General features: G+C 74.5%; 57 protein-coding genes and 1 tRNA gene (1 of these 58 cut by a window edge). 25 read left to right on the top strand and 33 right to left on the bottom strand.

Translation table 11 applies throughout. The features are described from left to right. Both glp and Q1A09_RS14835 read right to left on the bottom strand, forming a co-directional pair. A protein-coding gene (glp, locus tag Q1A09_RS14840; RefSeq protein WP_299956244.1) for a gephyrin-like molybdotransferase Glp crosses the window boundary here: on the bottom strand, window positions 1–187 show its 5' portion. It extends 1,385 nt beyond the left edge of the window; only the first 187 of its 1,572 coding nucleotides appear in the window; the start codon lies at window positions 185–187; its stop codon lies off the left edge, out of view. A 109-nt stretch (window positions 188–296) separates the two neighbouring features. Next, window positions 297–1,238: a UTP--glucose-1-phosphate uridylyltransferase gene (locus Q1A09_RS14835; RefSeq protein ID WP_299956241.1), complete on the bottom strand. Its 942-nt coding sequence runs from the start codon at window positions 1,236–1,238 to the stop codon at window positions 297–299. 26 nt (window positions 1,239–1,264) lie between these two features. On the opposite strand from Q1A09_RS14835, the gene Q1A09_RS14830 reads away from it, so the two are divergent. Continuing rightward, window positions 1,265–1,858, top strand: a complete 594-nt coding sequence (locus tag Q1A09_RS14830; protein ID WP_299956238.1) for a 5-formyltetrahydrofolate cyclo-ligase — start codon at window positions 1,265–1,267, stop codon at window positions 1,856–1,858. Here Q1A09_RS14830 and Q1A09_RS14825 read toward each other — a convergent pair. Further along, window positions 1,850–2,557: a FadR/GntR family transcriptional regulator gene (locus Q1A09_RS14825; RefSeq protein WP_299956235.1), complete on the bottom strand. Its 708-nt coding sequence runs from the start codon at window positions 2,555–2,557 to the stop codon at window positions 1,850–1,852. The genes Q1A09_RS14830 and Q1A09_RS14825 overlap by 9 nt on opposite strands. Before the next feature lie 125 nt (window positions 2,558–2,682). Here Q1A09_RS14825 and Q1A09_RS14820 point away from each other — a divergent pair, with 125 nt between their 5' ends. From Q1A09_RS14820 to Q1A09_RS14805, 4 genes are all read left to right on the top strand, one after another. Continuing rightward, window positions 2,683–4,017: an SLC13 family permease gene (locus Q1A09_RS14820; protein WP_299956231.1), complete on the top strand. Its 1,335-nt coding sequence runs from the start codon at window positions 2,683–2,685 to the stop codon at window positions 4,015–4,017. A 13-nt stretch (window positions 4,018–4,030) separates the two neighbouring features. After that, on the top strand, window positions 4,031–5,269 hold the full coding sequence (locus Q1A09_RS14815) for a CaiB/BaiF CoA-transferase family protein (RefSeq protein WP_299956228.1): 1,239 nt from the start codon (window positions 4,031–4,033) through the stop codon (window positions 5,267–5,269). Further along, window positions 5,266–6,786 (top strand): carboxyl transferase domain-containing protein, encoded by a 1,521-nt coding sequence (locus Q1A09_RS14810; protein ID WP_299956226.1) that lies wholly within the window; start codon window positions 5,266–5,268, stop codon window positions 6,784–6,786. Before Q1A09_RS14815 ends, Q1A09_RS14810 begins: the two co-directional genes overlap by 4 nt. 177 nt (window positions 6,787–6,963) lie before the next feature. Further along, window positions 6,964–7,686: an AAA family ATPase gene (locus Q1A09_RS14805; RefSeq protein WP_299956224.1), complete on the top strand. Its 723-nt coding sequence runs from the start codon at window positions 6,964–6,966 to the stop codon at window positions 7,684–7,686. A 5-nt stretch (window positions 7,687–7,691) separates the two neighbouring features. On the opposite strand, the gene Q1A09_RS14800 is transcribed toward Q1A09_RS14805, so the two are convergent. Next, on the bottom strand, window positions 7,692–8,174 hold the full coding sequence (locus tag Q1A09_RS14800; RefSeq protein ID WP_299956221.1) for a MarR family winged helix-turn-helix transcriptional regulator: 483 nt from the start codon (window positions 8,172–8,174) through the stop codon (window positions 7,692–7,694). A 169-nt stretch (window positions 8,175–8,343) separates the two neighbouring features. On the opposite strand from Q1A09_RS14800, the gene Q1A09_RS14795 reads away from it, so the two are divergent. From Q1A09_RS14795 to mscL, 3 genes are all read left to right on the top strand, one after another. Next, window positions 8,344–8,673, top strand: a complete 330-nt coding sequence (locus Q1A09_RS14795; protein WP_299956219.1) for an FmdB family zinc ribbon protein — start codon at window positions 8,344–8,346, stop codon at window positions 8,671–8,673. A gap of 108 nt (window positions 8,674–8,781) precedes the next feature. Next, window positions 8,782–9,426 carry a Flp pilus assembly protein CpaB gene (gene cpaB / locus Q1A09_RS14790; protein ID WP_299956216.1) on the top strand — a complete coding sequence of 215 codons (645 nt, stop codon included), beginning with the start codon at window positions 8,782–8,784 and terminating at the stop codon, window positions 9,424–9,426. A gap of 46 nt (window positions 9,427–9,472) precedes the next feature. Further along, on the top strand, window positions 9,473–9,895 hold the full coding sequence (gene mscL, locus Q1A09_RS14785; RefSeq protein ID WP_299956213.1) for a large conductance mechanosensitive channel protein MscL: 423 nt from the start codon (window positions 9,473–9,475) through the stop codon (window positions 9,893–9,895). Between the two features lie 71 nt (window positions 9,896–9,966). Here mscL and Q1A09_RS14780 read toward each other — a convergent pair whose 3' ends face one another. Both Q1A09_RS14780 and Q1A09_RS14775 read right to left on the bottom strand, forming a co-directional pair. After that, a complete protein-coding gene (locus tag Q1A09_RS14780) occupies window positions 9,967–10,125 on the bottom strand; it encodes a hypothetical protein (RefSeq protein WP_299956208.1) in 159 nt (52 codons plus the stop codon). Between the two features lie 19 nt (window positions 10,126–10,144). Continuing rightward, complete coding sequence (locus Q1A09_RS14775) at window positions 10,145–10,702, bottom strand: YbaK/EbsC family protein (RefSeq protein WP_299956205.1); 558 nt, start codon at window positions 10,700–10,702, stop codon at window positions 10,145–10,147. A 106-nt stretch (window positions 10,703–10,808) separates the two neighbouring features. Between Q1A09_RS14775 and Q1A09_RS14770 the strand changes: the two genes are divergently transcribed. From Q1A09_RS14770 to Q1A09_RS14760, 3 genes are read left to right on the top strand one after another with little or no spacing between them, the layout of a single operon-like run. Next, window positions 10,809–11,168, top strand: a complete 360-nt coding sequence (locus Q1A09_RS14770; protein ID WP_299956202.1) for a VOC family protein — start codon at window positions 10,809–10,811, stop codon at window positions 11,166–11,168. Continuing rightward, window positions 11,165–11,560 carry a PaaI family thioesterase gene (locus Q1A09_RS14765; RefSeq protein WP_299956199.1) on the top strand — a complete coding sequence of 132 codons (396 nt, stop codon included), beginning with the start codon at window positions 11,165–11,167 and terminating at the stop codon, window positions 11,558–11,560. Before Q1A09_RS14770 ends, Q1A09_RS14765 begins: the two co-directional genes overlap by 4 nt. Next, window positions 11,557–12,438, top strand: coding sequence for a phosphotransferase family protein (locus Q1A09_RS14760; protein ID WP_299956196.1), 882 nt, complete (start codon window positions 11,557–11,559; stop codon window positions 12,436–12,438). Before Q1A09_RS14765 ends, Q1A09_RS14760 begins: the two co-directional genes overlap by 4 nt. Before the next feature lie 49 nt (window positions 12,439–12,487). Here the strand turns inward: Q1A09_RS14760 and Q1A09_RS14755 are convergent, their stop codons facing one another. From Q1A09_RS14755 to Q1A09_RS14675, 17 genes are all read right to left on the bottom strand, one after another. Beyond that, window positions 12,488–13,444 carry an MSMEG_6728 family protein gene (locus tag Q1A09_RS14755; protein ID WP_299956193.1) on the bottom strand — a complete coding sequence of 319 codons (957 nt, stop codon included), beginning with the start codon at window positions 13,442–13,444 and terminating at the stop codon, window positions 12,488–12,490. Window positions 13,445–13,505: 61 nt separating this feature from the next. Next, window positions 13,506–13,805 carry a biopolymer transporter Tol gene (locus tag Q1A09_RS14750; protein WP_299956188.1) on the bottom strand — a complete coding sequence of 100 codons (300 nt, stop codon included), beginning with the start codon at window positions 13,803–13,805 and terminating at the stop codon, window positions 13,506–13,508. After that, window positions 13,802–14,647, bottom strand: coding sequence for an NAD-dependent protein deacetylase (locus Q1A09_RS14745; RefSeq protein ID WP_299956186.1), 846 nt, complete (start codon window positions 14,645–14,647; stop codon window positions 13,802–13,804). Before Q1A09_RS14745 ends, Q1A09_RS14750 begins: the two co-directional genes overlap by 4 nt. 40 nt (window positions 14,648–14,687) lie before the next feature. Next, the gene (locus Q1A09_RS14740) at window positions 14,688–15,134 is read right to left on the bottom strand and encodes an SRPBCC family protein (RefSeq protein WP_299956183.1); all 447 of its coding nucleotides are present in this window, start codon (window positions 15,132–15,134) and stop codon (window positions 14,688–14,690) included. Between the two features lie 23 nt (window positions 15,135–15,157). Then, window positions 15,158–15,517 (bottom strand): hypothetical protein, encoded by a 360-nt coding sequence (locus tag Q1A09_RS14735; RefSeq protein WP_299956180.1) that lies wholly within the window; start codon window positions 15,515–15,517, stop codon window positions 15,158–15,160. 25 nt (window positions 15,518–15,542) lie between these two features. Continuing rightward, on the bottom strand, window positions 15,543–16,388 hold the full coding sequence (locus Q1A09_RS14730) for a sulfotransferase (RefSeq protein WP_299956177.1): 846 nt from the start codon (window positions 16,386–16,388) through the stop codon (window positions 15,543–15,545). Window positions 16,389–16,451: 63 nt separating this feature from the next. Then, window positions 16,452–17,150 carry a response regulator transcription factor gene (locus Q1A09_RS14725; RefSeq protein WP_299956175.1) on the bottom strand — a complete coding sequence of 233 codons (699 nt, stop codon included), beginning with the start codon at window positions 17,148–17,150 and terminating at the stop codon, window positions 16,452–16,454. A gap of 188 nt (window positions 17,151–17,338) precedes the next feature. Next, window positions 17,339–17,821, bottom strand: coding sequence for an SRPBCC family protein (locus tag Q1A09_RS14720; protein WP_299956173.1), 483 nt, complete (start codon window positions 17,819–17,821; stop codon window positions 17,339–17,341). After that, window positions 17,818–18,141, bottom strand: a complete 324-nt coding sequence (locus Q1A09_RS14715) for a helix-turn-helix transcriptional regulator (protein ID WP_299956170.1) — start codon at window positions 18,139–18,141, stop codon at window positions 17,818–17,820. The genes Q1A09_RS14720 and Q1A09_RS14715 overlap by 4 nt, the downstream gene beginning before the upstream one ends. A gap of 16 nt (window positions 18,142–18,157) precedes the next feature. Further along, complete coding sequence (locus Q1A09_RS14710; RefSeq protein WP_299956168.1) at window positions 18,158–18,817, bottom strand: bifunctional 2-polyprenyl-6-hydroxyphenol methylase/3-demethylubiquinol 3-O-methyltransferase UbiG; 660 nt, start codon at window positions 18,815–18,817, stop codon at window positions 18,158–18,160. A 40-nt stretch (window positions 18,818–18,857) separates the two neighbouring features. Then, on the bottom strand, window positions 18,858–19,154 hold the full coding sequence (locus Q1A09_RS14705) for a hypothetical protein (RefSeq protein ID WP_299956166.1): 297 nt from the start codon (window positions 19,152–19,154) through the stop codon (window positions 18,858–18,860). 41 nt (window positions 19,155–19,195) lie between these two features. Then, on the bottom strand, window positions 19,196–19,630 hold the full coding sequence (locus Q1A09_RS14700) for a hypothetical protein (RefSeq protein ID WP_299956164.1): 435 nt from the start codon (window positions 19,628–19,630) through the stop codon (window positions 19,196–19,198). A 52-nt stretch (window positions 19,631–19,682) separates the two neighbouring features. Then, the gene (locus Q1A09_RS14695) at window positions 19,683–21,050 is read right to left on the bottom strand and encodes a GntP family permease (protein ID WP_299956162.1); all 1,368 of its coding nucleotides are present in this window, start codon (window positions 21,048–21,050) and stop codon (window positions 19,683–19,685) included. Between the two features lie 286 nt (window positions 21,051–21,336). Continuing rightward, a tRNA-Arg gene (locus tag Q1A09_RS14690) sits at window positions 21,337–21,412 on the bottom strand. 132 nt (window positions 21,413–21,544) lie between these two features. After that, entirely contained in the window at window positions 21,545–22,474 is a 930-nt protein-coding gene (locus Q1A09_RS14685) for a glycine betaine ABC transporter substrate-binding protein (protein WP_299956161.1), read from the bottom strand. A 100-nt stretch (window positions 22,475–22,574) separates the two neighbouring features. Next, window positions 22,575–23,552, bottom strand: a complete 978-nt coding sequence (locus tag Q1A09_RS14680) for a proline/glycine betaine ABC transporter permease (protein WP_299956160.1) — start codon at window positions 23,550–23,552, stop codon at window positions 22,575–22,577. Then, window positions 23,545–24,819: a glycine betaine/L-proline ABC transporter ATP-binding protein gene (locus Q1A09_RS14675; RefSeq protein WP_299956158.1), complete on the bottom strand. Its 1,275-nt coding sequence runs from the start codon at window positions 24,817–24,819 to the stop codon at window positions 23,545–23,547. The genes Q1A09_RS14680 and Q1A09_RS14675 overlap by 8 nt, the downstream gene beginning before the upstream one ends. Window positions 24,820–25,462: 643 nt before the next feature. Here Q1A09_RS14675 and Q1A09_RS14670 point away from each other — a divergent pair. The 3 genes from Q1A09_RS14670 (at window position 25,463) to Q1A09_RS14660 (ending at window position 28,148) form a co-directional block, all read left to right on the top strand. Beyond that, window positions 25,463–25,783 (top strand): GNAT family N-acetyltransferase, encoded by a 321-nt coding sequence (locus Q1A09_RS14670; protein ID WP_299956155.1) that lies wholly within the window; start codon window positions 25,463–25,465, stop codon window positions 25,781–25,783. A gap of 42 nt (window positions 25,784–25,825) precedes the next feature. Then, window positions 25,826–27,193 carry a deoxyribodipyrimidine photo-lyase gene (locus Q1A09_RS14665; RefSeq protein WP_299956153.1) on the top strand — a complete coding sequence of 456 codons (1,368 nt, stop codon included), beginning with the start codon at window positions 25,826–25,828 and terminating at the stop codon, window positions 27,191–27,193. Between the two features lie 145 nt (window positions 27,194–27,338). Beyond that, entirely contained in the window at window positions 27,339–28,148 is an 810-nt protein-coding gene (locus Q1A09_RS14660) for an Fpg/Nei family DNA glycosylase (protein WP_299956151.1), read from the top strand. Between the two features lie 112 nt (window positions 28,149–28,260). On the opposite strand, the gene Q1A09_RS14655 is transcribed toward Q1A09_RS14660, so the two are convergent. After that, window positions 28,261–28,569: a putative quinol monooxygenase gene (locus tag Q1A09_RS14655; RefSeq protein WP_299956149.1), complete on the bottom strand. Its 309-nt coding sequence runs from the start codon at window positions 28,567–28,569 to the stop codon at window positions 28,261–28,263. A gap of 81 nt (window positions 28,570–28,650) precedes the next feature. Here Q1A09_RS14655 and Q1A09_RS14650 point away from each other — a divergent pair, with 81 nt between their 5' ends. From Q1A09_RS14650 to Q1A09_RS14640, 3 genes are read left to right on the top strand one after another with little or no spacing between them, the layout of a single operon-like run. Next, window positions 28,651–30,033 (top strand): FAD-dependent oxidoreductase, encoded by a 1,383-nt coding sequence (locus Q1A09_RS14650; RefSeq protein WP_299956147.1) that lies wholly within the window; start codon window positions 28,651–28,653, stop codon window positions 30,031–30,033. Window position 30,034: 1 nt separating this feature from the next. Further along, a complete protein-coding gene (locus tag Q1A09_RS14645) occupies window positions 30,035–30,598 on the top strand; it encodes a hypothetical protein (protein WP_299956146.1) in 564 nt (187 codons plus the stop codon). Beyond that, window positions 30,595–31,725: a PLP-dependent aminotransferase family protein gene (locus Q1A09_RS14640; protein WP_299956144.1), complete on the top strand. Its 1,131-nt coding sequence runs from the start codon at window positions 30,595–30,597 to the stop codon at window positions 31,723–31,725. The genes Q1A09_RS14645 and Q1A09_RS14640 overlap by 4 nt, the downstream gene beginning before the upstream one ends. A gap of 175 nt (window positions 31,726–31,900) precedes the next feature. Here Q1A09_RS14640 and ppc read toward each other — a convergent pair whose 3' ends face one another. Next, the gene (gene ppc, locus Q1A09_RS14635; RefSeq protein WP_299956142.1) at window positions 31,901–34,690 is read right to left on the bottom strand and encodes a phosphoenolpyruvate carboxylase; all 2,790 of its coding nucleotides are present in this window, start codon (window positions 34,688–34,690) and stop codon (window positions 31,901–31,903) included. A 55-nt stretch (window positions 34,691–34,745) separates the two neighbouring features. On the opposite strand from ppc, the gene Q1A09_RS14630 reads away from it, so the two are divergent. After that, window positions 34,746–35,657 carry an SMP-30/gluconolactonase/LRE family protein gene (locus Q1A09_RS14630; protein WP_299956141.1) on the top strand — a complete coding sequence of 304 codons (912 nt, stop codon included), beginning with the start codon at window positions 34,746–34,748 and terminating at the stop codon, window positions 35,655–35,657. Window positions 35,658–35,738: 81 nt separating this feature from the next. Here Q1A09_RS14630 and Q1A09_RS14625 read toward each other — a convergent pair whose 3' ends face one another. Then, window positions 35,739–36,968 carry an ABC transporter permease gene (locus Q1A09_RS14625; RefSeq protein ID WP_299956139.1) on the bottom strand — a complete coding sequence of 410 codons (1,230 nt, stop codon included), beginning with the start codon at window positions 36,966–36,968 and terminating at the stop codon, window positions 35,739–35,741. Then, on the bottom strand, window positions 36,965–37,873 hold the full coding sequence (locus Q1A09_RS14620) for an ABC transporter ATP-binding protein (RefSeq protein ID WP_299956137.1): 909 nt from the start codon (window positions 37,871–37,873) through the stop codon (window positions 36,965–36,967). The genes Q1A09_RS14625 and Q1A09_RS14620 overlap by 4 nt, the downstream gene beginning before the upstream one ends. A 151-nt stretch (window positions 37,874–38,024) precedes the next feature. Between Q1A09_RS14620 and Q1A09_RS14615 the strand changes: the two genes are divergently transcribed. Further along, a complete protein-coding gene (locus Q1A09_RS14615; protein WP_299956135.1) occupies window positions 38,025–38,708 on the top strand; it encodes a UdgX family uracil-DNA binding protein in 684 nt (227 codons plus the stop codon). Window positions 38,709–38,736: 28 nt separating this feature from the next. Here Q1A09_RS14615 and Q1A09_RS14610 read toward each other — a convergent pair whose 3' ends face one another. The 3 genes from Q1A09_RS14610 to pdxH form a co-directional block, all read right to left on the bottom strand. Beyond that, the gene (locus tag Q1A09_RS14610) at window positions 38,737–39,918 is read right to left on the bottom strand and encodes a glucose-1-phosphate adenylyltransferase family protein (RefSeq protein WP_299956134.1); all 1,182 of its coding nucleotides are present in this window, start codon (window positions 39,916–39,918) and stop codon (window positions 38,737–38,739) included. Between the two features lie 98 nt (window positions 39,919–40,016). Further along, window positions 40,017–41,306 (bottom strand): MFS transporter, encoded by a 1,290-nt coding sequence (locus Q1A09_RS14605; protein ID WP_299956132.1) that lies wholly within the window; start codon window positions 41,304–41,306, stop codon window positions 40,017–40,019. 179 nt (window positions 41,307–41,485) lie between these two features. Beyond that, a complete protein-coding gene (gene pdxH / locus Q1A09_RS14600) occupies window positions 41,486–42,133 on the bottom strand; it encodes a pyridoxamine 5'-phosphate oxidase (protein ID WP_299956130.1) in 648 nt (215 codons plus the stop codon). Window positions 42,134–42,276: 143 nt separating this feature from the next. Here pdxH and Q1A09_RS14595 point away from each other — a divergent pair, with 143 nt between their 5' ends. Further along, a complete protein-coding gene (locus tag Q1A09_RS14595) occupies window positions 42,277–43,377 on the top strand; it encodes a citrate synthase 2 (RefSeq protein ID WP_299956128.1) in 1,101 nt (366 codons plus the stop codon). 87 nt (window positions 43,378–43,464) lie between these two features. Next, complete coding sequence (serC, locus tag Q1A09_RS14590; protein ID WP_299956126.1) at window positions 43,465–44,580, top strand: phosphoserine transaminase; 1,116 nt, start codon at window positions 43,465–43,467, stop codon at window positions 44,578–44,580. A gap of 21 nt (window positions 44,581–44,601) precedes the next feature. Here the strand turns inward: serC and Q1A09_RS14585 are convergent, their stop codons facing one another. From Q1A09_RS14585 to Q1A09_RS14575, 3 genes are all read right to left on the bottom strand, one after another. Next, window positions 44,602–46,077, bottom strand: a complete 1,476-nt coding sequence (locus Q1A09_RS14585; protein WP_299956124.1) for a circularly permuted type 2 ATP-grasp protein — start codon at window positions 46,075–46,077, stop codon at window positions 44,602–44,604. Window positions 46,078–46,084: 7 nt separating this feature from the next. Further along, window positions 46,085–47,941: a prolyl oligopeptidase family serine peptidase gene (locus Q1A09_RS14580; RefSeq protein WP_299956123.1), complete on the bottom strand. Its 1,857-nt coding sequence runs from the start codon at window positions 47,939–47,941 to the stop codon at window positions 46,085–46,087. A 103-nt stretch (window positions 47,942–48,044) separates the two neighbouring features. Then, complete coding sequence (locus Q1A09_RS14575; RefSeq protein WP_299956121.1) at window positions 48,045–49,829, bottom strand: N-acetylglutaminylglutamine amidotransferase; 1,785 nt, start codon at window positions 49,827–49,829, stop codon at window positions 48,045–48,047. 300 nt (window positions 49,830–50,129) lie between these two features. Between Q1A09_RS14575 and sepH the strand changes: the two genes are divergently transcribed. The 4 genes from sepH (at window position 50,130) to Q1A09_RS14555 (ending at window position 55,574) form a co-directional block, all read left to right on the top strand. Next, window positions 50,130–51,095, top strand: a complete 966-nt coding sequence (gene sepH, locus Q1A09_RS14570; protein WP_299956119.1) for a septation protein SepH — start codon at window positions 50,130–50,132, stop codon at window positions 51,093–51,095. 117 nt (window positions 51,096–51,212) lie between these two features. Then, on the top strand, window positions 51,213–53,021 hold the full coding sequence (locus tag Q1A09_RS14565; RefSeq protein WP_299956117.1) for an ABC transporter ATP-binding protein: 1,809 nt from the start codon (window positions 51,213–51,215) through the stop codon (window positions 53,019–53,021). Then, the gene (locus Q1A09_RS14560; RefSeq protein ID WP_299956115.1) at window positions 53,018–54,889 is read left to right on the top strand and encodes an ABC transporter ATP-binding protein; all 1,872 of its coding nucleotides are present in this window, start codon (window positions 53,018–53,020) and stop codon (window positions 54,887–54,889) included. The genes Q1A09_RS14565 and Q1A09_RS14560 overlap by 4 nt, the downstream gene beginning before the upstream one ends. Window positions 54,890–55,100: 211 nt before the next feature. After that, the gene (locus Q1A09_RS14555) at window positions 55,101–55,574 is read left to right on the top strand and encodes a general stress protein (RefSeq protein WP_299956113.1); all 474 of its coding nucleotides are present in this window, start codon (window positions 55,101–55,103) and stop codon (window positions 55,572–55,574) included. Window positions 55,575–55,618 lie beyond the last annotated feature (44 nt).

Genomic DNA, 55,618 nt, shown 5'->3' with positions numbered 1-55,618 from the left:
CCCCGTCGCGGACGACGTGCGCCCTGTCGTGGGAGACGTGCGCCGGGTCGTGGGAGACCTGCGGCGTCGGCCCGGACATCAGCTGGTTGTCCCGCGGTGGGGGCACCAGCGAGCCCTGCCCGAGGTCGAGCTGGGTCGTGTCCCGGCCACCGCTCGCGAACCACCCGCGTGTGCTGTCGTCGCTCATCCCCACCACCGTCGTCACCACCGTCACCGGGCCCACCGCTCCCGGCAGGTGCCGGGTGCGGCCGCCGGTGGACGGACCTGACCCCGATGGTGCCCCCTGGGGGCGCCGGTCAGGCGGGCGACGCGCCCTCGGCGGGCAGGTCGGCGACGAAGTCCTTGAGCCACGGGCCGAAGTCCGGGCCGAGGTCCGCGCGCTCGACGGCCAGCCGGACGACCGCCTTGAGGTAGTCCAGCTTGTCCCCGGTGTCGTACCGGCGGCCGGAGAACACGACCCCGTGCACCGGGACGCCGTCCTCGACCAGCTTGAGCAGCGCGTCGGTCAGCTGGATCTCCCCGCCGCGGCCGGGCGGGGTCACACGGATGGCCTCGAAGACCTCCGGCGGCAGGACGTAGCGGCCGATGATCGCCAGCGTGCTCGGCGCCTCGTCGGCCGGGGGCTTCTCCACCAGACCGGTGACCCGGAACACCTGGTCACCGGCGGCGTCGCCGGAGACGTGGGCGTCCTCGACGGCTACCGCGCCGTACTTGGAGATGTTGTCCGCGCCGACGTCCAGCAGCGCGATGACCGCGCCGCCGTGCTCGGCCTGGACGGCGAGCATCTGCTCCAGCAGCAGGTCGCGGGCGTCGATGATGTCGTCGCCGAGGAGCACCGCGAACGGCTCGTCGCCGACGAACGCGGCGGCCTGCAGCACCGCGTGGCCCAGACCCTTGGCCTCGCCCTGCCGGACGAAGAAGACCTGGGCGACCTCGGTGGACTCGTGCACGGCGTCCAGCCGGGACTGGTCGCCCTTCGCCTCCAGCGCCGTCTCCAGCTCGGGGGTGCGGTCGAAGTAGTCCTCGATGCTGCCCTTGTTGCGCCCGGTCACCATGAGCACCTCGCCGAGGCCGGCGCGGGCGGCCTCCTCGACGATGTACTGCAGCGCCGGCCGGTCGACGACCGGCAGCAGCTCCTTCGGGACGGCCTTGGTGGCCGGCAGGAAACGGGTCCCCATCCCGGCGACCGGGATGACGGCCTTGGTGATGGGCTGGCGATCGGCGGACGGGCTCGACATGCCGGGAGCCTAACTAGCCTGGCCAGGTGCCCGACTCCCCCCAGCTGGTGAGAGCCAAGGCGACGCTGCGCACACCGCTGCTCGCGGCACGGGCCGCGCGGACGGCGCAGTCCCGGGCGGCCGCCGCCGACGCCCTCGCCGACGCCCTCGCCACGGCCCTGGCCGAGCACCTGCCGGCGGACGGCGTCGTCGCGGCCACCGCGCCGCTGGCCGAGGAGCCCGGGCACGGCCGGCTGCCCGCCGCGCTGCCCGGCCGGGTGCTGCTGCCGGTGGTGCCCGCCCGGGGCCGGCAGCTGGGCTGGGCGTGGTGGTCGGGGGTGCTGACCACCGGCCGCTTCGGTCTGCTGGAGCCGCCGGGTGAGCCGCTGCCGCCCGCGACGCTGGCCGCCGCGGACGTCGTCCTTGTGCCGGCGCTGGCCGTGGCGGCCGACGGCACCCGGCTGGGCCGGGGCGGTGGCTGGTACGACCGGGCACTGCCGCACGCCCGGCCGGACGCAGTGCTGGTGGCGGTGGTGTTCGACGAGGAGGTCGTCGGGCACCTGCCGGCCGGCGAGCACGACCGGCGGGTGAGCGCGGTCGTGACCCCGTCCGGCGGGTGGCGCCGGCTGGGCTCAGCCTGAGGCCCCGCCGCCGAGCAGCGGGACGTCGGACACCAGCTCGATGTGCGCGGTCATCGCCGCCGCGGCCGCCCGCGGGTCACCGGCCCGGACGGCGTCGGCGATCTGCTGGTGGCCCGCCAGCGACCGCTGCGGCCGGCCCGCCTGGGCGAGCGACTCGATCCGGCTCTCCCGCACCAGGTCGCCGATCTCGGCCATCAACCGGGAGAGCAGCGGGGAGTGCCCGGCGGCGGTGACCGCGGCGTGGAAGCGCTCGTCGCCGTCGAGCCCGCGGCCACCGGTGGCGACGTCGTCGGCCATCGCCTGCAACGCGGCGTCGATCTCGGCGAGGTCGGCGTCGGTGCGCCGCCGCGCGGCCAGCGCCGCCAGCCGCACCTCCAGCGCGGCGCGCGCCTCGATCACGTCGCCCAGGTCGTCGCGGCGGGTGCGCAGCGCGGCCAGCACCGCATCGGTGCGGGGTGCCTGCAGCAGCACCGTCCCGTCGCCGTGCCGGACCGACACAACTCCGGTGACCTCGAGGGCGACCAGCGCCTGGGCGACGGTCGCCCGGCTGACCCCCAGCCGGGCGGCCAGGTCACGCTCGGGTGGCAACCGGTCACCGGGGCCCAGCCCTGCCTCGGCGGCCCACGTCACCAGTTGCTGCACGACCTGCTCGTAGAGCCGGTTGCGGCGCAGCGGTGCCGGCCCAGCAGTCCTGCTCACCGCACCTCCTCGCCCGCGTGACCGGGCACACAGTACCGACTGGCGCAGAGGCTCAGCCACTGAGACAGTGCTCCGGGTCACTGGCAGCTGGCCGCGACCTCAACCCGAGAAGCAGGAGCACAGACGTGTCACCCGAGGTCATCTCGATCATCGCGCTGGTGGCGATCTTCGCCGTCGCCACCGCGTTGCCGATCAACATGGGCGCGCTGGCCTTCGTCGCCGCGTTCCTGGTCGGCACCCTGGCGGTGGGGCTGTCCACCGACGACATCATCGCCGGCTTCCCCGGTGGGCTGGTGCTGACGCTGATCGGCGTCACCTACCTGTTCGCCATCGCGCAGAACAACGGCACCGTCGACCTGCTGGTGCGCGGCGCCGTGCGGCTGGTCGCCGGCCGGGTGGCGTTCATCCCGTGGGTGATGTTCGCCGTCACGGCCGCACTGACCGCGATCGGCGCGCTCTCCCCCGCCGCGGTGGCGATCATCGCGCCGATCGCCCTGGGCTTCGCCGCCAAGCACCGGATCAACCCGCTGCTGATGGGCATGATGGTCGTGCACGGCGCCCAGGGCGGCGGGTTCTCCCCGATCAGCGTCTACGGCGTCACCGTGAACGGGATCGTCGACGACAACGGCCTGCCCGGCAGCCCGCTGACGATCTTCCTGGCCAGCCTCCTCTTCAACCTGGCCATCGCCGTCGTGCTCTTCCTGGTCTTCGGCGGGCGCCAGCTGCTCGGCCGCCGGGTGGGCGACGAGATCGAGGCCGAGGAGCGGGAGCTGGTCGGCAGCGGCGACCGCAGCAGCGTGGTGCGCGGGCACGGCGCCGCCGCGTCGACCGACACCGGTGGCAGCAGCGAGCCGGCGACCGGGGTGACCGCCGAGCAGGTCCTCACCCTGGTCGGGCTGGCCACCCTCGCCGTGCTGGCCCTGGCGTTCGACCTGGACATCGGCTTCGTCTCGATCACCATCGCCACCGTGCTGGCGCTGTTCTCCGCGGCCCGGCACAAGGGTGCGGTCATGCAGATCAGCTGGTCCACGGTGCTGCTGATCGCCGGGGTGCTGACGTTCGTCTTCGTGCTCCAGGAGGCCGGCACGATCAGCTACGTCGGCGAGGGCGTCACCGGCCTGGGCAGCCCGCTGCTGGTCGCCCTGCTGCTGGCCTACATCGGCGCCGTGGTGTCGGCGTTCGCCTCCTCGACGGCGATCATCGGCGTGGCGATCTCCCTCGCCGTCCCGTTCCTGATGGCCGGCGAGATCGGCGCGGTCGGTGTGGTCGCCGCCCTCGCCGTGGCCTCGACGATCGTCGACGTCAGCCCGTTCTCCACCAACGGCGCGCTCGTGCTGGCCAACGCCCAGGACATCGACCGCGACCGGTTCTACAAGCAGATGCTCGGTTACTCCGGGATCGTCGTCGCTGTCGGGCCGCTGGTGGCCTGGCTGGTGTTCGTCGTGCCCGGCTGGATGTAGAGGAAGAGGAACCATGACCGGACCCCTGGACGGCGTGCTCGTCGTCGACCTGACCCGCGCACTCGCCGGGCCGCACGCCGGGATGATGCTGGGCGACCTCGGCGCCCGGGTGATCAAGGTGGAGAGCCCCGGCAGCGGCGACGACAGCCGCGGCTGGGGGCCACCGTTCGTCGACACCCCCGAGGGCCGGGAGTCCACCTACTTCTTCTCCGCGAACCGGAACAAGGAGTCGATCACCCTCGACCTCAAGGACGACGGCGACAAGGCGCTGCTGACCGAGCTGGTGCGCCGCGCCGACGTGCTGATGGAGAACTTCCGCCCCGGCACGCTGGCCCGGCTCGGCTTCGGCACCGACGTGCTGGCCGAGCTGAACCCGCGGCTGGTGCAGCTGTCGATCAGCGGGTTCGGCCACGACGGCCCGGAGGGGCAGCGGGCCGGCTACGACCAGATCGCCCAGGGCGAGGCCGGGCTGATGTCGCTGACCGGTTCGGGTCCGGACGACCCGCAGAAGGTCGGCGTCCCGATCGGTGACCTGCTGGCCGGCATGTACGGCGCCTACGGCGTGCTCGCGGCGCTGCTGGAGCGGGAGCAGACCGGCCGCGGCCAGGTGGTGCGCACCTCGCTGCTGGCCGCCGTCGTCGGCGTGCACGCCTTCCAGGGCACGGCCTACACCGTGGGCGGCAAGGTCAACCGCGGGCAGGGCAACCACCACCCCTCGATCGCGCCCTACGGCCTGTTCCGCTGCGCCGGGGGCGGCAGCGTGCAGCTGTCCTGCGGCAGCGAGGGGCTGTGGCGCCGGCTGTGCACCGAGTTCGGCTTCGACCCCGAGGCGCCCGGCCTGGCCACCAACGGCGAGCGGGTGGGCAACCGGCAGCAGGTGATCGAGCTGCTGGAGACCGCGTTCGCCGACATCCCCGCCGAGGAGCTGCTGGCCCGGCTGGCGGCGGCCGGCGTCCCGGCGGGCAAGGTCCGCACCCTCGACGAGGTGTACGCCTGGGAGCAGACCCTGTCCCAGGGGCTGGCGATCTCGGTCGACCACCCGACCGCCGGGCCACTGACGCTGCCCGGTCCCCCGCTGCGCTTCTTCGCCCCCGGCTCGGACGGCGAGGTGGAGACCACCCGCCGCGACCACACCCCGCCGCCGGTGCTCGGGGCCGACGGTGCGGCGATCCGCGCCTGGCTGTCCGGGGCCGACGGCGTACCGCAGCCCGAGGGCGAGGGCGGCGACGTCGAGGACGGGCACGCGACGTGAGCGCCCGCCGGCTGGACGCCCGCTCGCTGCGCGACCTGGTGCTCGACCCGGGGTCCTGGACCTCCTGGGACACCCCGGTGCCGCCCCGCGCGGTGGACGACGACTACGCCGCCGAGCTCGCCCGGGCGACGGAGAAGAGCTCGCAGGACGAGGCGGTCGTCACCGGCGAGGGCCGGCTGCGCGGGCGCCGGGTGGCCGTCGTCGCCGGGGAGTTCAGCTTCCTGGCCGGGTCGATCGGGGTGGCCACCGCCGAACGGCTGATGGCCGCGGTCGAGCGGGCCACCGACGAGGGCCTGCCGCTGCTGGCCGCACCGGTCTCCGGCGGCACCCGGATGCAGGAGGGCACGGTCGCCTTCCTGCAGATGATCGGCATCACCGCGGCGATCGCCCGGCACAAGGAGGCGGGGCTGCCCTACCTGGTCTACCTGCGCGGGCCGACGTTCGGCGGCGTGCTCGCCTCCTGGGGCTCGCTGGGGCACGTGACCATCGCCGAGCCCGGCGCCGCGGTCGGCTTCCTCGGCCCGCGGGTCTACGAAGCGCTGTACGGGGAGCCGTTCCCCGAGGGGGTGCAGACCGCGGAGAACCTGGCCGCGCACGGGCTGATCGACGGCGTCGTCCCGCACGAGGAGATCGCCGACGTCGCCGACCGGGCGCTGCGGGTGCTGGCCGCCCGCTCCACCTGGCACCGGCAGGCCGAGGTCGAGGGTCCGGTCGCCGGTGACGGCACCGACGCCGACGACCCGGAGGACGGCCGCACCGCCTGGGACGTCGTCACCGCCTCGCGCCGTCCGGACCGGCCGGGGGTGCGGCAGCTGCTGCGCACCGCGGCCACCGACGTCGTCACGCTCAACGGCACCGGCGCCGGCGAGTCCGACCCCGGGCTGCTGATCGCGCTGGCCCGGTTCGGCGGCGCGCCCTGCGTGGTGCTGGGGCAGGACCGGCGCGGGCAGTCGCTGTCGGCGCCGCTCGGCCCCGGCGCACTGCGCGAGGCCCGGCGCGGGATGCGGCTGGCCGCGGAGCTGCGGCTGCCGCTGCTCACCCTGATCGACACCCCGGGTGCCGCGCTGTCGGTGGCCGCCGAGGAGGGCGGGCTGGCCGGGGAGATCGCCCGCTGCCTGCAGGACCTGGTGATGCTGCAGGCGCCGACGCTGGCCGTGCTGCTCGGGCAGGGCACCGGAGGCGGCGCGCTGGCCCTGGTGCCCGCCGACCGGGTGCTGGCCGCGGCCAACGGCTGGCTGGGCCCGCTGCCCCCGGAGGGCGCCTCGGCGATCGTGCACCGCACCGTCGACCGGGCCGACGAGCTGGCCGCCAGCCAGGGCGTGCGGGCCACCGACCTGTGGCGGGACGGCATCGTCGACCGGGTGGTGCCCGAACGGCCCGACGCCGCCGACGAGCCGGTGGAGTTCTGCCAGCGGCTGGGCCGGGTGCTCGCCCAGGAGCTCGCCGGGCTGCTCGGCCGGGACGACGTCGAGCGGATGCGCGCCCGCACCCGCCGCTGGCGCCACCTCGGCCGCTGACCCCCTGACACCGGGTCACCTGATCACCAGCTGTCCTCCCGCACCAGCGTTGGTCCGGGAGGACAGCCGTTGGTGCGGGGGGACGGCCCCGGCCCGGGCTCCTGACGTCGCCACAGAGACGACGTCCAGCGCGGGGACGACGGCCGGGGTGTCGTACCGGCGGGTGAGGATGGCCGGGTGGACCAGCGACCGATCCGCCGCATCAGACCCGACCCCGCCGCTCCACCGTCCGCCGAGCAGCGGGCGTGCTGGCCGTTGACCGTGCCCGCCGTCGCGCAGCTGGTCGACGAGGGGCTCGAGCTGCCCGCCGGGGCGCTGGTGCTCGTCGGGGAGAACGGGTCGGGCAAGTCGACGGTGATGGAGCTGCTCGCGGTCACCCTCGGCCTGAACCCGGAGGGCGGCTCGGTCAACGCCCGGCACCGCACGCGGGCCAGCGAGCCCGAGTCGCTGGGGCTCGTCGTCGAGCGCAGCCCTGGGGCGTCCCGCTGGGGCTACTTCCTCCGGGACGAGACGCTGCACGGCCTGTACAGCTACCTGGAGGCGAACCCGTCGGACCGACCGGAGCCCCTCTTCCACGAGCTGTCGCACGGGGAGGCGTTCCTCGAGGTGCTCACCAGCCGAGCGGCCGGGCGGGGCGTCTACCTGCTCGACGAGCCGGACGCCGCGCTCTCCTTCGGCGGCAGCCTGGCGCTGGTCTCCCACCTCCTCGCCCTGCTCGACCGCGGCGCGCAGGTCGTCGTCGCCACCCACTCCCCCGTCGTCGCCGCCCTCCCGGGCGCGACGCTGCTGGAGGTCGGAGGGTGGGGCATGCGGCCGGCGGTCTGGTCGGAGCTGGAGCTCACCACCAGCTGGCGGCAGTTCCTCGACTCACCGGAGGCGTTCCTGCGCCACCTGCGCTGACCCGATCAGCCGACCGCGGGCACCCGCAGCGTGTGGTCGGGGTCGAGCCGGTCGAGGACGGCGGTGAGCGCGTCCCCCAGCGCCGCGGTCTGGTCGGCGGTCAGCGCCGCGAACAACCCCTCCTTGACCGCGGCGGCGTGCCCCGGCGCGACCCGCGTGACGACGTCCCAGCCGGCGTCGGTGAGCACGGCGAGGTTGCCGCGCCGGTCCTCGGCGGCCTTCTCCCGGCGCACCCAGCCACGCTCCTCCAGCCGGGCGACGGTGTGCGAGAGCCGGCTCTGCGACTGGTTCGCGGTGCGGGCCAGGTCGCTCATCCGGCGGCTGCGGTCCGGTGCCTCCGACAGCATCGCCAGCACGACGTAGGCGGCGTGGGTCAGTCCGGCGTCCCGCTGGAGCTGGGCGTCCAGCGTGCGGGGCAGCAGCTCGGAGACCGCGAGCCAGGCGCGCCAGGTGCGCTGCTGCTGCTCGTCGAGCCACGGGGAGGACACGGCGGGCAACGGTACCGGCCGGGCAGCGGGTCGGCGTCGGTGTGACCGGCGGCACCCACCCGCACCGGGTGCCCGGCGTGGACGACCGGTGGGCGGACGGCGCATCATTGGCAGTCGCCGGGGCCGAGTGCCAGCCCGGCTCGGACCGTGACGAGGAGTCTCCAGCACCGTGCCCACGTACCAGTACGTCTGCAGCAACCCCGAGGGCAAGCACGAGTTCGAGGTCGTGCAGTCGTTCACCGACCCCGCGGTGGCCACCTGCCCGGAGTGCGGCGAACCGGTGCGCAAGGTCTACGGGTCGGTCGGCGTGGTGTTCAAGGGGTCGGGCTTCTACCGCACCGACAGCCGCAAGTCCGAGAGCTCGACCACCGCCCCGGCCGCCGCGAAGAAGGAGTCCACCGGCTCCGGCACCAAGGAGTCCTCCTCCAGCGGCTCGTCGACCACCAGCTCCTCGTCCTCGACCACCTCGTCGAGCAGCAGCAGCAAGTCCGCCGACTGACGGCACGGGCGGGCGGCACCGCGCTGCTGCCCGTCCACACCCTTCCCCGCTGTCCACCACCTGGCCGGCGACCGGCCGCTGAGGGCCGGCTGCCGCGACCGTGGGGGCATGTCCCGACTGCGTCGTCCCCGTGCTCCGGTGCGGCTGCTGCGGCAGGTGGCCGCGGCCGGTCTCGCCTGCCTCGCCCTGGTGCTCGCCCTGCACCCTCCGGCACCGGCCACCGGCACCCCGATCGGCAGCCCGGCGGTCCCCGTGGCCGTCGCGGCCGCCGACCTGCCGGCCGGTCGGGTGCTCACCGCCGACGACGTGCTGGCGGCGCAGCTGCCCGCCGACCGGGCGCCCGCCGGGATCAGCCCCGACCCTGCCGAGCTGACCGGGCGGGTGCTGGCCGCGCCGTTGCGGGCCGGGGAGCCGATCACCGACGTCCGGCTGGTCGGGCCCGGGCTGTGGGCCGCGGTGCCCGAGGGGCAGGTCGCGGCACCCGTCCGGCTCGCCGACCTCGCGGTGGCCACGCTGCTGCGCGCCGGTGACCGGGTCGACGTGCTCGCCGCCGCGGGCGAGGCCGCCCAGCCGTCGGTGGAGGTGGTCGCCTCCGGCGCCCTCGTGCTGACCGCCCCGGCACCGGACGGCGAGGCCGGGGCGGCAGCGAGTGACGCGGGGCTGCTGGTGCTGGCCGTGCCGCCGGAAACGGCCGCCGCGCTGGCTGCTGCCGCGGCGAGCGGCAGTCTCACCGTTACCCTCGGCCGGCCGTGATCACCGGGCCGCCGGAGGGCGGCCGCACGAGTCGAGGGGTGCGGACGTGCTCAAGGGCTTCAAGGACTTCCTGCTGCGCGGGAACGTCATCGACCTGGCGGTGGCGGTCGTCATCGGCGCCGCGTTCACCGCCGTGGTCACCTCGTTCACCGAGTCGTTCCTGCGCCCGCTCATCGGGCTGGTCGGCGGCGGCGGGGTCGAGGGCGGCACGTTCGAGGTCGACCAGCAGGTGTTCACCTGGGGCGCCTTCGTCAACCAGGTGATCACGTTCGTGCTCACCGCGGCGGTCATCTACTTCGTGGTGGTCTTGCCGATGAAGGCGCTGTTCGAGCGCCGGGAGCGGGGCGAGGAGGCCGGTCCGGTGCTGCCCACCCAGACCGAGCTGCTCATCGAGATCCGCGACCTGCTCCGCGCCCAGCACGCCCCGGAGCAGCCGACGACCGACACGGAGGCCCGTCACCGCGCCTGACCCGCGAGGTGACGACCTCCTCCAGCGGCTCGCCCCGAGTTCGCGAGGGGCGAGGAGGACGAGGCCGGCCGTCAGTCGCTGCCCCAGTGCGGCGGGCGGTCCTCCAGGTAGCGGCGGTCGTCGTCGTCCGGGTCGCTCAGCCGCTCGCCCCAGCCGACGTCGCTGTCGTCGGGCGCCCGCTCGGGGCGCCGGGGGGCGGGCTCCGCGGGTGGCTGCTCGCGCTCTGACACGCCCCGAGCGTAGGCAGGCTCAGTCGACCGGCTGGCCGAGGCCCTCCAGCACCTGCGCACCGGGCAGCGCCGCCAGCACCGACCCGGGCACCGCGAGCTTGCTGCCCCGGGTGCCCGAGCCGATGACGAGGAGCTCGCTGGCGGCCACCGCGGCGTCGACCAGCACCGGCCAGGACGCCGGCAGCCCGATCGGGGTGATCCCGCCGTAGGCCATGCCGCTCTCGGCGACGGCGACGTCCTGCGGGGCGAAGGAGGCCTTGCGAGCTCCCAGGTGCCGCCGGACCAGGCCGTTGACGTCGGCCCGGGTGGTGGCCAGCACCAGGCAGGCGGCCATCGTCGTCTCCCCCGACCGCCGGGCGGCCACGACCACGCAGTTGGCGGAGGCGGCCAGCGGCACCTGGTAGGCCTCGGTGAACGCGGCGGTGTCGGCGGCGTCGTCGGCGATCTCGGCGACCCAGACGGGTGCGGACAGCGTGGGCACGGCGCCGGCCACCGGCGCACCGAGCAGGTCCAGCCGGTCGGCGGCCGGGAGCCAGGTGAGCGTGCCGAGCTGGGGGGCGGGGTCGGGTGCGGCCATGCCGTTGATCGTCCGACACGGCCGGGGTGCCCGCCGGGCGGGGTGACCCGGGTCGGCCTCCGGCCCCTGCTGGTGAGCGGTACGGCAGCGGGAGAGGATGGCCGTCATGATCGGTCAGCTGCACTCCGTGGTCATCGACGCCCCCGACGCGCACGCGCTGGCGACCTTCTACGCCGGACTGCTCGGCATGGAGGTCCACGGCGAGCCCGGCGACGACTGGGTGGTGGTCACCGGCGCCGGCTACCGGATCGCCTTCCAGCAGGCCCCCGACCTCCAGCCCCCGGACTGGCCGGACCCGAGCCGGCCGCAGCAGTTCCACCTCGACATCCGGGTCGCCGACGTGGACGTCGCCGAGCCGCAGGTGCTGGAGCTCGGCGCCCGCCGGCTGCCCGGTGGCGGCGGGGACTTCCGGGTGTACGCCGACCCGGTCGGGCACCCGTTCTGCCTGGTCTGGGACGCCGCGTGACCCCGGACCTGACTGCGGCCAGCGCGTTCGTCGCGGCCACCGGCCTGGAGCTGACCGAGGTGACCGGCACCCGGGTGACCGGGCACGCCGAGCTGGGCCCGCAGCACCACACCCCGTGGGGCGTGGTGCACGGGGGCGTCTACTGCTCGATCGTCGAGTCCGCGGCCAGCGTGGGCGCCAGCACCGCGGTGGCCGACCGGGGGCAGTTCAGCGTCGGCGTCGCGAACCAGACCGACTTCCTGCGGCCCGTCACCGCCGGCCGGCTGGACGTCGTCGCCGAGCCGGTGCAGCAGGGCAAGACCCTGCAGCTGTGGCTGGTCACCCTCACCCGCGAGGACGGCAAGACCGTCGCCCGCGGGCAGGTGCGGCTGCAGAACGTCTCCCGGGAGTGACGGCCACCGCCGGGCGGGCGGTCGCCGCCGCGGTGGCCCTCGCGCGGCAGCACGGCCTCGGCGTCGACGACCCGGCGCTGCTGTCCTGGGGCGTCAACGCCGTGGTGCACCTGCGCCCGGCACCGGTGGTGGCGCGGGTGGCGGTCTACACCCCACTGCTCCGGCCACAGATCCGCGAGCCGTTCACCCGGGAGGTCGCGCTCGCCGCGGCACTGACCGCGGCCGGGGCGGCGGTCGTACCGCCGTCGGACCTGCTGCCACCCGGTCCGCACGAGCACGACGGGCTCACCGTGTCGTTCTGGCGACATGTCGACGTGTCGCCAGCACGGCCGACGGCGGAGCAGGCCGGCCGGTCGCTGGCCGAGCTGCACGAGGTGCTCGGCACGCTGCCGCCGCTGTGGACCGGCTCGCCGCTGGACCGGCCGCTGGACGACCTGGCGACCTTCCTGGCCACCGGCGCCGAGCTGGGCGCCGACCCCGCACTGCTCCCCGAGGTCGGCGAACTGGTCACCGCACTGCGGCCACGCCTCACCGGCCCCGAGATGACGCTGCACGGCGACACCCACTCCGGCAACCTGCTGGTCACGAGCGAGGGACTGCGCTGGACCGACCTCGAGGACACCTCCCGGGGCCCACGGGGCTGGGACCTGGCCAGCCTGCGCGCCACCGCCCGGCTCGACGGCCGAGCCGCGCTGGACGCGATGCCCGACCCGGTCACCGACGACGAAATCGCACCGTTCGTCTGGTTCCGGCGGCTCTACTCCGGCGCCTGGTGGTTCGTGCACGCGGCGCGGGAACCGGCCGACCTCCCCGAAGCCCGCGCCCGGCTGACCGCCGCCGTCGAGGAGGTCGGTGCCCGTCTGGGTAGAGCCGGCTGACCTGACGTTGAGCCGTGCCGTGGCGCGGCTCAACGTCAGGTCGACCGGGTCAACCCGGCCGGCGGCCGGCCACAACCCGGGACGGGGTCCGGGCCGCCAGGGCCGCCGGGACGGCGTCGGGGTCGAGGACCACCTGGAACAGCGCCCGCGGGTCCTGCAGGGTCGCCGGTGGCCGGGCCGCCGAGCGCGGCACGACCGACTCGAACCGGGTCGGACGGCGGTGCGGCAGCAGCTCGCGGCCGGCGAAGGCATAGTCGCCCACCACCTCACCCAGCAGCAGGCCACCACCGTGCTCGATCGGCAGGCCGACCAGGTCGCCCGGCGCCACGTCGTCCAGGAAGGCGGACAGCTGGCGGAGGTCCTTGGCCGGACGGCGCCCGGAGAGCTCCTTGGACAGCGCGCGCAGCTCGGCCGGTGACTGGCCGGTCGCGTCGACGTCGATGCCGGACTGGGTGCCCAGCCCCACCACCCCGGTGGCCAGTGCGGCGCCCAGCTCGTTGTGCGCCCGCGGCCGCACCACCCAGACCGGCACGCCCTCCGGTGCGGGCGCCGGCGGCACGTCGTCCGGGCCGGGCCAGACGTAGGGCAGGTCGTCGGGGTCGGCGGGAAACCGGGAGCGGTAGAAGCCCGGGTCCTTGGCCAGCAGGTTCGACCGGTGCGACAGGTGCAGCGCTTCGTCGCCGACCCAGCTGGGCAGCAGCCCGGCGTCCGCGGCTTCGGCCTGGGTCAGCGCGGCGGCGTCCGGGGCGAACTCGGCGATCAGCGTCTCGGTGGTGTCGGCGAAGCCGCGCTCACGCCAGACCCGCACCATCGCCAGTGAGTAGACGACCAGGCCGGCGGTGTGCCCGCGCCACATGGTGACCACCGGGTGGTTGGCCCAGCCGTAGTCGGGGAGCTCTAGGGCGCGCAGCACCTGCAGGCACTCGACCCGCTGCTTGCCGAGGCGGGGGTTGTCCAGGAGCCGGGCGGACTCGGTGAAGTCGGCGACCGGCAGGAAGGTCTGCATCGCCGGCCTTCCTGCCCGCGGCGACGAACGACCAATCCCCGACCCCAGGGGCCGCAGCCCCTCAGGGCTCCAGGTCGCGGAGGGCGGACTCCCAGCGGGTGCGGCGCTCGTCATCGTCCTGGTCCCACCAGGCCGGGCCGCGCTCACCGAGGCCGGTCTTGGCCAGCTGCACCCGGGCACGGGCGGCGGCCACCGCGTCGTCGTCCCCGCGCGAGGTGCGCACCGCCGACCGGGCCACCCCGAGGTGGTGCAACAGCCGGGCCCGGACGTCGTCGGGCAGGGCCGGGTCGGCGGTCCGCCAGCGGCGGCCGTCCACGACGATCCAGCGACCGTCGTCGGTGTGCTCGACCTCGCGGGTCATGCCAGCCGGCGGGCCAGCCCGGGCAGCACTGCGCCCAGCGGGGCGTCGACCTTGAGCGTGGCCTTGGCGTCGCCGCGGGTGGGTCCGGAGTTCACGACGGCGACCGGGATGCCGCGCTTGGCGGCGGCGATGACGAACCGGTAGCCGCTCATCACGGTCAACGACGAGCCCAGCACCAGCAGCGACCGGGCCTGCTCGACGAGGGCGAAGCAGCGGTCGACCCGGTCCCGCGGCACGGTCTCGCCGAAGAAGACGACGTCGGGCTTGAGCGGACCACCGCCGCAGGCCAGGCAGTCGACCATCACGAACCCGTCGAGCGCCTCCTCGGGCAGCTCCACGTCGCCGTCCGGGTTGACCTCGTCGGTGACCTCGGGGCGGAAGCCTGGGTTCACCGTGCGCAGCCGCCGGTCCAGCTCCACCCGGGAGGCGACGTCGTCGCAGGCCAGGCAGACGGTCCGGTCCAGGCCGCCGTGCAGCTCCAGCACGTCGCGGGCCCCGCCGGCCTGGTGCAGCCCGTCGACGTTCTGGGTGATCACCTCCCCCACCGCGCCGGCCTGCTGCAGCACGGCGACGGCCCGGTGGCCGGCGTTGGGCCGGGCGTCGGCGATCTGCCGCCAGCCGACGTAGCTGCGCGCCCAGTAGCGGTGCCGGCCCCGCGGGTCGCGGGTGAAGGTCTGGTAGGTCATCGGTGTGTGCCGGCGCAGCGAGCCGGTCGCACCGCGGTAGTCGGGGATGCCGGAGTCGGTGGAGAGCCCGGCGCCGGAGAGCACGAGGGCCCCGCCGTCGGCGAGCAGGCCGGCGAGCTCGGAGAGCCCCTCGACGGTGGGTGTCGCTGCGGTCACTCCCCCATCGTCCCTGCCGGACGGCGACCGCGCCCGCAACTCAGCCGGCGGTGACCGCCTGTTCGAGCCGGGTCAGCATCGCGTCCTGGATGCGGGACAGGCCCTTGGGCGCGAAGGTGCGCTCGAAGAACCCGCCGATGCCGGTCGCACCGGTCCAGGTGGTGCGCGCCCGCACGGTGCTGACCCCGGCGTCGGCGGCCGACACGGTCCAGGTGGTCACCATGGTCGAGTTGGTGTCGGTCTCCACCAGCGCGCCGTCCGGGGTCTCGGTGACGACGACGTCCTGCTCGCGCACCCGCTTGGACGTCGCCTGCAGCCGCCAGTGGACCTTCGTGCCGGCCCCCTGCCCGCCGGCGTCCACCCGGTACTCGCTGTACTGCTCGGGCAGCACCGCGGGGCGGGTGGTGGTGTAGTCGGCGAGTGCCGCGCGGACGACGTCCGCCGGTGCCCGCACGACCCGTTCGGTGGTGGCGACGACCTGACCCATGCCGCCCATCCTGCCCGACCGGCTCAGCCGTGCCCCTCCTCGGTGTTGAGGTACGAGCAGCGGAACCGGGCGCCGGCCATCGCCTCGGTGAAGCGCGCCTCCCACATCGGGTCGTCCGCCGGGAAGCTGTCGAAGACCCGCTCCTCGAGCACCTCCGGGCGCCCGTCGAGGCCGGGGCAGCTGCGCCGCAGCAGCACCCGCGTCTCCCCGTCGACCTCGTCGTGCGCGGCGCCCCAGCGGGCGGCGGCGACGGCCTGCTGCTGCCAGGCCCGTTCGCGCGGCGGCAGTGCCCGGCCGGCCGCGGGCCGAGGCTCCGAGACCGCCCAGGCGACGATCCCGGCCAGCAGCAGGAGCAGCAGCGCAGCCGCCAGGATGCCGACCATGCCCAGCACGGTAACCCCGTGCGGCTCAGCCGGGCACGGTCTCCGGCAGCTGCACGGCGGCGACCCGCTCCTCGATCCGGCGGCGGGTCCCGGGGTCGAAGGCCTGGGCGAACCGCTCGCGCGGGCGGTACGCGAGCGGGCCGACGTTGTCGCCCTTCCAGTGCTCGAAGTCCTTGATCAGGCCGCGGGCGGCGGTGGCCCGGCCCTCGACCATCGCCGGGCGGTACTCCAGCCCGACGGCGTCGCAGGCCGACCGCAGGGTGGGCTCGGGGCGCTGTGCCAGGTCGGCGTAGGAGACGACGTGGTGGCCCGGCCGGTCGCGGTGGGCGGCGGTGATCTCGACGCACTCGGTCCACAGGTCCAGCGCCTGGTCCACCGAGTAGCTGCTCCCCCACCCGCCGGCGACGGCGCAGAGGCTGGTGACCACGTCGGCGCCGTCCCGGAGGATGTGCAGGAACCGGGCGCCGGGCACCAGCTGCTCGATCAGGTCGATCGCGTAGAGGTTGGCCGGGGTCTTCTCCACCCAGCCGGTGGCGCCCTCGGCGAGGGCCACCGCGTCGGCGGTCGCCACGAACGTCTCCGCCGTGGCGGGCACCGTCGGCGGCGACGGCCAGGTCGTGCCGGGTCTGCCCAGGAAGCCGGCGACCTGCGGCAGGTCCGCGGCCAGCTCCGGGCTGATCAGCCCCTGCCCGGCCCGCTCACCGCCGGCCCGCAGCCGGTAGAAGAAGTGCGTCTCCGGGAACGAGTGGACGGCGGGGTGCGCGGCGAGGAAGGACTGCAGGAGCGTGGTGCCCGAGCGCGGGCAGCCGACGACGAACAGCCGCTGCACCTGCGCCGGGTCACTGCTGACAACGGTCGTCGTCGGAGGCACCGGGGCAACCTAACCCCGGCTCCGCCCACCCGCCGCCCGGCCCGGGCGGCGGGTGCCGAGCGGTCAGACGTCGGCCGGGGCCTCGGTGAGCCGGTGGGCGCCGCAGCTGCAGCCCGGGTTGCGGGCCGAGAGCACCAGGGACACCGCGTGCGCCCGGTCGCGGGCACCCAGCTTGCGCAGGATCGCCTTGACGTGGGACTTGACGGTGTCCTCGGAGATGAACAGGTTCTTGCCGATCGCCCGGTTCGACTGGCCCTGGATGAGCTCGTCGAGGACGTCGGACTCGCGGCGGGTCAGCGGCACCTCGGGGGTCAGCTCGCGGGAGACCGGCACCTCGGAGCCCTCACCGCGGCGGATCTGCGGGTCGACCACGGTGCGCCCGGCGCGGGCCGCGAGCACCGCCCAGCCCAGCAGGGTCGGGGAGGTGTTCATCAGCAGGTAGCCGCGGACGCCGGCGGCCAGCGCCTCGTTGACCACGGCCGGGTCCTCGGAGGTGGCCAGGGCGACGATCGCCAGCTGCGGGAAGCGGCGGCGCAGGTCGCGGCAGGCGTTCAGCGTGGCGGCCCGGCCGGTGCCCAGCTCGACCACGACGGCGTCGGGGCGGGCGGACTCGGCCAGGGTCAGCGCGCGGCGCGGCTCCCCGGGGGTGCCCACCGCCTGCATGCCGGCGGTCTCGTTGATCATGCCGATCAGCCCACGGCGCAGGACCGGGGCGTCGGCGAGGATCAGGACGCGGGTGACGCCGCGGGGGGTGCTGGCCATCGGGGTGGACACGTTCGGTCTCCGCTCACTGTGGGTCATCGGCTGACAACCAGTAGATCGACCGGGTGAACGGAGTCCTTGAGGACTTTCTGTGCGCGACCTGCACGTTCGCCGGGGACCTGCCCTCAGGGGCCGGCGCGCTGCGTCGCTCAGCGTGCGCCGGCCCCCGACGGGAGACCGCCGTGCGGTCAGCTGTCCGCAGCCAGCAGGGCGGCGAACCGGGCCAGGTACAGCGGCCAGCCGGCGTCGTCGGCGACGCCGTTGCTGACGGCCGGCCAGCCCTCGCCGTGCCGGTCGAGGTGCCGGTGCTCCACGGTGACCCGGGTGGCGTCCGACCCCTCCGGGACGAACCGCACCTCGACCTCGCTGGTGCGCTCGGGGTCGGTCTCCACCTGCCACTGCGGGCTGATGTCCCAGCTGAAGACCACGCGGTGCGGCGGCTCGTGGACCAGGACGCGGGCCCAGCGGCACTCGCTGCCGTCGGCGGCCCGGTCGATGATCGCGCCGCCGACCCGCGGCTCGAACACGGTCTCGACGATCGGGGCGCCGAGCAGGTTGTGCTCCGGTGGCTTGAAGTCGCCGAACCGGGTGGTGAACACGGTGAACGCCTGCTCGACCGTCGCGTGCACGACGATCTCGCGGCGGACCACCACGGCAGCTGTCTGGGTCATGGGTTCTCCTCGGTCGGTCGTTCGGCGATCTCCTGGTAGCCGTGCAGGGCTCGCTGCCAGAAGGTGTCGAGCTGGTCCCGCAGCGCACCCAGACCCTCCGGGCTGAGCCGGTAGACCCGGCGGGTGCCGACCGCGCGGTCGGTGACGAGGCCGGCGTCCTTGAGCACCCTCAGGTGCTGGGACACCGCCGGCCGGCTGATCGGCAGCTCGTCGGCGAGCTCGCCGACGGCCTGCGGCCGCTCGGCCAGGGACGTCACGATGGCCCGCCGGGTCGGGTCCCCGAGGGCCTCCCAGCCGTCCCCTGATCGGTAAGTCGTCACGAACGTAAGCTATGACTTACTGAGCTGGCCGGTCAAGACGTCGGAGCGCGGCGACCCGCCAGATCGGGCCGCGGTGACTGCCGGTCAGCTCCAGGCCGTGCTCCGCGAGCACCGCGAGCATCTCCGCCGGCGGGTGGGCGAAGGCGCGGTAGTCCCGGCCGGACACCCGAGCGGCGAGGTTCTCCGCCCCCGTGGCCGCGCGGGACAGCAGGGTGCGCGGCGGGTGGCTGAACACCAGCTGCTGACGCGCATGGTCGGCGGCCGCGCCGAGCAGCGCCTCGACGTCCGGGTAGCAGCAGACCACCCGGTGCAGCACCACGACGTCGGCCGGCTCGACCGCGTCGGGGTCGGCGGCGACGTCGACCAGCCGGCGGTGCACCCGCCCGGTCAGGCCGGCCTCGGCGACCAGTGCGGTCGCCTCGGCCTCGTAGGACGGCGAGAGCTCCAGGTTCGTCGCCGACGCCGCGCCGCGGGCCAGCAGCTCGAGCTGGATCTCCCCCACCCCGCCGCCGATCTCCAGCACCGTCGCCCCCTGGAGGCCGCGCTCGGCGAGCAGCTCCACCATCGCCTGAGCGGTGCGGTCCAGCCCACGCCGCCGGTACCGGTCGGCCCGCCGCCGGGCGAACCGTGCGTCGAAGACCTGGTCACAGCCACGGGGGTCACAGCAACCGGCCACCCGCCCACCCTGTCACCGGCACCTCCACCGTGGGGCCTGCTCAGGGACGCGGGTTCGTCCGGGTCCAGCCGCGCTCGTCCCGGCGGGCGCCGGTCCCCGCCCGGCAGCGGCGGCAGACGTCGACCACGCCCTCCGCGTGCCGGCCGGACTCCGGCTGCACGTCGGCCCAGCCGACGTGCGGGAACCGGGCCAGGCGGGAGCGGTACAGCGAGAGCCCGCAGACCGTCTCGTTCCGACCGCGCTCCCAGGCGTGCACCTCACCGGCCGGGTAGCGGATGCCGTCATCCGGGTCGACCCACTGGTCGGCGGCCGCGACCGCCGCGCTGCGCACTGCCATGCCCCGCCGGCTACCCGCCGGGCCGGGCTGCCACGCGGGGCTCAGCCGCGACGGAACCGGGCTGGCCGGCGCACGGTGTCCGCGCCCGCCCACCGGGTGGGGCCCCAGGTGACCCGGTCCGGAGAGGGCAGTGGCAGCGGGTCGCCGTGGGAGGTGATGTCCAGCCGGCTCAGCCGGCCGTCCTCCACGAAGAGCAGGACGCCGCCCACCGGCGAGCCGTCGGCGGCGACGACGGTCCCCTCCACCGGCGCCGGGCCGCTGGCCGGGGCGGCCGGCACGTCGTCGGGGACGTGCAGGTCGAGCGTCCCGCACCCGCAGCGGCAGCCCGGGGTCGAAGTGGCCCGGGGCACCTGGGCGCGCAGCTCGGCGACGCCGAGGAAGTCGTGGGCGAGGAGCGCGTCGAGCAGGGCGCGCGCGTCGTCGGTCAGCGGCCTGGGGTCCCGGTCGGCGCGCGGCCCGGCATCAGCAGCGGTCATGCCCCCAGTGTCGCCCGCGGCGTGCGCGGGCTCCCACCGACCTCGACCCCGCTCAGAGCGCCGCGGCCACCAGACTGGCCACCAGGACCAGCGGCAGGGAGACGACGGACCCGAGCGAGGTCGCCAGCGTCAGGGTCTTCAAGCTGCCCTTGGTCGAGATGTCGAGCAGCGTGCTGAACATCCAGAAGAAGTTGCTGTTGACGTGGAGCGCGAACATCGCGCCCGACGCGATCGCCAGCGCGATGACGACGGGGTCGACCCCGAGCGATCCGACGACGGGCGAGATGATGCCGGCGGCGGTGATCGCCCCGACGGACACCGACCCGATCGCGAAGTGCAGCACCGCGGCGATCGACCAGGCGAGCAGGATGCTGAGGACGACCGGCGCGTTCTCCTCGGCCGAAAAGAGGGCTTCGAGCCTCTCGGTCATGCCGCTCTCGGCGATGACGGCGCCGAGCGACCCGCCGACGCCGGTGACCAGCAGGATCTCGCCGGTCGTGTGGAAGCCGCCGGTGAGGACCGTGCCGACCCCGCCCGCACCGAGCGAGGGGCGGACCATGCCGAAGGCGATCAACAGCCCGACGAACAGCGCGATGTTGGCGTCGCCGAGAAAGGCGAGGACCGGGTTCGAGAGCCCGGCCACGCCGGCGATCGCCCCGCTGGCGATCAACACCAGCGGCACCAGGATCGGCAGCAGGCGCACCCACAGCGGCAACCGCGCGGCGCCCTCGGCCAGCGGCACGTCCTCGTCCTCGTCGTGCGGGCCGCCCTCCACGACGACCGCATCCGGGTCGAGGTCCGTCTCGTCGTTCCACAGTCCGCGCCCCAGCAGCCGCCGGAACAGGAACGTCGTGACCAGTGCGGTGGTCAGCCCGATCGGAAGTCCGTACAGCAGGTAGATGCCCAGCGGCACGTCCATGAGCCCGGCGATGGCGACAGCGGCGAGCCCTGGGACGACGAACACGTAGCCGGCGAAGATGCCGACGGCCATGGCCCCGGCGAGCCACGGCAGGCCGTGGCGACGGTCGACGGCCGGCGCCGACTCCTTGGCCATGGGGGCTGCCAGGACCACCTGCACGTCGACGTAGATGGAGGGGAAGATCGTGGCGAGCGTGCCGGCCATCGCATACGGCAGGCGGCGCCCCACCCGGCGCGCGAGGACGTCCACCAGGTCGCTGAAGGTGCTCATCGCGTGCAGCAGTGCCCCGATCAGCACGCCGAAGCCGATGAGCAGGCCGACCTCGGCCATGATCTCGCCGAACCCCCCGGTGATCTGCGCGACGGTGCCCTCGGCGCCCAGCCCGGCGGCGAGCCCGAGGTAGATGCAGGCCAGCAGCAGGGAGATGACGGGGTCGACCTTGAACCGGATGATCAGCACGATCGCGCCCAGGATCGCGATCGCGGAGTGCACGACCTCCACGAGCGTCTCCGATCTGCGCCTTCCGCGGTGACGCCACGCTGCTGAGCGCGACGCGATGCGCGTGCCGTGCCGACTGAGCAGTGCGGGCAGTCCCGACCGTGCTGGTCCAGCGGTGGGGTGACTATGCCGCGGGCAGGGGCTCAGCCGCCACCGCAGCGGTGGGCCGTCGATGGTGCAGGAGGCGCCTCGCGGCCTCCGGCGAGGCGGCGGCACCCGCTGACCTGCCGTCCGCGGTGGTCGTCGACCGGCTCCACGACGTGCAACGGCCGCTGACCATGCGAGCCGGTGGTGCCCCCGGCAGGATTCGAACCTGCGGCACACGGTTTAGGAAACCGATGCTCTATCCCCTGAGCTACGGGGGCTGCGGCGGTGCTGGTCGCACCGCCACCGGACCGCTGCGCGCCGGCCCGGTTGCCGTCGAGAGGGTATCGGACACCCAGAGGGGCCCGACGGCACGCGCCGCCGAGCCCCTCGGGGTGATGCAGAGCCGGAGATCAGCTCTGCAGGGACTCCATGAAGTCCGGGTTCTCCTCGAGCCAGGCGTCGACGGCCTCGGCGTACTGGCCCTCGCCGTACTCGTTGACGACCATGTTCTCCAGCGAGCCGTACTGCTCGTCGCTCAGCTGGATGTTCTCCATCATCGACGCGACGTCGGCACACCGGTCGGAGAAGCCCTCGGTGGCCAGGGTGTGCAGGCCCTCGGCCTCACCCAGCGCGCCCTCCGGGTCCTCCAGGTCCTTGACCGGGAACTCGCTGTTGGCCCAGAAGGGGCGCCACAGCGTGACGACGATGTCCTCGTTGGCGTCGGTGGCCGCCTGCAGCTCGGCCAGCATCGCCGTGGTGGAGGACTCGACCAGCGTGTAGTCGTCCTCCAGCTCGTAGGCCGGCATGACGCTCTCCCGCGTGGTCCGGGTGAGGCCTGCGCCGGGCTCGATGCCGACGATCCGGCCGTCGAACTGCTCGGCGTTGCCGGTCAGGTCGGAGATCGAGGAGATGTCGGTGTACTCCGGCACCGCGAAGGTCAGCCGCGCACCCTCGTAGTAGGCGCCGTAGTCCTCGATCTGGTCGCCGTACTCGTCCATGTAGTCGGCGTGCGTCACCTCCGACCAGGCGGAGGGGTAGACGTCGACGTCGCCGCCGGCCAGACCGGCGTACAGCGGCGCGGCGTCGGCGATCTCGGTCATCTCCACGTCGATGCCCTGCTCGCCGAGCAGGTTGTCCCACAGGTGGGCCAGGCTGAGTCCGTCGGTCCAGGACGGGATGAAACCCAGGTTGACGCTCTCGCAGGAGCCGCCGGACGACGTCCCGCCGGCGGCGGAGGTCTCCTCGTCGCTGCTCCCCCCGCAGGCGGTGGCGGTGAGGGCGACGGCGGCCAGGCCGGTGGCCAGCTTCGCGCCCCGGGTGGTCAGGCTCTTGTGCATCATCTCTGCTTCCTCTCCGTGCATCTGGCGGCGGTCGACTGCCCCGCGCGCCGTTGTCGCTCCGGCTCCGCGGCCACGGCCCGGGTGGGCCGTCGCCGATCGGTTACCGGGCAGGTTCTGGTCGTGCGTTCTGGTCGGTCGCCCCGGTCACGGGGGCGTCGACGGACCGGCTGGAGGCGGCGGCGGTGGTGGTGACGGTCCCGCCGCGGCTCAGGAAGGACGGGAACCCGCGCCGCTGCTGGCCGAAGGCCGAGGTCAGCCGGTCGAGGTAGATCGCCAGGATGACCACGGCGAGGCCGGCTTCCACGCCCAGGCCGAGATCCAGCCGGGAGAGGCTGGTCACCACCAGGCCACCCAGCCCACCGGCGCCGACGAAGCCCGCGATGACCGCCATGGACAGCGCCAGCATGATCACCTGGTTGACGCCGGCCATGATCGTCGGCAGCGCTAGCGGCAGCTGCACGCCGCGCAGGATCTTGCCGGGCGGGCTGCCGAAGGCGTGCCCGGCCTCGACCAGCTCCCCGTCGACCTGCCGGATGCCCAGCTCGGTCAGCCGCACCCCCGGCGGCAGCGCGAAGATGATCGTCATCACCACGCCGGAGACCACGCCGATGCCGAAGAAGGTCACCGCCGGGATCAGGTAGACCAGCGCCGGCATGGTCTGCATGAAGTCCAGCACCGGCCGGACGACGGCGCTGACCCGACTGCTCTTGGCGGCCGCGATGCCGACCGGTATTCCGATCGCGACGGCGATCACCGTGGCCACCAGGATCAGCGCCAGCGTCTGCATCGCCGGCTCCCACATCTCCATGCTGATCAGCAGCAGCAGACCGACCAGCGATGCGATGCCGAAGCGCACCGAGCGCAGCACACCCCCGAGCAGCGCCAGCAGCGCCGCGAGCAGGATCGCCGGCGGCAGCAGCAGCGCGTCGGTGAGACCGTCCACGCCGGCACCACTGGCGGTGCTGATCGCATCGAGCACCGGCTCGAAGTTCTCGGTCACCCAGTCGAAGGCCGTGTCGACCCACTCGCCGACCGGGATGCGGGGCAGCAGGCCGCTGTCGTCGGACGATTCAGCCACGGATGCCTCCCGAGGTGATCAGGGCGGTCTCGTCCGCCGGCGGTACGGCCTCGGCCTCGGCGAGGGCGACCGGCGGCTGGGCCGCCGGGCGCGGGACGCCACCCAGCGCGGCCAGCACCGCCCCCCGCGGGACCACGCCGGCCAACCGGCCGTCGTCGTCCACCACCGTCACCGGGACCTCGTCCTGGGCGGCCGCGGCGAGCAGGTCGTTGAGCGGGGTCGTGGCCCGGACGTCGACCGCCGGCAGCAGCGGGAGCCCGGCGAGCGAGGACGCCCCGGCGGCCACCGCCGTCCGGACGACGTCCTCGGTGGCGACGCCGACCACCCGACCGTCGCCGTCCCCGACCAGGACCGAGCCGGCGCGGGTGTCGCGCATGGTCTGCAGCACCTGCGCGGGTGCGGCCGTGGGGGCGACGAGCGCCGGCGCCGGGACCATCACGTGCCCGGCGGTGAAGACCCGCCCGCGGTCGACGTCGGCGAGGAACTGCCGCACGTAGTCGTCGGCGGGGGTCTCGAGGATCTGGTCGGGCGTGCCGATCTGCACGATCCGGCCGTCGCGCATGATCGCGATCCGGTCACCCAGCCGCATGGCCTCGTTGAGGTCGTGGGTGATGAAGACGATGGTCTTGCCCAGCGACGCCTGCAGCTCCAGCAGCTGGTCCTGCATCTCCCGGCGGATCAGCGGGTCCAGCGCGCTGAACGCCTCGTCCATCAGCAGCAGGTCGGTGTCGGCGGCCAGCGCGCGGGCCAGGCCCACCCGCTGCTTCATGCCGCCGGAGAGCTGCCCGGGCTTCTGGTCGGCCCACTGGTCCAGGCCGACGAGCGCGAGCGCCTCCCGGGCCTTGGCCCGGCGGGTGGCGCGGTCGACGCCGCGCACCTCGAGGGCGTAGGCGGCGTTGTCCAGCACGCTGCGGTGCGGGAAGAGCGCGAAGTGCTGGAACACCATGCTCATCCGCTCCTGCCGCAGCCGGCGCAGCGCCGGAGCGTCCAGCGCGGTGAGCTCGGCGTCGCCGACCCGCACGGTGCCGGCCGTCGTCTCCAGCAGGCCGTTGAGCATCCGGAGCAGGGTCGACTTGCCGGAGCCCGACAGGCCCATCACCACGAAGATCTCGCCGGGCTCGACGCTGAAGCCGGCGTCGATGACGGCCGGGGTCGCACCGGACTCCCGGACGTCGGCGACGGAGGCGCCGTCCTGGAGCCGGCGCACCGCGTCTGCGGGGCGCCGGCCGAACACCTTGAACAGGCCCTCGGCATGCACAGCGGGCACGGGACCACCTCTCGTTCTCAACAGTCGGACCCGCGGCCGGGCAGCGCGTGCGGCGGGGGCACATGCGTTGCACCGCGGGTGTCAGCACGGGGCCACGGAGCTCGGCCGGGGCGCGGAGGGGGTGGGCACCCCTCCTGCGTGCGCCGGGGCCAGCCGGGCGGGGGCGGGTCTGACCCACTCCCACATCTGACTGAGAACGCTAACAGCGATGTCCCGATGGAAATGCGAAAGTTCTCCGACCGAGCCATTCCGTTATTCGGTCGTGATCTCTGCCGATGGTGTCGAAGAACACGACGGCGATGGTCGACGAGCCTGCTGCGAACCCATCATGACCCGGCTGAGCTGGCCTTTCACCGCCCGGCGTCAACGCCCTGGACCGGCGATCCGGCGGCGCGAAACACATGAAGAATGCGCCACGACATCTTCACGAGATCTCAACAGAAGGAATCAACGAGTCACCACGTGCGCACTGTGGGACAATTTCTCGGGGTTGGTCGAGCCGTTCAGCGGGCCCCTGCGGGAACGTCCTCGCCCTGCCGCTCGTCGGTGTGGATGCGGGCGACGACGTGTCGCAACCGTTACCTTGTCGAAGCACGTACGAGCCCCGGCAACGGCGCCGGAGCGCGGGAGGTGGAGAGCACAGATGGACATCACGGTGGTCGACGTCCCCGAGCGCGGGCGCTTCGAGATCCGGGACGGCGACCGTGTCGTCGGCCTGGCCAGCTACCACGTGGACGGCGACGCGATGACGCTGCCGCACACCGAGGTCGACCCGTCGATGGGCGGCCGCGGCCTGGGCACCCAGCTGGTCGCCGGCGTGCTCACCGCCGCCCGGGAGCGGCAGCTGCACGTGCTTCCCTACTGCTCCTTCATCCGCAAGTACCTCCTCGACCACCCCGAGCAGCTGGACCTCGTCGCCGAGGCCGACCGGCCCACGTTCGGCCTGGCACCAGCGCACAGCTGATCCACCCAGCGGCAGGAGCCGGCGCTTCCTAGGCTCGGCCGGGTGCCCACCGCGCTGCTCTGGTTCCGCCGCGATCTGCGCCTGGACGACCACCCCGCTCTGCTCGCCGCCGTCGACGCCGCGGGGCCCGACGGCAGCGTCGTCCCGGTCTTCGTCTTCGACGAGCGGCTCTACGGCCCGTCGGGTGAGCCGCGGCGCCGGTTCCTGCTCGACTGCCTGGCCGAGCTCGACACCTCGAGCGGCGGCGCCCTGGTCACCCGCACCGGCGACCCCGCCACGGTCGTCCCCGCGCTGGCCGCCGAGCTGGGCGCGGTGAGCGTGCACGTCACCGCGGACGCCGGCCCGTACGGGCGGCGCCGCGACCAGGCGGTGGCGCGGGCACTGGGCGACGTCCCGCTGGTGCGCACCGGCTCGCCGTACGCCGTGGCGCCGGGCCGGGTGGTCAAGCGCGACGGCACGCCGTTCCAGGTGTTCACCCCCTTCGCCCGGGCCTGGCGGGAGCACGGCTGGCACTCCCCCGCCGTCCGCCCGGACGTCGTCCCGTGGCTGGACGGCGTGCGTTCCGACGACCGCCTACCCCGGCCGGACCTGGACGGCGTGCAGCTGCCCCCGGCCGGTGAGGCGGCGGCGCTGGCGGCCTGGCACCGGTTCCGGGACGAGCGGCTGCTCGGCTACGACGAGGGCCGCAACACCCCGGGCACGAACGGGACGAGCCGGCTCTCGGCCTACCTGAAGTACGGCTGCATCCACCCACGCACGCTGCTGGCCGACCTGGCCGCCGAGCAGGGCTCGGAGTCGGTGCGCCGCTACACCGACGAGCTGGCCTGGCGCGACTTCTACGCCGACGTGCTCTGGCACCGGCCGGACTCGGCCCGGGAGTACCTGAAGCCGGAGCTGCAGGGCATGGGCTACGACTCCGGCCCGGACGCCGAGGAGCTGGTGCACGCCTGGCAGACCGGCACCACCGGCTTCCCGATCGTGGACGCCGGGATGCGCCAGCTGCTCGGCGAGGCCTACGTGCACAACCGGGTGCGGATGATCGTCGCCTCCTTCCTGGTCAAGGACCTGCACCAGGAGTGGACGCTGGGCGCGAAGTACTTCATGGAGCACCTCGTCGACGGCGACCTGGCCAGCAACAACCACGGCTGGCAGTGGGTGGCCGGCACCGGCACCGACGCCTCGCCGTACTACCGGGTGTTCAACCCGGTCACCCAGGGCAAGAAGTTCGACCCCGACGGCGCCTACGTGAAGCGCTGGGTGCCCGAGCTGCGCGACCTCGACCCGAAGCACGTGCACGAACCGTGGACCGCGCCCGGCGGCGTCCCGGCCGGCTACCCCGAGCCGGTCGTCGACCACGCCCACGAGCGCCAGGTCTCCCTGGACCGCTACGCCGCCGTCCGCGCCCGCTGAGGCAGGACCCGGACGGGCGGTGTCGGAGGGAGCGGCCATGTTGGCCAACATGGCCGGTCCCGGCCGCGCGGGGTGTCGGCTGGGTCACCGGTCCCGTCGTGGCGGACGGCGCCGGTGCGGGTGAAGCTGGACGGCGTGATCGTCGGTGCCTGAGGGCCACACCCTGTTCCGGCTGGCCCGGGAGCAGCAGGCCGCGTTCGCCGGCCGCGAGGTGCACGTGACCAGCCCGCAGGGCCGTTTCGCACCGCAGGCGGAGCTGCTCGACGGCCGGGTGCTCGACGAGGTCACCTCCTACGGCAAGCACCTGTTCGCCTACTTCGGCCCGGACGTCGTCCACGTGCACCTGGGCCTCTACGGCAAGTTCACCGCCGGGACCGGGCTGCCGCCGGAGCCGCGGGGCGCGCTGCGGATGCGCTGGGAGGGCCCGGGCGAGGACGGCGCGGGGGTGTGGACCGACCTGCGCGGGGCCACCGCCTGCGACCTGATCACCGACGGCGAGGTGCAGCTGATCCTCGACCGGCTGGGCCCCGACCCGCTGCGCCGGCGGTCGGACCCGGCCAAGGCGTTCGCCCGGATCTCCCGCAGCCGGGTGGCGATCGGCGCGCTGCTGATGGACCAGGCGGTGCTCGCCGGCGTCGGCAACGTCTACCGCGCGGAGGTCCTGTTCCGGCAGCGGATGAGCCCGTTCCGGCCGGGGCGGGCCGTCACCGCCGAGGAGTGGGCCGCGATGTGGGCCGACCTGGTCGTGCTGATGCGCGCCGGGGTCAAGGCGGGGCGGATCGTCACCACCGAGCGCACCGACCGGGAGCGCCGGCGCGGCCCGGCGCTCCGGGAGGACGCCCACTACGTCTACCGGCGCGCCGGGCTGCCCTGCCGGATCTGCGGCACCGAGGTGCGCACCGAGGTCATGGTCGGCCGCAACCTCTTCTGGTGCCCCACCTGCCAGGCCGTCTGAGGAAGGACCCCGTCCTCCTCACCCCTCGCGAGCTCGGGGCGAGCCTCGGGACGGGGCCTGACCGGGTGCCGGCCCGAGCTCGCGAGGGTCGGGGGGGCACGGGGGTCCTTCGTCAGAGGGCGCCCTTGGCCTCGTCTCCGGCGGGCACGGCCTGCAGCAGCCGGACGCCGATCGGCTCGGTCAGGTCGTCCTTGACGCTCTCGGACAGCTGGTTGAACGTCTCGCCGGCGCCGTGCGCCTTGACGTCGTCCTGGGTCGCCCAGCGCTCGATCATCACGAAGCCGTAGCCGTCCTCGTGCAGCGCGTAGAGCTCGCAGCCGGGCTCCTCGTGCACCTTCGGGATGGCGGCAGTGAACGCCTCCCGGACGGCGTCCGCGCGGCCGGGCTTGGGCGAGATGGTGGCGACGATCGTGATGGACACGCAGGACTCCTCAGCGGTGGTCGGGCACGGCTGCCCGGGTTCACCCTGGCGCCTACCCCTCATCGGGACGACGATGCGGGCGTGGCCCAACCGACAGTGCCCGGTCGACCGTTGCGCGTGGCCGTCGTCGGCGCCGGCCCGGCGGGCATCTACGCCGCCGACGCGCTCGCCGGGCAGGACGACGTCCCGGTCGCGGTCGACCTGATCGACCGGCTGCCCACCCCGTTCGGCCTGGTGCGGCACGGCATCGCCCCCGACCACCTGAAGATGCGGGCGCTGCGCGAGACGCTGCACCACACGCTGGACCACGAGCGGGTGCGCTTCGTCGGCAACGTGGAGATCGGCACCGACCTGTCGCTGGCCGACCTGCGCGCCCACGTCGACGCCGTCGTCTACACCTACGGCGCGGCCGGTGACCGCGCGCTGGGCATCCCCGGCGAGGAGCTGCCCGGCAGCCTGGCCGCCACCGACGTCGTCGCCTGGTACTGCGGGCACCCCGACGCCGACCGGGCGCGGGTCGAGGAGCTGGTGACCCGGGCCCGGGACGTCGTGGTGGTCGGCGTGGGCAACGTGGCCCTCGACGTGGCCCGGGTGCTGGCCCGATCCCCCGCCGAGCTGCACCCCACCGACATGCCGCACCACGTGCTCGACACCCTGGCCGCCGCCCCGGTCGAGCGGATCACCGTGCTCGGCCGCCGCGGCCCGGCGCAGGCCAGCTTCACCACCCAGGAGCTGCGTGAGCTCGGCCACCTGGCCGCGGCCACCGTCCTCGTCGACCCGGCCGACCTCACCGACGCCGGGGACGCCGCGCTGGCCGCCGAGGACCGGCACGTCGCCCGCAACCTCGCCGCGCTCGCCGACTACGCCGGCCACGAGGCCGCGCCGGGCACGGTGAGCGTGCGGCTGCGCTTCCACGCCCGCCCGGTGCGGCTGCTGGGCACCGACCGGGTGACCGGGGTCGAGCTGGAGCGGACCACGGTGGACGCCGAGGGCCGGGCGGTGGGCACCGGTGAGCTCGACGTCGTCCCGGCCGACCTGGTGGTGCGCTCGGTCGGCTACCGCGGACACGCGCTCCCCGGGCTGCCGCTGGACGGCGGCACCGTGCCGCACGACGCCGGCCGGGTGCTCCGCGACGGCGAGGTCAGCCGCGGCGAGTACGTGGCCGGCTGGATCAAGCGCGGCCCGACCGGCGTGGTGGGCACCAACAAGCACGACGCCCGGGAGACCGTCGCCTCGTTGCTGGCCGACGTGGCGTCCGGGGCGCTGCGGCCGGGCGGGGACGACGACTGGGTCGACACCCTGCTGGCCCGCGGCGGGCACCCGGTGCTGCTGGCCGACTGGCGGGCCATCGACGCCGCCGAGATCGCGCTGGGCGCGGTGCACGGCCGGGCCCGCACCACCATCCACGACCGGCAGCAGCTGCTGGACGCCGTCCGGGCCGCCGCAGCGGCGGTCGAGGGCTGAGGTGCTGCCACTGGTCGCGGCGGGCGCGCTCTACGCACTGCTCTGCCTGATGCTGGGCACGGCACTGCCGGAGTTAGTACCGCTGGGCTGGGACGCCGACCTGCTCGTCACCCACCTGGCGCGCCGGGACCACCTGGTGCTGCTGGCCGCGGGAGCCGGGACGGCAGTGGCGGCGGTGACCGGCGGCGCCGCCGCCCTGGTGCTGAGGTACGCCCCGACGGCGACCGCGCGGCAGACGGTGCTGCGCCGGATGGTCTCCGCCGACCTGGCGCACCTGGGTGCGGTCACCCTGCTGTTCCTGACCGCCGAGCTGGCGGTCGTGTACGGGCCGCTCGGCGGCTCGGAGGCCGCATCGTGGACAGGCCAGGACACCCCGTCGTACCCCTCGCGCGAGGCGGCGCTGACTGCTTCCCGCGCCGCGGCAGGGGCGACCGGCTCCCACCTGCCGACGACGGCGGTCGTCATCCTCATCGCCTACCTGGCGTACCTGGTGGTGTGGGCAGCCTGGGTGGTCCCCCGCCGCTACCGCCGCGACGCCGTCCGTACGGCAGACTCGATCGCGTGACCGGCTCAGCGCAGACCTCGCCCGCCAGCACGATGATCTCCTTCGCCCGCGGCGCCCCGTCCACCGACATCGTCGACGTCGAGGGCCTCAAGCAGGCCGCCGTCGCCGCGTTCGACGCCGACCCGGCCGGGCTGACCGGCTACGGGACGGCGGTCGGCTACGTGCCGCTGCGCGCGTGGATCGCCGAGAAGCACGGCGTCCCGGTCGACCACGTGCTGGTCACCAACGGCTCGATGCAGGCCGACGCCTTCCTCTTCGACGAGCTGGCCACCGCGGGCTCGGCGGTGATCACCGAGCGGCCCACCTACGACCGCACGCTGCTCGGGCTGCGCTCGCGCGGCGCCGACGTGCACCTGGTGACGCTGGATGAGGACGGCATCGCCGTCGACGAGGTCGCCGCCCTGCTGGACGGCGGGCTGAAGCCGACGCTGGCGCACGTCATCCCGAACTTCCAGAACCCGGCGGGCTACACCCTGTCGCTGGCCAAGCGGCAGCGGCTGCTGGAGCTGGCCCGCGAGCACGGCTTCGTGATCTTCGAGGACGACCCCTACGTCGACATCCGGTTCAGCGGCGAGCCGCTGCCGCGGATGCTGGAGCTGGACGGCGGGCCGCTGAGCGAGCACGTCGTCTACGCCTCGTCGTTCTCCAAGACCGTCTGCCCGGGCATCCGGGTCGGCTACCTGGTCGGGCCGCCGGCGATCATCGACAAGATCCGGGTGCGGGCGACCAACACCTACATCGCGCCGAACATGGTCGCCCAGGGCACCGTGCACCAGTACCTGCTCGGTGACCGGTTCCCCGCGGCGCTGGAGCGGGTGAAGTCGGCGCTGGCCGAGCGGGTCGGGCTGCTGGACGACGCGCTGCGCGAGCACCTGCCCCAGGCCACGTTCCGCCGTCCCGAGGGCGGCTACTTCCTGTGGGTCTCGCTGCCCGAGGACGAGGGCCACGACGTCGCCCGGATCACCGCTGAGGCCGCCGCCCGGGGGGTGGCGATCGTGCCGGGCACCGACTTCCTGCTCGAGGGCGGGAACAACAGCTTCCGCCTGGCCTACTCCGCGGTGCAGCCCGGCGACGTGGACGAGGGCGTCCGCCGGCTCGCCGCCGCCATCGACGCCGCCCGCCCATAACGGTTCCGCGACGCTGGTGCTCTGCGTGCACGGACGACGCAGAGCACCAGCGTCCGACCCCCCGCACGAACGCCCAGCCCTGCACGTCCCGCAGTACGTCCGGGGTCCTGCGGGACGGTCGGGCCGCAGCACCCCGGACCCGGACCCCGAGGGGCCGGGTGACCCGGGGCCTCCCTCAGCCGGAGTTGCGCAGGGCGGTGGCGACGCCGTTGACCGACAGCTGGATGCAGCGGCGGACCAGCTCGTCGTCGTCCCCGCCGCGGCGGCGGCGCAACATCTCGACCTGCAGGTGGTGCAGCGGCTCCAGGTAGGGGAACCGGTTGCGGATCGACCGGGCCAGCGAGGGGTTGTCGGCCAGCAGGTGGTCGTCTCCGGTGACCGCCAGCAGCATCCGCACCGACCGCTCGTGCTCGGCGGTGATCTGGCCGAACACCCGCTCGCGCAGCTCCGGGTCGGACACCAGCTCGGCGTAGCGGGCGCCCAGCTCCAGGTCGGTCTTGGCCAGCACCATGCCCATGTTGGACAGCACCGAGCGGAAGAACGGCCACCGCCGGTGCAGGTCCTGCAGCTGCGCCAGCCGTCCGGCGTCGCCACCGACCCAGGACTCCAGCGCGGTGCCGGTGCCGTACCAGCCGGGCAGCATGATCCGGGCCTGCGACCAGCTGAACACCCACGGGATCGCCCGCAGGTCGCTGATCTTGTCGCCGGCCTTGCGGGACGGCGGTCGGCTGCCGATGTTCAGCTCGGCCAGCTCGCGCACCGGCGTCGCGGCGCGGAACCACTCGACGAAGCCGGGCGTCTCGTGCACCAGCGCGCTGTAGGCCGAGCGGGCCCGGGCGGCCAGGTCGTCGAAGAGCGCGTAGGTCTGCTCGGCGTCGTCGGCCAGGCCCTCGGTGTCGATCAGCGTCGACTCCAGGGTCGCGGCGACCAGCGCCTCCAGGTTCCGGCGGGCGAGGTCGGGGGTGGAGTACTTGGCCGCGATCACCTCGCCCTGCTCGGTGATCCGCAGCGCCCCGGCGACCGAGCCGGGCGGCTGGGCCTTGATCGCCTCGTAGCTGGGGCCACCGCCCCGGCCGACCGTGCCGCCCCGGCCGTGGAACAGCCGCAGCCGGATGCCGTGCGCCCGGGCGACCTCGACCAGCGCCAGCTCGGCCCGGTACAGCGCCCAGTTGGCGGCCAGGTAGCCGCCGTCCTTGTTGCTGTCGGAGTAGCCGAGCATGACCTCCTGGAGGTCGCCCTTGTTGGTCACCAGCGCCCGGTACAGCGGCTGGGCCAGCATCGCCTGCAGCGTCGCGCCGGCGGCCTGCAGGTCGTCGATCGTCTCGAACAGCGGTGAGATGTTGATCGTGCAGCGCGGCCCGTCGGCGCCGTCCGGGTCGAGCAGGCCGACCTCCTTGAGCAGCACGGCGACCTCGAGCACGTCGCTGACCGACTCGCACATGCTGATCACGTAGTTCGGGATCGCCCGCGGGCCCAGCAGCCGCACCTGCTCGGCGGCGGCGACCAGCAGGTCGAGCTCGCCGCGGGCGAGCTCGGAGAGCTCGGCGTCGGCGCGCACCAGCGGCCGGCGCAGCCGTAGCTCGCCGGTGAGCAGCTCGACCCGGCCGGCCTCGTCCAGGCCCGCGTAGTCGTCGCACACGCCGGCCCAGGCCAGCAGCTCGGCCAGCACCTCCTCGTGCACCGCGGAGTTCTGCCGCATGTCCAGCCCGCAGAGGTGGAAGCCGAACACCTCCACGGCGTCGCGCAGCCGGGCCAGCCGGTCGTCGGCGAGCGCGCCCGCGCCGTGGCTGCGCAGCGACACGTCGACCGTGCCGAGGTCGGCGATCAGCTCCTCGGGTGCGGTGTACGGCGGGAGGGCGGCGTCGGGCTGCTCACCGGGGACCGAGCCGAGCACCTGCTGGGCGGTGGCGGCCAACCGCCGGTACATCCCGCGCAGTGCCTGCCGGTAGGGCTCGTCGGCGCGGAACACCGAGTCGTCCTGCGCGGCCTGGGCCAGCGCGTAGAGCTCCGGCGTCGGGGTGACCAGCCGGTCGGACATGGACAGCTCGTCGGCCAGGCAGACCAGCTCGGCCAGGTGGTGGCCCAGCGCGGTCTCCGCCTGCCGGGTGGTGGCCCGGCGGACGGCGTCGGCGGTGACGAACGGGTTGCCGTCCCGGTCGCCGCCGATCCACGAGCCCGGCTGGAGCAGCGGGGTGGCCAGCAGGTCGGCCTCGGGCCACCGCTCCTGCAGCGCCTGCCGCAGCTCGGTGTTGATCGCCGGGACGACCTGGAACAGCGAGAGGTCGTAGTAGCGCAGCGCCTCGTCGATCTCGTCGGCCAGCCGCAGCCGGCTCAGCCGCAGCAGCGCGGTCTGCCAGAGGGTGAGCACCTCGCGCCACAGCCGGGCCGACCAGGCCGGGTCGTCGGCGTCCCGGTTGCGGATGAGCTCGCTGACCTGGCGCTGCACCTGGGAGACGGTGCGCCGGCGGGTCTCGGTCGGGTGCGCGGTGACCACCGGGACGACGAGGGCGCCGGACAGCTCGCGGGCCACCGTGTCGCCGTCCAGCCCGGCGCCGTCCAGCAGGTCGAGGGTGGCCGCGAGGCTGCCCTTCTGCGGCGGCGAGCCCTCCCGGCGGTGGTGCCGGCGGCGGCGCTCGTGGTGCACGTCCTCGGCGATGTTGGCCAGCAGCGAGAAGTGGCTGAACGCCCGGACGACGTGGTTGGCGCTGCGCGGGTCGAGGGCGGCCAGCCGCTGCGCGAGGTCGCCGCGCTCGGCCTCCGACCGCCGGATCCGGAAGGCCTCGACCCGGGTGGACTCGACCAGTTCCAGCACCTCGGGCCCGGCCTGCTCGGCGATCACCTCGCCCAGGACGCGGCCCAGCAGGCGGATGTCCTCGCGCAGCGGGGCCTCGGCGGTGCGGTCGTCGGGCTCGGGTGGACCCCCGGCCGGACGCAGGTCGGCGACGTCGACAGTGGCTTCGGACACGGGGCGAGTATCGGTGGTCGGTGTGACGGCCTCGTGTACCGGGGAGGATGGCCCGGTGATCCGACTGCAGGCACAGCCCGCCAGCGCCTCCGCCGCCGAGCACGGTGAGGGCCCGATCTGGGACGCCGCCGCCAGCGAGCTGGTCTGGGTGGACATCACCGCCGGGCTGGTGCGCCGCGGCCGGGTGGAGGGCGACGACGTGGTCGACGTGGGCGAGCACCGCGGCGGGGAGACGGTCGGGTTCGCCGTCCCGGCCGCCGCCGGCGGGTGGTTGCTGGGCGCGGACGCCGGCGTGACCCGGCTGACCGCCGAGGGCGAGGCGCACGCGCTGATCCAGCTCACCGGCGAGGGCGGCGAGGCGGGCGGCACCCGGATGAACGACGGCGGGTGCGACCGGGCCGGCCGCTTCTTCGGCGGCACCATGGCCTTCGACGAGCGCCCCGGCGCCGGGAGTCTCTACCGGCTCGACCTCGACGGCACGGTCAGCACGGTGCTCGACGGGCTGACCATCTCCAACGGCCTGGGCTTCTCGCCCGACGACCGCACCGTGTACCTGTCCGACTCCGGCGCGAAGACGGTCTGGGCCTTCGACTACGACCTGTACGCCGGCACCTTCGGTGAGCGGCGGGTGCTGCTGGACTTCTCCGACGACCCGGACGGCGTCGCCGACGGCCTCACCGTGGACGACGAGGGCTGCCTCTGGACGGCGCTGTGGGGCGGCGGCCAGGTCCGCCGCTGGTCGCCCAGCGGCGAGCTGCTCGCGGTGGTCGACGTCCCGGGTGTGGAGAACACCACCAGCTGCGCGCTCGTCGGCGACCTGCTGGTGATCAGCACCTCGGTGCACGGGCTGAGCGAGGAGCAGGCCGCCGCCCAGCCCGATGCCGGCCGGCTGTTCACCGTGCGCACCGGGGTGACCGGCTCCCCCGCGCACCCCTACCGCGGCCCGCTCGGCGCCCTCCGCCAGTAGGCGGAGAGCGCCGAGGCCGATCGTGCTGGTACGGCCGCCCTTCAGGGGCCCGCGCCGAGCTCGTGAAGCGTGGGGGTCCTCCTACTTCTCGGAGGCCAGGGCCTCGCGCAGCTTGACCCGGCCGCCGGTGCGCAGCAGCGCCCCGGCGTAGACCCGCCCGCCGATCCGCACGATGGCGGCGATCGCGACCAGCATGAGGACGACGGCGAGGGCGACCTCCCACCACGCGGCGGCACCGGCCGCCTGACGCAACGGCATGACCATCGGTGAGATCCCGGGGACGTAGGACGTGATGACGGCCAGCGTGCCGGTCGGGTCCTGCGCGGCCTGGATGGCGATGACGATCCCGACGACGGGCAGCAGGGTCGCCGGGGTGATCACGCTGCCCAGGTCCTCCTGCCGGCTGACCAGGGACGCGGCGGCAGCGAACAGCGACGCGTAGAAGGCGTAGCCGAGCACGAACCAGGCCAGCACGGTGAGCACCGTGCCGATCAGGTCGCCGGGCAGTGCGACCAGGTCGAAGGCCAGCGCCCCCGCCACCCCGATGACGGCGATCACCAGCATCTGCCCCAGCGCCAGCACGCCCAGGCCGATGATCTTGCCGGCGAGCAGCTGCCACGGGCGCATGGTGGCCAGCAGCAGCTCCACGACCCGGCTCGACTTCTCCTCGACCACGCCCTGGGCGACGAACTGGCCGAACAGCAGCAACAGGCCGTACAGCACGGCGACGCCCATGAGCGCGACGATGATCGCCTCGAAGTCGGCGTCGGCGTCCGGGTCCAGCGCCACCACCTCGACCTCCGGCGGCTCCTGCAGCGTGACGTCGGCATCGGCCAGCTGCTGGCTCAGCGACAGCCCCTGCACCGCGCCCTGCACGAGGGTCTCGACCTGCCCGCCGTCGCTCTCCACGAGCAGCTCGGGCTGGACGCCGGACGGGCTGAGCAGCGCGCCCTCCACGTCGCCGTCCTCGACGGCGGTGCGGGCCGCGCCCTCGTCGTCGAACTCGACGACCTCCACCTCGGTGCCCAGCGCCTCACCCTGGCTGCGCAGCGCATCGCTGACGGTGGTGTCCCCACCGACCACCCCGAGCCGGGTGGTGTCCTCCCCGCTGTTGATGAGCACCTGGAAGACCAGCATGCCCACGATCAGCAGGATCAGGAACGCGGAACCGGCGAGGAACCCCTTGTCGCGGATCCGGGTGCCGACCTCCCGGCCGGCCACCAGGCGGACCAGCTGCGCCGGGCTGTGCGGCGTCACGTCGGGGTGCGCCGGTGCAAGGGTCTGTGCGTCGCGGTGTGCGGTCGCGGTCACGCCGCCACCTCCTCAGGCGTCGTGACGGCGTCGCGGAAGAGCTCGACGAGGGTGGGCTCGCGCCAGGCGAAGTGGGTGACCCGGCCGGTGGCCAGGGCCGCGGCGAGCACCTGCTGGTCGTCGGTGCCGGGCGCGAGCTCGAGCACGGTGTCCCCGCGCTGCTCGGAGACGACCCGGACGCCCGGCACGGCGCCGGCCCAGCCGGCCGGCGCGTCGGGGGCGACCACTCGCAGCTGCCGGCCCGCGGTCGTGGACCGCAGCTCGGGGACGGTGCCGCTGGCCACGATCGAGCCGCGGGCCAGGATGCCCACGGCGTCGCAGAGCCGCTCCACCAGGTCCAGTTGGTGGCTGGAGAAGACGACGGGGACGCCGCGACGGGCCTGCTCGAGCAGCGCCTCGGCGAGGGAGTCGACGCCCACCGGGTCGAGGCCGGAGAACGGCTCGTCCAGGATCAGCACCTCGGGCTCGCTGACCAGCGCGGCGGCCAGCTGCACGCGCTGCTGGTTGCCCAGCGACAGCTTCTCCACCTTGTCGCCCTGCCGCTCCCCCAGCCCGAGGCGCTCGGCCCACGCCTCGGCGGCGCGGGCCGCGGGTGCGGCGTCCATGCCGTGCAGCCGGGCGAAGTAGGTCAGCTGCTCGCCGACCTTCATCTTCGGGTACAGCCCCCGCTCCTCGGGCATGTAGCCGATCCGGCGGCGGACGGCCTCGTCGACCGGCCGGCCCGACCAGCGCACCTCCCCCGCGTCGGCCCGGGCCAGGCCCATCGCGATCCGCATGGTGGTGGTCTTCCCCGCGCCGTTGGAACCGCAGAAGCCGAACATCTGCCCCGGCGCGACGGAGAAGCTCACCCCCTTCAGCACCTGGTTGTCGCCGTAGGCCTTGACCAGGCCGTCGAACTCGAGCACTGCCCCTCCGGGGGTTCGGTGTGTGCGTGCGGTGTCGTGAGGTTGTCTCGCGGCGAGACTGTCTGATGACTTTCCAACTCGTCAAGTGAACGGCGCGGTGTGTCCCCCCGCTCGCGCTGCGGATGCGCCGTCCCTCGGGTGGGATCAGGGCATGAGCGATGCGGACCAGCCGGCGCAGGTGCCCACCGGCGTCGGCCTGGCCGGGCTGCGCGAGGCCGCGGCCGGCTGCCGGGCCTGCGAGCTGTGGGAGCCGGCCACCCAGACGGTGTTCGGCGAGGGCCCGGAGACCGCGCGAGTGGTGTTCGTCGGCGAGCAGCCCGGCGACCAGGAGGACCGGAAGGGCGAGCCGTTCGTCGGTCCGGCCGGGCGGCTGCTGGACAAGGCGCTCACCGACGCCGGCATCGACCGCGGCGACGCCTACGTGACCAACTCGGTCAAGCACTTCCGGTTCACCCCGACGCCCAAGCGGCGCATCCACCAGTCACCGGGCGCGGAGCACCTGCAGGCCTGCCGGCCCTGGCTGGAGGCGGAGTTCGCCGTCCTGCAGCCGGAGGTGGTGGTCTGCCTGGGCGCTGTGGCCGCCAAGGCGCTCATCGCGCCGTCGTTCCGGATCACCCGGGAGCGCGGCCAGCTGATGCCCTGGACGCCGACGGGCGTGCGGGCCGCGGAGGCCGGGCTGCCCGAGGCCGACCAGGACGAGGACGCCCCGCACCAGACCTGGGTGCTCGCCACCGCGCACCCCTCCGCCGTGCTGCGCACGCCGGACGACGCCCGCGCCGCCGCCTACGACGCCCTCGTCGCCGACCTCCGGGTCGTCGCCCACGTCCTCGCCTGACCGCCTCGCGACCTCAGACCCGGGCGCGTCAGTCCTCCTCGGGCTCGGGGAAGCGCGCACCCGCCCGCAGCTCGGTGCCGGCCGGCACCTCGGCCCGCCGGCCGACCAGGGTGATCTCCCCGTCGCCGCCGACGGTGGCCCGCTCGCCCACCACCACCCCGTCGTCCAGGACGGTGCGGGTGACGGTGGCCCCGGCGCGGACCCGGGCACCGGGCAGCAGCACCGAGTCGATGACGGTGGCCCCCGGCTCGACGATCACCCCCGGCGACAGCACCGAGCCGCGCACCTCCCCGGCGACCCGGGTGCCCCCGGAGACCAGGGTGTCCTCGACCACCGAGCCGCGCAGCAGCCGCGCTGCGCTGTGCCGGCCGCCGCGGGTGTGGATGGGCCAGCCGGCCTCGTCCAGGTCGATCGGCGGCTCTTCGCAGCGGAACTCCCGGTGCGCCTCCCAGTAGGACTCCACCGTGCCCACGTCCCGCCAGTAGCCCTCCAGCGGGTAGGCCCGGGCCAGGCCGTCCTTGGTCTGCGCCGGCAGCAGGTGGGTCCCCAGGTCCTCCAGGCCCTCCTCGCCGACCTGGTCCTGGATCGCCTCGAGCCGGTCGAGGGTCTCCTCCGGGGAGAAGACGAAGACCTCGTTGGTGGCCGTCGTCGTCGCCGGCTCGTCGGGCTTGTAGGCGTAGTCGGTGACCTTCCCGTCGGCCCCGGCCTGGACGATGCCGTAGCGGGCGGCGTCGTCCGGGTCGACCTCGGTGGTCACCATGGTGACCTCGGCGCCCGAGCCCAGGTGGGCGTCGACCACGGCGCGGTAGTCGAGCTTGTAGACGGCGTCGGAGCTGACCACCACGAGCGCGTCGGCGCCGAACTGCCGGATCAGCTCGGCCTGCCGCCACAACCCGTCGGCGGTGCCCTCGGTGAAGCCGCCGCGCTCGCTGCCCTGGAACGGCGGCAGCATCATCAGCCCGCCGGCGGTGCGGTCCAGGTCCCAGGGTCGACCGCCGGCCAGGTGCTCGTTCACCGACTGCGGCTGGTACTGCTCGGACACCCAGACGTCGGGGATCTGCGAGTGCTCGCAGTTGGACAGCGGGAAGTCGATGAGCCGGTACACCCCGGCGAACGGGACGGCGGGCTTGGCCCGGGTCTCGGTCAGCAGTTCGAGGCGGCTGCCCTTGCCACCGGCGAGGACGAGGACGAGGACCCGCGGGAGCGCCATCCGCCGCGACTACCCGTTCCGGGCCCGCCGCACCCGTCGGTCACGAGCTGCTGCCTCGGCCGGGCCGCGGAGCAGCACCTCGTGACCGACGGCGGAGGTCAGTCCGCGGCCAGCCGGCGGCGGGCGGCCCGGGCCACCTCGTCGGCCTGCGACGCCCGGTACAGCCAGAACGACGGGACGGCGACCGCCACCACCACCATCGCCAGCACGATGACGACGCCGCCGGAGACCATCGCCGCGCTCACCCCGACGCTGCTGGCCAGCAGCCCGGCCCGCACGTCGCCCAGCCGCGGGCCACCGGCGACGACCACGATGAACACGCCCTGCATCCGGCCGCGCATCTCGTCCGGCGCCGCGGTCTGCAGCATCGCCGAGCGCAGCACCGAGCTGACCATGTCCCCCGCCCCGGCGACGGCCAGGCAGAGCACCGCCAGCCACAGGGTGGAGGCCAGCCCGAACCCGATGATCGCCACGCCCCAGACCGCGATGGCGCCCAGCACCACGGCGCCCTGCCGGTCGACCCGGGTCACCCAGCCCGAGGTCAGGCCCATCAGCAGCGAGCCGATCGACACCCCGGCGAACAACCAGCCGAGGCTGTTGGCGTGCGAGTCGTAGGTGGTCTGCGACAGCTCCGGGAAGACCGCCTGCGGCCAGGCGAACAGCATCGCGATCACGTCGACGACGAAGGTCATCAGCAGCAGCGGCTGGGTGCGCAGGAAGGTGAAGCCCTCCCCCACCCCGCGCACGGCCGACCGCAGCCGCACCGGCCCGGAGACCCCCTCGGGCGGCAGCGACGGCAGCCCACGCAGCAGCAGCACCGCGGCGACGAACCCGATCGCGTCGACGGTGTAGAGGATCGACAGGTCGCCCAGACCGATCAGCAGCCCGGCCAGCAGCGGCCCGACGATCACGCCGGCCTGGCGCACCGTCGAGGCCAGCGCGTTCGCCGCCGCGACGGCGTCCGTGCCGACGATCGCCGGGATCACCGCGCTGCGGGCCGGCTGGTTCACCGCGGCGAAGGCCGAGACGGCCGCGGCCAGCAGCCACAGCACCGACAGGTGCCCGTCGCCGGGCAGCAGGGCCTGCACCGCGAGCAGCGCGCTGGTCACGGCGGCGCCGACCGAGCTGATCAGCATCAGCCGACGGCGGTCCATCGCGTCGGCGATCGCCCCGCCCAGCAGGCCGAAGACGACGAGCGGCACCAGCGAGACCAGCGAGGTGAGCCCCACCATCAGGGACGAGCCGGTCAGCTGGAACACCTGGTACGGGACGGCGACCAGCGTCATCTGCTGGCCGAGCATGGTCACCGCGACGCCGCCGAAGATGCGCCGGAAGGCCCGGTTGCGCAGCGGCGTCGTGTCCAGCGCCCAGCCACGCCCCCGGGTCACCGGCTGCGGCTGCTCGACCCCCAACCCACCCTCCACCGGATCGACCGGCGTCGGCGGCTCTTGACCTCGGCCCCGCTGCAGGGGCCCGCGCCGAGCTTGCGAGGCGTGGGGCTCAGGCCCCGGCGCAGGGGCCCGCGCCGAGCTGGCGAGGTGTGGGGGGCGGCGGGGTCCTTCACCCTTCATGGGGCGAGTCGCTGCACGACCCAGCCGCCGCCTTCCTCGTCATCGCGCACGAAGACCAACCGGTCGTGCAGGCGGTCATGGCCGCCCTGCCAGAACTCCACCCGCTCGGGCACGACCCGGTAGCCGCCCCAGTTCTCCGGTCGCGGCAGCTGCCCGGCCGGCGTCTGCTCGTCCAGCTCGGTGACCCGGGTGCGCAGCAGCTGCCGGGACTCCACCACCGTCGACTGGATCGAGGCGGCCGCGGCCAGCTGCGAGCCGCGCGGCCGCGGGTCCCAGAGCAGGTCGGAGGCGGTCGGCCCGACCCGCTCGACACTGCCGGTGACCCGCACCTGCCGCTGCTGGGCGTGCCACGGGAACACCAGCGCCGCGCGCGGGTTCACCGCCAGCTGGGCACCCTTGGCGGAGGCGTAGTTGGTGCCGAAGACGAACCCGCCGGCGTCGTAGCCCTTCATCAGCACCACCCGGGCGTCGGGGGCGCCGTCGGCGTCGGCGGTGGCCACCACCATGGCGTTGGGCTCGGGCAGCTCGGCGGCGACGGCGTCGGCGAACCAGTGGTCGAACTGCTCGACCCAGGTCCTGGCGAGGCCGTCCTCCCCGAAGCCGCCGTCGTCGTAGTCCCTGCGCATGCGGATCAGGTCGGGCACACCCTCATGCTGTCACCGTTGCGCCGTGCACCGCCGGGTGACCGCCCGCCCGGCTGCGCTCCGGAGCCCGCGACCCCCTAGGTTGTGGCTCGTCGTGCGCTGACCGGCGTCCGTCACCACCCGCGCGCAGAGGAGCATGCGAGATGGCCGACGACTTCGTACCGGGCCTCGAGGGCGTCATCGCCTTCGAGACCACCATCGCGGAGCCGGACAAGGACGGTGGGGCGCTGCGCTACCGCGGCGTCGACATCGAGGACCTGGTCGGCACGGTCACCTTCGGCAACGTCTGGGCGCTGCTGGTCGACGGCAAGTTCGGTCCGGGCCTGCCCCCGGCCGAGCCGTTCCCCATCCCGGTGCACACCGGCGACGTCCGGGTCGACGTGCAGGCCGCGCTGGCGATGCTGACCCCGATCTGGGGCTACCGCCCGCTGCTGGACATCTCCGACTCCGAGGCCCGGGACGAGCTGGCCCGCGCCGCGGTGATGGCGCTGTCCTACGTCGCGCAGTCCGCCCGCGGCATCGGCGTCCCGGCCGTGCCGCAGAAGCGGATCGACGAGGCCGCCACCATCGTCGAGCGCTTCATGGTGCGCTGGCGCGGCGAGCCCGACCCGCGGCACGTCGCCGCCGTCGACGCCTACTGGACCTCCGCCGCCGAGCACGGCATGAACGCCTCCACCTTCACCGCCCGGGTGATCGCCTCCACCGGCGCCGACGTCGCCGCGTCGCTGTCCGGCGCGATCGGGGCGATGTCCGGCCCGCTGCACGGCGGCGCCCCGTCCCGGGTGCTGCACATGCTCGACGGCGTCGAGGCCTCCGGGAACGCGGAGAAGTACGTCAAGGACCTGCTGGACTCCGGCGACCGGCTGATGGGCTTCGGCCACCGCGTCTACCGCGCCGAGGACCCCCGCGCCCGGGTGCTCCGCCGCGCCGCCGAGGAGCTGGGCGCCCCCCGCTTCGAGGCCGCCCTGGCCCTGGAGCAGGCCGCGCTGACCGAGCTGCGCGAGCGCCGTCCCGACCGGCCGATCGAGACCAACGTGGAGTTCTGGGCGGCCATCGTCCTGGACTTCGCCGAGGTGCCCAGCCACATGTTCACCTCGATGTTCAGCTGCGCGCGCACCGCCGGCTGGTGCGCGCACATCCTGGAGCAGAAGCAGACCGGCCGGCTGGTGCGCCCCTCGGCCCGCTACGTCGGCCCCGCCCCCCGCAAGCCCCAGGACGTCGAGGGCTGGGACACCATCCAGTAGTTGAAGGACCCCGCTGCCCCCCACCACTCGCAGGCTCGCGGCGGACCCCTGCAGCGGGGCCGCGCGACCGACCGGAGGACGACGAGCATGAGCATCTCCATCCCCACCGACCTGCTGCCCGCGGACGGCCGGTTCGGGTGCGGCCCGTCCAAGGTGCGGCCCGAGGCCCTGCAGGCGCTGGCCACCCTCGGCGCCGGCGTCATGGGCACCTCGCACCGCCAGGCGCCGGTCAAGGGCCTGGTCAAGCGGGTGCGGGAGGGCCTGGCCGAGCTGTTCGACCTGCCCGACGGCTACCAGGTCGTGCTCGGCAACGGCGGCACGACCGCGTTCTGGGACGCCGCGACCATCGGCCTGGTGCGGCAGCGCAGCGCGCACGGCAGCTACGGCGAGTTCTCCGCCAAGTTCGCCTCCGGGGTGGCCGAGGCGCCGTTCCTGGACGCCCCGGTGATCGCCAAGGCAGCTCCCGGCTCGCTGGCGCTACCCACCGCCGAGGCCGGGGTCGACGTCTACGCCTGGGCGCACAACGAGACCTCCACCGGCGTCATGGCACCGGTGCTGCGCCCGGCCGGCATCGACCCCGACGCGCTGGTGCTGGTCGACGCCACCTCCGGGGCCGGTGGCCTGCCGGTCGACGTCAGCCAGACCGACGTCTACTACTTCGCCCCGCAGAAGGCCTTCGGCAGCGACGGCGGGCTGTGGCTGGCGCTGATGTCGGCACCGGCGGTGGAGCGGGTGGCCGAGATCAAGGCCTCGGGCCGCTGGGTCCCCGGCTTCCTGGACCTGTCGATCGCGATGGACAACTCGAGCAAGGACCAGACCTACAACACTCCGGCCGTCGCCACGCTCTTCCTGCTGGCCGACCAGATCGACTGGATGCTCGGCCTGGGCGGCCTGTCCGGGGCGGTGGCGCGCAGCCAGGAGTCCTCCCGCCGGCTGTACGAGTGGGCGGAGCAGACCTCTTACACGACGCCGTTCGTCACCGAGCCGGAGCAGCGCTCCCTCGTCGTCGGCACCATCGACTTCGACGACTCGGTGGACGCCGCGGCGGTGGCGAAGGTGCTGCGCGCGCACGGGGTGGTCGACGTGGAGCCCTACCGCAAGCTCGGCCGCAACCAGCTGCGGGTGGGCATGTTCCCGGCGATCGACCCGGACGACGTCAGCGCGCTGACCGCCAGCATCGAGCACGTCGTCGGCCAGCTCTGACGCCCCGCCCCCTCGGGGGCGTCAGCTCAGGAGCCAGGTGTCCTTGGTGGCGCTGCCCGGGCCGGACCCGACCAGCTGGGCGCCGTCCGCCGGCGCCACCCGGGTCAGCGGCGCGGGCAGCGCCCGGGTCTGCCGGCCGGCCACGGTGAACAGCCGCAGGTCCACCCGCCGGGGCACGAGCACCCCGTCCACGACCGCGGGCACCGTCGAGCAGTCCACCGGTTCGGCGGCGACGAACCGGTGCGGGGCGGCGAGCACCTCGGCCTGCAGCTCGGCGAGCTCGGCCGCCGAGCACAGCGGGCCGGAGACCAGTCCGCGGCCGCCGTACCCGTCGACCGGGCGGAGGACCAGCTCGTGCAGCCGGTCGCGCACCTGGGCGAGGTCGGCATCGTCGGCGAGCACCCAGGTGGGCACCGTGGCCAGCACCGGCTCCTCCCCCAGGTAGAAGCGGATCATCTCCGGCACGCAGCGGTACAGCGCGGGGTCGTCGGCGACGCCGTTGCCCGGCACGTTGGCCACGGTCAGCCGGCCGGCGCGCACCGCCTCGGCGACCAGCACGTCCAGCGGGGTGCCGGTGGCGGTCAGGTGCGCGGCGAGCTCGGCCTCGTCGAGCCGGCGGTACAGCACGTGCACCCGCTGCCGCTCGCCGTCCAGCTGCGCGGTCACGCCACCGTCGGCGGCGGGCCAGAGCTGCCCCGGGGTGACGAGGGGGACGCCGAGCGCCTCGGCCAGCAGGCCCTGCTCGAACCAGCTGGGCTCCCCCGGCCCGCCGCTGAGCAGCGCGATCCGCGGCTCGCCGGTGCACTCCCGCGGCGCCGCATCGGCGAGCGCGGCCCGCAGCAGCGGCACCGCCGTCGCCGGGTCGACCAGCCCGTCGTCCTCGGCCGCCGCGTGCAGTCCGGGCAGTGCGGCCCGGCTGCTGTCCCGGTTGCTGAGCGCGTGGCCCAGACCGGCCGGGGCGCACAGGTCGTCGCTGACCGCCAGCCAGCCGTCGGGGCCGCGCAGCACCCCCAGGCCGGCCACGGTGGCCCGCTGCTGGCCCGGCCCGGCCAGGCCGACGGCGGCGGGACGGTGGCCGGGGCTGGCGCTGATCAGCGCCGCGGGCACCACCCCGGCCCGCACCACCTCCGCGTGCCGGTCGGGGTCGCCGCGGCGCCGCCCGGCCGGCCGGTAGACGTCGGCGAGGAAGGCGTTGAGCGCCCGGGTGCGCTGCTCGGCACCGGCGGCCAGGTGCGCCCAGTCCTCGGCACCGAGCACCCGCGGCACCGGGCAGAGCGGGAGCGGTCGCTCCCGGAGCCGGCCGTCCACGTGGTCGCCGACCACGACCCCGCGCCGGCGGCGTTCCCGGTCCACGGCGCCGACGACCGTGGCGATGCCGGCACCGCCCAGCGCCTCGAGCACCTGCGCGACCGGCCGGTACGCCGGCCGCACCGCGCCGTCCGGGCCCACCGCCTCGTCCCGGCCGGTGCCGGGGTAGCCGGCGAACACACTGGTCATCGCGGGGTCACAGCCAGCGATCGAACCACTCCGCCACCCGCTCGGACAGGTGCAGGAGGTTCTCCCGTCCCACGATCGTGTGTCCCTCGCCGCGCAGCAGCAGCAGGTCGACCGGCGCGCCGAGCGCGGTCAGCTCCTGGTGCGCCTGCACCGACTCCAGCACCGGCACGTTGGTGTCCCGGTCGCCGTGGGTCAGCAACACCGGCGAGGTGAGCCGGTCCAGCGCCGTCATCGGCGAGATCGCGGCCAGCATCTCCCGGTCGGCCACCGGGTCGCCGTACTCGGTCACCGAGGCGGCGGCCATCCACGGCTCGGTGCCGGCGAAGAAGGTGCGCAGGTCGCTCATCCCGGCCAGCGTCGCGCCGGCGGCGAACAGGTCCGGCCACCGGGTGAGCGCGACGAGGGTCAGGTAGCCGCCGTAGGACCAGCCGTGCGCCCCGACCTGCCCGGGCAGCGCGATCCCCTCGGCCACCAGGTGGTCGACGGTGGCCACCACGTCGTCGAAGGAGGACTCCCGCGCGGCCAGGTCGTCGGCGGCCATGAACGCCCGGCCGTGCCCGCCGGACCCGCGCACGTTGGGCGCGAAGACGGTCAGCCCGGCCGCGACCAGCGACTGGGCGACCGGGTTGAACGCCGGCCGCTCCTGCCCCTCCGGCCCGCCGTGGAAGGTCACCACCGTGCGGTTGGGGCCGCGCACGCCCGGCGGGGTGTACAGCCACCCGTCCAGCTCGGTGCCGTCGGCGGCCGGGTAGCGGAGGCAGACCGGCGTGACCAGCAGGTGCGGGTCCGGCGGCCGAGGTGTGGACGGCAGCTGCACCGCCGCACCCGCGCCGTCCAGCGGCACCGCCCACAGCGAGCGCGGCGCGGTCGGACCGGTCAGCTCGGCGAGCAGCAGCCCGCCGTCGGCCGACAGCGACCAACCGGGCAGGACCGGCTCCGGCAGCGCGATGGCCCGGACCACCGCCCCGCTGGCCAGGTCGCGCAGGTCGAGCTCGGTGACGCCGTCCACGTTCCAGACGCAGAGCACGGTGCCGTCGGTGCGCACGGCGTAGGCGTCCAGGTCGGCGTCCACCCGGGCGACGAGCACCTCCCCGGCGCCGGGCACCCGGTCGGCGTCCAGGGGCACCCGGACCAGCCCGGTGCGGTCGCTGCGCGGCACCCCCGGCCGGCCTGGGAGGGCAGCCCGCAGGTAGACGGCGGTGCCGTCGGGGGCGAACCGGCCGTCCTCGGACGCCGCCCCACCCGGGGCGCTGAGCGGGATCACCCGGCGCTGGACCCCGGAGGCGACGTCCGCCAGCACGACGTGCCGGTGGCCGCGCGGGCCACGCCGGGCCAGCACGGTGCGCTCGTCGGCCGACACCGCGGTCACGGCCAGGAAGCCGCCGCTGGCCAGGGTGCGGCGGGCGCCGCTGACCACGTCGACGAGGACGACGTCGGCGTCCGGCCCGTCGCCGGGGGCGATCGAGCAGACGTAGTGGCCCGGCGCCGTCCAGCCCCCGGCGAAGACGGTGGCCCGCGGGTCCTCCCCGGCGACCAGGTGCCGGTCGGTGCCGTCGGGGCGCACCACCCACAGCTGGGCGCAGATCGAGCCGCCCGGGCTGACCAGGTAGGCGATCCACGCGCCGTCCGGTGACCAGGCGACCGAGACGACCTCCTCCTCGGGCCCGGAGAGCACGGCCGGCGGGGTCTGCTGGTCGAAGGTGGCGACCTCCAGCCGGGGCACCCCGGAGCGGTCGCTGACGTAGGCCACCCGGTCCGCCCCCGGGGACAGCGCCGGCACCCAGGCGGCGGCCGCGGCGGCGATCTCCGCGATCGCGAGGCGCACCTCGGTGGACAGCCCGGGCGACCGCAGGACGTCGGTCATCGCACCTCCTCGTGGACGGCTCAGTTCTCGGCAGGCCGCTGCCAGAGTGCACCAGCGGGATGTCGAGGAGGTGTCCCCGCCCTCCGGACGCCGACCCGGCGGGTCAGGAGATGCCGTGCCGCTGCAGCCACAGCTCCAGCAGGCCGGCCTGCCACAGCTGGTTGGCCCCCAGCGTGGTGCGGTGCGCGTTCGGCTCGGCCAGCAGCCGGTCGACGTACTCCGGCCGGAACAGCCCGCGCTCGCGCGCCTCCGGAGCGCGCAGCGCCGCGCGCACCGTCGCCAGGTAGTCGCCGTGCAGGTCGGTGATCGCCGGCACCGGGAAGTAGCCCTTGGGCCGGTCGATCACGTCGGCCGGGATGACCTTCCGGGCGGCGTCCTTGAGCACGCCCTTGCCGCCGTGCCGCAGCTTGAGCTCCGGCGGGACGGCGGCGGCGAGCTCGGCGAACTCGTGGTCCAGGAACGGCACCCGGGCCTCCAGGCCCCAGGCCATCGTCATGTTGTCCACCCGCTTCACCGGGTCGTCGACCAGCATGATCGTGGAGTCCAGCCGCAGCGCCTTGTCCAGCGCCGTGTCCGCACCCGGCCGGGCGAAGTGCTCGGTGATCAGGGCGCGACTGACGTCCTCGGAGGTCAACCAGCGCGCGGACAGCTGCCGGGCCAGCTCGTCGTGCGTGCGGTCGACGAACCCGCGGGCGTAGACCTCGACGGCCTGGTCGGCCGGGACGCCGTCCAGTGGCGGGTACCAGTCGTAGCCGGCCATCACCTCGTCGGCGCCCTGACCGCTCTGCACCACCTTCACGTGCTGGCTGACCTGCTGGGAGAGCAGGTAGAAGGCGACGGCGTCGTGGCTGACCTGCGGCTCGGCCATCGCCCCGATCGCACCGTCCAGCCCGGCGTGTACGTCGGCGCTGGGGATCATCAGCCGGTGGTGGTCGGTGCCGAAGGTCTCCGCGACCACGTCGGAGTAGACGAACTCGTCACCGGCGCGCTCACCGACGGCCTCGAAGCCGATGGAGAAGGTGGCCAGCCCCTTCTGCCCCTCCTCCGCGAGGAGGCCGACGACCATGCTGGAGTCGATGCCACCGGAGAGCAGCACCCCGACCGGGACGTCGGCGACCATCCGCCGGCGCACCGCGACGCGCAGCGACTCCAGCACCCGCTCCTGCCACTCCTCCGGGCGCAGGCCCGCGAGGTCGGCGCGGCGCTCGTGCACCGGGCGCCAGTACTCCCAGTCCGACTCCCGCCCGTCCGGCTCGTAGGTGCGCACGGTGGCCGGCGGCAGCTTGCCGACCCCGGCCAGGATCGTGCGCGGCGCCGGGACGACGGCGTGGAAGGACATGTAGTGGTGCAGCGCGACCGGGTCGATGCTGGTGTCGACGCCGCCGGCGCGCACCAGGGCGGGCAGCGACGAGGCGAACCGCAGCCGGCCCGGGCCGCGGCTGAGGTACAGCGGCTTGATCCCGAACCGGTCGCGGGCCATGACCACCCGGCCGGTGTCCCGCTCGACCACCACGAAGGCGAACATGCCGAGGAAGCGCTCGACGCAGGCCGCGCCCCAGCGGTGGTAGGCCTTGAGCACCACCTCGGTGTCGGAGGTGGAGAAGAAGCGGTAGCCGGCGCCCTGCAGCTCGGCGCGCAGCTCCTTGTAGTTGTAGATGATCCCGTTGAAGACCATGGTCAGGCCGAGCTCGGCGTCGACCATCGGCTGCGCACCTGCGTCGGTCAGGTCGATGATCTTCAGCCGGCGGTGCCCGAGGGCCACCGGCCCGGCCTGCCACCCGCCGGACCCGTCGGGGCCCCGCCGCTGCAGTTGGTCGCACATCGCCGCGACCGCGGCCATGTCGGCCACCCCGCCGTCGAACCGGACCTCACCCGAGATGCCGCACACGAGCGCCCCTCCTCCGTCACTGGTGCGGCGCCGCGCTGCGCCGGCCGTCTGTCCCGCCGTCTCCCCCGGGTGTCTGCGGACGACCCGGGGAGGGTCCGGGATTGCCGAGACGACCATTCTGGTGGCTCCCTCCGGCCGCGGCGACCGGGCCCCGCGATCGCCGGGGGCCTCCCGGGGGCGGTTGTCGAGCCGACGCGCCGGACCGGGCGTGTCGAGGGGGACGGCTCACGACGGCGCGGATAGCGTGGCGCTGGTCCGCTCTCCCGGGCCCGCACCGAATCCCTGCTGGAGGTCGTCCCCATGCGCTCCTTGCGCCTCGTGGCGCTCTCCGCGGACGGCAAGCGCCTGGTGCTGGCCGCGGACGCGCCCGACCAGACCGACCTCGCGGAGGACGGCGAGCGCTTCGAGCTGCCGGTCGACGACGAGCTGCGGGCCGCTCTCGCCGGCCAGGACCGCGGACCGGCCCGGCCGGCTGCCGCGGCGGACCTGCCGCCCCGGGTGATCCAGGCCCGGATCCGCGCCGGGGAGACCCCCGAGCAGGTCGCGGAGTCCTCCGGCACGCGGGTCGAGCGGATCATGCGGTTCGCCCACCCCGTGCTGCAGGAGCGCACCCGGGTCGCCGAGCAGGCCCGCGAGGCGCGGGTCCGGCTCTCCGAGGGCGTCCCCAGCGTCCCGCTGGAGCAGTTCATGTCCGAGCGGCTGCGGCTGCTCGGTGCCGACCTGGACGCGGTCAGCTGGGACGCCCACCGCACCGAGGACGGCACCTGGCAGGTCCGCGCCGACTGGCGGGCCGGGCACAAGTCGGGCACCACGCGGTGGAGCTACGACCTGCCGGCCCGCACCGTCACCCCGGTGGACGCCACCACCATGGACTTCGCCGAGGGCACCCGGCTGGTGCGGGTCGTCCCCGACGTCCCCGCCGGGCTGCCGGCCGCGCCCATCTCCCGGCGCGGGGTCGCCGTGGTCCGGGGCGACGAGCTGACCGAGACGAACGAGCTGGACACCGGTGACCAGCTGCCCGACGACGGGGTGACCGACATCGCCCCGGCCGACGGCACCCCGGCCGACGGCACCCCGGACGACGAGCTCGCCGGCGACCTCGAGCACCCGGCCGCACCGCAGGAGCCCGCGTACGACGACGAGCTGGACCCCGACACCCAGGACACCGTGGTGCTCGGCCGGCTGGGCGAGGGCGAGACCGACGACCCGCGGGCCCGGATTCCCGCGTGGGAGGACATCGTCTTCGGCGTGCGCCGGAACCGCTGATGAAGGACCTCCCTGTAGGGGCCCGCCACTCGCAGGCTCGCGGCGGGCCCCTACAGGGAGGCCGTACGGCGTAAATGGTTCGTTGCTGTCGGCACCCCGGCCTAGCCTGAGCGCGCCATGACCGAGACCGCCGCCCCCACCGCCGACACCCGGGGCCGGCTCTCGGCACTGGCCCGGCTGCTGCCCTTCGCCCGCCCCTACCGTGGCCTGATCGCGCTCACCTTCACCGGTGCGCTGCTCGCCTCGCTCACCCAGCTCGCCGTCCCGCTGATCGCCCGGGCCGTGGTCGACGGGCCGATCGCCCGCGGCGACCGCGCCGGGCTGATCCCGCTGCTCGCCCTGGCGCTGGTGTTCGGCGTCGCCGAGGCGGCGCTGTTCTTCCTGCGACGCTGGGCGATGAACATCAGCAGCCTGCAGATCGAGCGCGACCTGCGCGACACCCTCTACCAGCGGCTGCAGCGGCTGCCGGTCGCCTTCCACGACGGCTGGTCCTCCGGGCAGCTGCTCTCCCGGGCCACCTCCGACGTCTCCACCATCCGCCGCTTCGTCGGCTTCGGCGCGGTGTTCCTGGTGGTCAACCTGGTCACCTGCGCCGTCGTCGGCGCGCTGCTGGTGGCCACCTACTGGCCGCTGGGGGTGGCGGTGCTGGTCACCTGCCTGCCGCTGACCTTCTTCGGGCTGCGCCTGGAGAAGCGGTACAACGCCGAGTCCCGGCAGGTCCAGGACGAGCAGGGCGAGCTGGCCACCGACGTGGAGGAGGCCGTCCAGGGCATCCGGGTGGTCAAGTCGCTGGGCCGCAGCGGCCTGGTCTTCGGCCGGTACGACCGCAAGGCGCTGCGCCTGCAGGACCTGCAGCTGCGCAAGGTCCGCACCCTGGCGCTGATCTGGTGCCTGTTCGAGTTCCAGCCGCAGCTCACCCTGGCGGTGATCCTGGTGGGCGGTTCGCTGGCGGTGGGCAGCGGCGCCCTCACCGTGGGCGGGCTGGTCGGCTTCGTCGCCCTGTTCACCGTGCTGCTGTGGCCGATCCTCTCGCTGGGCTTCCTGCTCGCCCAGGCCCAGGAGACCGCCAGCGCCTGCGACCGGATCGGCGAGCTGCTCGACGCCCCGCTCACCGTGACCGACGCCCCCGGCGTGCGGCCGGCCGTCGTGGGCAGCCCGGCCCGGCTGCGGTTCGAGCACGTCGGCTTCCGCTTCCCCGGCACCGGCGACCCGGTGCTCAGCGACGTCGACCTCGAGGTGCAGCCCGGCGAGACCGTCGCGCTGGTCGGTGCCACCGGCTCGGGCAAGACCACGATGACCGCGCTGGTCGCCCGGCTCTACGACGTCACCGCCGGGCGGGTCACCCTCGACGGCCACGACGTCCGCGACCTGCCGCTGGACCAGCTGCGCACCGTGGTCGCCTCCGCGTTCGAGGAGGCGACGCTGTTCTCCATGAGCGTGCGGGAGAACGTCACGCTCGGCCGGCCAGGCGCCGGGGACGCCGAGGTGACCGAGGCGCTCCAGGTCGCCCAGGCCGACTTCGTGCACGACCTGCCCTGGGGGCTGGACACCCGGATCGGCGAGCAGGGCCTGTCGCTGTCCGGCGGCCAGCGGCAGCGGCTGGCGCTGGCCCGCGCGGTGCTGGGCCGCCCGTCGGTGCTGGTGCTCGACGACCCGCTGTCCGCCCTGGACGTGCACACCGAGGCCCTCGTCGAGCGGGCGCTGCGCGAGGTGCTCGCCGAGACGACGGCGCTGGTGGTCGCCCACCGGGCCTCCACCGTGCTGCTCGCCGACCGGGTGGCGCTGCTGGAGGACGGCCGGATCACCGCGGTCGGGCGGCACACCGACCTGCTCGCGCAGGTGCCCGCCTACCGGGCGCTGCTGTCGTCGGAGTCCGAGCTGGCCGGGCTGACCGACACCGACCTGAGCGAGGTGGGCGCCCGATGACCACGACCCCGGGCACGGGTGCGGCGGTGACCACCGACGCCGGCGCACCGGCCGACGCGCACGCCGACTGGCGGGGCGTGGCCGGTGAGGACGCCGACGACCTGGACGCCTCCGCCAGCTCGTTCCTGCGCGGCCGCTCGCGCCGGCTGCTCGGTGAGCTGCTCCGCCCGCACCGGCGGGCACTCTGGCAGCTGCTGGCCGTCATCGTGGTGCAGAACCTCGCCTGGCTGGCCGGCCCGCTGCTGATCGGCCTGGGCATCGAGGTCGCCGTCCCCGCGCTGCTGGACGACGACCCGTGGCCGCTGGTCTGGATCACCGCGGCCATGGTCGCCGCGGCCGTGCTGGACACCGGCCTGCGCTACCGCTTCCTGCTCGGCTCGGGGCGGGTCGGCCAGGCGGTGCTGCTCACCCTGCGCCGGCGGGTGTTCACCCACGTCCAGGGGCTGCCGCTCTCCTTCCACGAGCGCTACACCTCGGGCAAGACCATCAGCCGGCTGACCAGCGACGTCGAAGCGCTGGCCGAGCTGTTCGACGAGGGGCTCGACGGGCTGCTCACCGCGCTGTTCAGCGTCGTCTCCATCGGCGTGCTGATGCTCGTGCTCGACCTGCCGCTGGGACTGGTCGCGCTGCTCGGCCTCCCCGCGCTGTACCTGGTCGGGCGCTGGTTCCAGCGCAGCTCGACCGTCGCCTACCGGCGCACCCGGCAGACCATCGCCGCGCTGATCGTGCAGTTCACCGAGACCTTCGGCGGCATCCGCGCGGTGCAGGCCTTCCGCCGCGAGCCGCGCAACGACGCGCTGCACGCCGAGCTCAACGAGGCCAACCGGAAGGCCCACCACCACGCGTTCTGGCTGATCGCGGTCTTCGTGCCCAGCGTGACCATGATCGGCAACCTGGTCACCGTCGCGGTGCTCGGCTACGGCGCCCTGCGGGTGATGGACGGCGACCTCGAGGTCGGCTTCCTGCTGTCCTTCCTGGTCTACCTGCGCCGCTTCTTCGACCCGCTGCAGGACATCGCGATGTTCTACAACAGCTACCAGTCGGCCAGCGCCGCGCTGGAGAAGCTGTCCGGCGTGCTGGAGGAGCGCTCCGTGGTGCCGGAGCCGGCCGACCCGCAGCCGCTGCCCTCACCCGTCGCCGGGGAGCTGGTCTTCGACGACGTGCGCTTCGGCTACGGGGCCGCCACCGTGCTCCCGCAGCTGGACCTGACCGTCCCGGCCGGCCAGACCGTCGCGCTGGTCGGCGCCACCGGGGCGGGCAAGTCCACGCTGGCCCGGCTGGCCGCCCGGTTCTACGACCCGGTCGCCGGCCAGGTGCGGCTGGACGGCGTCCCGCTGGACCGGCTCGCCGACGCCGACCTGCGCCGGGCCGTGGTGATGGTGACCCAGGAGAGCTTCCTGTTCTCCGGGTCGATCGCGGACAACATCTCCTTCGGCAAGCCCGAGGCGACCCGCGCGGGGATCGAGCAGGCAGCCCGGGCGATCGGTGCCGACACCTTCATCCAGGCGCTGCCCGAGGGCTACGACACCGAGGTGGCCAAGCGCGGCGGCCGGCTGTCGGCCGGGCAGCGGCAGCTGGTCAGCTTCGCCCGGGCGTTCCTCGCCGACCCCGCGGTGCTGGTGCTCGACGAGGCCACCAGCTCCCTCGACGTGCCGTCGGAGGTGCTCGTCCAGCGGGCGCTGCAGACGTTGCTCGCCGACCGGACGGCGCTGATCATCGCCCACCGGCTCTCCACCGTGGAGATCGCCGACCGGGTGCTGGTGATGGAGGCCGGCCGGGTGGTCGAGGACGGCTCACCGGCCGAGCTGGTCGGCGGCACGGGCCGCTTCGCCGACCTGCACCGGGCCTGGGCCGACAGCCTCGTCTGAGGAGCCCCGTAGGGACCCGACCCGTTTTGCCGGCCCCGCTGCAGGGGCCCACCGCGAGCTCGCGAGCGATGGGGGGCAGCGGGGTCCTTCCAGGAACAGGGTGTCCCGGAAGATCGTTTCGGGTAGTGAGCCGGTCGTCGTCCTGGTGGACACCCGTGGCGGCCGGAACGTCCGGCCACCATCAGCAGGCCGGCTCGGAACGGAGATCGAGATGTCAGCTTCTGTGTCCATGCCGCTCGGCGGCGTGCAGGTGGGGTCCTACGACGACTACCAGCAGGCCCAGCGGGCGGTGGACTTCCTCTCCGACGAGAAGTTCCCGGTGGAGAACGTGACCATCATCGGCAGTGACCTGCGCCAGGTCGAGCGGGTCACCGGCCGGCTCAGCTGGGGCCGGGCGATCGGTGCCGGCGCCGCCAGCGGTGCCTGGTTCGGTCTCTTCGTCGGCCTGCTGCTGGGCATCTTCGCCGCCGACGGCAGCGACTGGTTCGGCTCGGTGCTCAGCGGCCTGCTCATCGGGCTGGTGTTCGGGGCCGTCTTCGGCGCCGTGGGGTACGCGGCCTCGCAGGGCAAGCGTGACTTCACCAGCACGAGCCGGATCGTGGCCGGCCGCTACGACGTGATGTGCGCCCCGCAGTTCGCCGAGCAGGCCCGGGCTGAGCTCGCCCGGCTGTCCCTGCGCGGCTGACGAGACCCCAGCACGACCGAGGCCCCGGCCCGGTCCGCTCCGAG

The sequence above is a fragment of the uncultured Modestobacter sp. genome (assembly GCF_947486615.1).
Taxonomy (GTDB): Bacteria; Actinomycetota; Actinomycetes; order Mycobacteriales; family Geodermatophilaceae; genus Modestobacter.
This window is presented reverse-complemented; position numbering and strand designations above follow the sequence as displayed.

Coding starts and splice junctions, on each gene's coding strand:
- Q1A09_RS14835 (WP_299956241.1), bottom strand. CDS start 1,238: ATGTCGAGCCCGTCCGCCGATCGCCAGCCCATCACCAAGGCCGTCATC.
- Q1A09_RS14815 (WP_299956228.1), top strand. CDS start 4,031: ATGACCGGACCCCTGGACGGCGTGCTCGTCGTCGACCTGACCCGCGCA.
- cpaB (WP_299956216.1), top strand. CDS start 8,782: ATGTCCCGACTGCGTCGTCCCCGTGCTCCGGTGCGGCTGCTGCGGCAG.
- Q1A09_RS14775 (WP_299956205.1), bottom strand. CDS start 10,702: ATGGCCGCACCCGACCCCGCCCCCCAGCTCGGCACGCTCACCTGGCTC.
- Q1A09_RS14770 (WP_299956202.1), top strand. CDS start 10,809: ATGATCGGTCAGCTGCACTCCGTGGTCATCGACGCCCCCGACGCGCAC.
- Q1A09_RS14755 (WP_299956193.1), bottom strand. CDS start 13,444: ATGCAGACCTTCCTGCCGGTCGCCGACTTCACCGAGTCCGCCCGGCTC.
- Q1A09_RS14750 (WP_299956188.1), bottom strand. CDS start 13,805: ATGACCCGCGAGGTCGAGCACACCGACGACGGTCGCTGGATCGTCGTG.
- Q1A09_RS14740 (WP_299956183.1), bottom strand. CDS start 15,134: ATGGGTCAGGTCGTCGCCACCACCGAACGGGTCGTGCGGGCACCGGCG.
- Q1A09_RS14735 (WP_299956180.1), bottom strand. CDS start 15,517: ATGGTCGGCATCCTGGCGGCTGCGCTGCTGCTCCTGCTGCTGGCCGGG.
- Q1A09_RS14725 (WP_299956175.1), bottom strand. CDS start 17,150: ATGGCCAGCACCCCCCGCGGCGTCACCCGCGTCCTGATCCTCGCCGAC.
- Q1A09_RS14720 (WP_299956173.1), bottom strand. CDS start 17,821: ATGACCCAGACAGCTGCCGTGGTGGTCCGCCGCGAGATCGTCGTGCAC.
- Q1A09_RS14705 (WP_299956166.1), bottom strand. CDS start 19,154: ATGGCAGTGCGCAGCGCGGCGGTCGCGGCCGCCGACCAGTGGGTCGAC.
- Q1A09_RS14700 (WP_299956164.1), bottom strand. CDS start 19,630: ATGACCGCTGCTGATGCCGGGCCGCGCGCCGACCGGGACCCCAGGCCG.
- Q1A09_RS14685 (WP_299956161.1), bottom strand. CDS start 22,474: ATGATGCACAAGAGCCTGACCACCCGGGGCGCGAAGCTGGCCACCGGC.
- Q1A09_RS14670 (WP_299956155.1), top strand. CDS start 25,463: ATGGACATCACGGTGGTCGACGTCCCCGAGCGCGGGCGCTTCGAGATC.
- Q1A09_RS14615 (WP_299956135.1), top strand. CDS start 38,025: ATGAGCGATGCGGACCAGCCGGCGCAGGTGCCCACCGGCGTCGGCCTG.
- Q1A09_RS14610 (WP_299956134.1), bottom strand. CDS start 39,918: ATGGCGCTCCCGCGGGTCCTCGTCCTCGTCCTCGCCGGTGGCAAGGGC.
- Q1A09_RS14595 (WP_299956128.1), top strand. CDS start 42,277: ATGGCCGACGACTTCGTACCGGGCCTCGAGGGCGTCATCGCCTTCGAG.
- serC (WP_299956126.1), top strand. CDS start 43,465: ATGAGCATCTCCATCCCCACCGACCTGCTGCCCGCGGACGGCCGGTTC.
- Q1A09_RS14585 (WP_299956124.1), bottom strand. CDS start 46,077: ATGACCAGTGTGTTCGCCGGCTACCCCGGCACCGGCCGGGACGAGGCG.
- Q1A09_RS14580 (WP_299956123.1), bottom strand. CDS start 47,941: ATGACCGACGTCCTGCGGTCGCCCGGGCTGTCCACCGAGGTGCGCCTC.
- sepH (WP_299956119.1), top strand. CDS start 50,130: ATGCGCTCCTTGCGCCTCGTGGCGCTCTCCGCGGACGGCAAGCGCCTG.
- Q1A09_RS14565 (WP_299956117.1), top strand. CDS start 51,213: ATGACCGAGACCGCCGCCCCCACCGCCGACACCCGGGGCCGGCTCTCG.
- Q1A09_RS14560 (WP_299956115.1), top strand. CDS start 53,018: ATGACCACGACCCCGGGCACGGGTGCGGCGGTGACCACCGACGCCGGC.
- Q1A09_RS14555 (WP_299956113.1), top strand. CDS start 55,101: ATGTCAGCTTCTGTGTCCATGCCGCTCGGCGGCGTGCAGGTGGGGTCC.